This is a genomic window from Salegentibacter sp. UBA1130 (genome assembly GCF_002311535.1).
GTDB classification, from domain to species: domain Bacteria; phylum Bacteroidota; class Bacteroidia; order Flavobacteriales; family Flavobacteriaceae; genus Salegentibacter; species Salegentibacter agarivorans.
Genome location: NZ_DCAP01000040.1, coordinates 1 through 57,671, shown reverse-complemented (window position 1 = coordinate 57,671; position 57,671 = coordinate 1). Strand labels below are relative to the sequence as shown.

60 protein-coding genes and 4 pseudogenes (1 of these 64 running past the window's edge) are annotated in these 57,671 nt (G+C 38.7%); 45 read left to right on the top strand and 19 right to left on the bottom strand.

Annotated features, from left to right (window positions below; all coding sequences use genetic code 11):
* The 13 genes from B4F31_RS17255 to B4F31_RS18180 all read right to left on the bottom strand — a co-directional run.
* Positions 1-564 carry the 5' portion of a class I fructose-bisphosphate aldolase gene (locus B4F31_RS17255; protein ID WP_093302924.1) on the bottom strand. It extends 498 nt beyond the left edge of the window, so the window shows 564 of its 1,062 coding nt (coding positions 1-564); its start codon is at positions 562-564; its stop codon lies off the left edge, out of view.
* An 11-nt stretch (positions 565-575) separates the two neighbouring features.
* Complete coding sequence (locus B4F31_RS17250; protein WP_208225793.1) at positions 576-1,589, bottom strand: type II glyceraldehyde-3-phosphate dehydrogenase; 1,014 nt, start codon at positions 1,587-1,589, stop codon at positions 576-578.
* Positions 1,589-1,828, bottom strand: coding sequence for a hypothetical protein (locus tag B4F31_RS17245; protein ID WP_286761825.1), 240 nt, complete (start codon positions 1,826-1,828; stop codon positions 1,589-1,591). The genes B4F31_RS17250 and B4F31_RS17245 overlap by 1 nt, the downstream gene beginning before the upstream one ends.
* A gap of 22 nt (positions 1,829-1,850) precedes the next feature.
* Complete coding sequence (locus tag B4F31_RS17240) at positions 1,851-3,206, bottom strand: APC family permease (protein WP_286761824.1); 1,356 nt, start codon at positions 3,204-3,206, stop codon at positions 1,851-1,853.
* A 7-nt stretch (positions 3,207-3,213) separates the two neighbouring features.
* Positions 3,214-4,569, bottom strand: coding sequence for an NAD(P)/FAD-dependent oxidoreductase (locus B4F31_RS17235; RefSeq protein WP_208225790.1), 1,356 nt, complete (start codon positions 4,567-4,569; stop codon positions 3,214-3,216).
* Positions 4,566-5,027 carry a universal stress protein gene (locus B4F31_RS17230; protein WP_075327984.1) on the bottom strand — a complete coding sequence of 154 codons (462 nt, stop codon included), beginning with the start codon at positions 5,025-5,027 and terminating at the stop codon, positions 4,566-4,568. Before B4F31_RS17230 ends, B4F31_RS17235 begins: the two co-directional genes overlap by 4 nt.
* Positions 5,028-5,159: 132 nt before the next feature.
* Positions 5,160-5,978 (bottom strand): helix-turn-helix domain-containing protein, encoded by an 819-nt coding sequence (locus B4F31_RS17225; RefSeq protein ID WP_037314446.1) that lies wholly within the window; start codon positions 5,976-5,978, stop codon positions 5,160-5,162.
* Positions 5,979-6,072: 94 nt separating this feature from the next.
* Complete coding sequence (locus B4F31_RS17220; RefSeq protein ID WP_027884440.1) at positions 6,073-6,348, bottom strand: DUF5676 family membrane protein; 276 nt, start codon at positions 6,346-6,348, stop codon at positions 6,073-6,075.
* Between the two features lie 12 nt (positions 6,349-6,360).
* Positions 6,361-6,585, bottom strand: a complete 225-nt coding sequence (locus B4F31_RS17215) for an SHOCT domain-containing protein (protein WP_027884439.1) — start codon at positions 6,583-6,585, stop codon at positions 6,361-6,363.
* 22 nt (positions 6,586-6,607) lie between these two features.
* Positions 6,608-6,820: a heavy-metal-associated domain-containing protein gene (locus tag B4F31_RS17210; protein WP_027884438.1), complete on the bottom strand. Its 213-nt coding sequence runs from the start codon at positions 6,818-6,820 to the stop codon at positions 6,608-6,610.
* A 10-nt stretch (positions 6,821-6,830) separates the two neighbouring features.
* Entirely contained in the window at positions 6,831-7,058 is a 228-nt protein-coding gene (locus tag B4F31_RS17205; protein ID WP_034892122.1) for a hypothetical protein, read from the bottom strand.
* 182 nt (positions 7,059-7,240) lie between these two features.
* Positions 7,241-7,822, bottom strand: a complete 582-nt coding sequence (locus B4F31_RS17200; protein ID WP_027884436.1) for a helix-turn-helix domain-containing protein — start codon at positions 7,820-7,822, stop codon at positions 7,241-7,243.
* A 176-nt stretch (positions 7,823-7,998) separates the two neighbouring features.
* A complete protein-coding gene (locus tag B4F31_RS18180) occupies positions 7,999-8,415 on the bottom strand; it encodes an HYC_CC_PP family protein (RefSeq protein WP_027884435.1) in 417 nt (138 codons plus the stop codon).
* 237 nt (positions 8,416-8,652) lie between these two features.
* Here B4F31_RS18180 and B4F31_RS17195 point away from each other — a divergent pair, with 237 nt between their 5' ends.
* The 36 genes and pseudogenes from B4F31_RS17195 (at position 8,653) to B4F31_RS17025 (ending at position 44,100) form a co-directional block, all read left to right on the top strand.
* Positions 8,653-9,069 (top strand): HYC_CC_PP family protein, encoded by a 417-nt coding sequence (locus tag B4F31_RS17195; protein WP_057481156.1) that lies wholly within the window; start codon positions 8,653-8,655, stop codon positions 9,067-9,069.
* 135 nt (positions 9,070-9,204) lie between these two features.
* The gene (locus B4F31_RS17190) at positions 9,205-12,987 is read left to right on the top strand and encodes an efflux RND transporter permease subunit (protein ID WP_093302934.1); all 3,783 of its coding nucleotides are present in this window, start codon (positions 9,205-9,207) and stop codon (positions 12,985-12,987) included.
* Positions 12,988-13,003: 16 nt separating this feature from the next.
* Positions 13,004-14,260 carry a TolC family protein gene (locus B4F31_RS17185; protein WP_414706142.1) on the top strand — a complete coding sequence of 419 codons (1,257 nt, stop codon included), beginning with the start codon at positions 13,004-13,006 and terminating at the stop codon, positions 14,258-14,260.
* Positions 14,261-14,285: 25 nt separating this feature from the next.
* Positions 14,286-16,115, top strand: a complete 1,830-nt coding sequence (locus B4F31_RS17180; protein ID WP_286761823.1) for an efflux RND transporter periplasmic adaptor subunit — start codon at positions 14,286-14,288, stop codon at positions 16,113-16,115.
* 43 nt (positions 16,116-16,158) lie between these two features.
* The gene (locus B4F31_RS17175; protein ID WP_034892138.1) at positions 16,159-16,671 is read left to right on the top strand and encodes a DUF3347 domain-containing protein; all 513 of its coding nucleotides are present in this window, start codon (positions 16,159-16,161) and stop codon (positions 16,669-16,671) included.
* A 73-nt stretch (positions 16,672-16,744) separates the two neighbouring features.
* Positions 16,745-17,191, top strand: a complete 447-nt coding sequence (locus B4F31_RS17170) for a hypothetical protein (protein WP_037314436.1) — start codon at positions 16,745-16,747, stop codon at positions 17,189-17,191.
* 37 nt (positions 17,192-17,228) lie between these two features.
* Complete coding sequence (locus B4F31_RS17165; protein WP_208225788.1) at positions 17,229-17,561, top strand: P-II family nitrogen regulator; 333 nt, start codon at positions 17,229-17,231, stop codon at positions 17,559-17,561.
* A gap of 124 nt (positions 17,562-17,685) precedes the next feature.
* Positions 17,686-18,273 (top strand): DUF3347 domain-containing protein, encoded by a 588-nt coding sequence (locus B4F31_RS17160; protein WP_034894378.1) that lies wholly within the window; start codon positions 17,686-17,688, stop codon positions 18,271-18,273.
* Positions 18,274-18,726 (top strand): heme-binding domain-containing protein, encoded by a 453-nt coding sequence (locus B4F31_RS17155; protein ID WP_208225787.1) that lies wholly within the window; start codon positions 18,274-18,276, stop codon positions 18,724-18,726.
* A gap of 280 nt (positions 18,727-19,006) precedes the next feature.
* On the top strand, positions 19,007-19,576 hold the full coding sequence (locus B4F31_RS17150) for a helix-turn-helix domain-containing protein (RefSeq protein WP_208225786.1): 570 nt from the start codon (positions 19,007-19,009) through the stop codon (positions 19,574-19,576).
* A 76-nt stretch (positions 19,577-19,652) separates the two neighbouring features.
* Complete coding sequence (locus B4F31_RS17145; protein WP_093302939.1) at positions 19,653-20,201, top strand: DUF3347 domain-containing protein; 549 nt, start codon at positions 19,653-19,655, stop codon at positions 20,199-20,201.
* 28 nt (positions 20,202-20,229) lie between these two features.
* A complete protein-coding gene (locus B4F31_RS17140) occupies positions 20,230-20,724 on the top strand; it encodes a DUF305 domain-containing protein (RefSeq protein ID WP_208225785.1) in 495 nt (164 codons plus the stop codon).
* 11 nt (positions 20,725-20,735) lie between these two features.
* Positions 20,736-23,180: a multicopper oxidase domain-containing protein gene (locus B4F31_RS17135; protein ID WP_208225784.1), complete on the top strand. Its 2,445-nt coding sequence runs from the start codon at positions 20,736-20,738 to the stop codon at positions 23,178-23,180.
* A 5-nt stretch (positions 23,181-23,185) separates the two neighbouring features.
* Positions 23,186-24,502 carry an APC family permease gene (locus B4F31_RS17130; protein ID WP_208225783.1) on the top strand — a complete coding sequence of 439 codons (1,317 nt, stop codon included), beginning with the start codon at positions 23,186-23,188 and terminating at the stop codon, positions 24,500-24,502.
* 106 nt (positions 24,503-24,608) lie between these two features.
* Positions 24,609-26,291: a multicopper oxidase family protein gene (locus B4F31_RS17125; RefSeq protein WP_208225782.1), complete on the top strand. Its 1,683-nt coding sequence runs from the start codon at positions 24,609-24,611 to the stop codon at positions 26,289-26,291.
* A 69-nt stretch (positions 26,292-26,360) separates the two neighbouring features.
* The gene (locus B4F31_RS17120; protein ID WP_075327058.1) at positions 26,361-26,933 is read left to right on the top strand and encodes a serine O-acetyltransferase; all 573 of its coding nucleotides are present in this window, start codon (positions 26,361-26,363) and stop codon (positions 26,931-26,933) included.
* 48 nt (positions 26,934-26,981) lie between these two features.
* On the top strand, positions 26,982-27,368 hold the full coding sequence (locus B4F31_RS17115) for a DUF302 domain-containing protein (RefSeq protein ID WP_037314420.1): 387 nt from the start codon (positions 26,982-26,984) through the stop codon (positions 27,366-27,368).
* Between the two features lie 15 nt (positions 27,369-27,383).
* Positions 27,384-27,557 (top strand): hypothetical protein, encoded by a 174-nt coding sequence (locus B4F31_RS17110; protein WP_156101175.1) that lies wholly within the window; start codon positions 27,384-27,386, stop codon positions 27,555-27,557.
* 401 nt (positions 27,558-27,958) lie between these two features.
* Positions 27,959-28,645, top strand: a complete 687-nt coding sequence (locus B4F31_RS17105) for a DUF2231 domain-containing protein (protein WP_075327981.1) — start codon at positions 27,959-27,961, stop codon at positions 28,643-28,645.
* Positions 28,646-28,654: 9 nt separating this feature from the next.
* Entirely contained in the window at positions 28,655-30,151 is a 1,497-nt protein-coding gene (locus B4F31_RS17100) for an FMN-binding glutamate synthase family protein (RefSeq protein WP_037314417.1), read from the top strand.
* Between the two features lie 102 nt (positions 30,152-30,253).
* Positions 30,254-30,961 (top strand): PepSY domain-containing protein, encoded by a 708-nt coding sequence (locus B4F31_RS17095; protein ID WP_057481174.1) that lies wholly within the window; start codon positions 30,254-30,256, stop codon positions 30,959-30,961.
* Positions 30,962-30,998: 37 nt separating this feature from the next.
* Positions 30,999-31,571: a DUF3347 domain-containing protein gene (locus tag B4F31_RS17090; protein ID WP_051931246.1), complete on the top strand. Its 573-nt coding sequence runs from the start codon at positions 30,999-31,001 to the stop codon at positions 31,569-31,571.
* A gap of 340 nt (positions 31,572-31,911) precedes the next feature.
* On the top strand, positions 31,912-32,190 hold the full coding sequence (locus B4F31_RS17085) for a helix-turn-helix domain-containing protein (RefSeq protein ID WP_051931248.1): 279 nt from the start codon (positions 31,912-31,914) through the stop codon (positions 32,188-32,190).
* Between the two features lie 78 nt (positions 32,191-32,268).
* On the top strand, positions 32,269-33,276 hold the full coding sequence (locus tag B4F31_RS17080; protein ID WP_051931249.1) for a potassium channel family protein: 1,008 nt from the start codon (positions 32,269-32,271) through the stop codon (positions 33,274-33,276).
* 113 nt (positions 33,277-33,389) lie between these two features.
* Positions 33,390-33,710 carry a four-helix bundle copper-binding protein gene (locus B4F31_RS17075; RefSeq protein ID WP_034892172.1) on the top strand — a complete coding sequence of 107 codons (321 nt, stop codon included), beginning with the start codon at positions 33,390-33,392 and terminating at the stop codon, positions 33,708-33,710.
* A 335-nt stretch (positions 33,711-34,045) separates the two neighbouring features.
* Positions 34,046-34,210, top strand: coding sequence for a hypothetical protein (locus B4F31_RS17070; RefSeq protein WP_208225781.1), 165 nt, complete (start codon positions 34,046-34,048; stop codon positions 34,208-34,210).
* Positions 34,211-34,824: 614 nt separating this feature from the next.
* Positions 34,825-35,037 carry a helix-turn-helix domain-containing protein gene (locus B4F31_RS18115; protein ID WP_346014347.1) on the top strand — a complete coding sequence of 71 codons (213 nt, stop codon included), beginning with the start codon at positions 34,825-34,827 and terminating at the stop codon, positions 35,035-35,037.
* Positions 35,038-35,156: 119 nt separating this feature from the next.
* Positions 35,157-35,391, top strand: a pseudogene (locus B4F31_RS17065) (ArsR family transcriptional regulator); the annotation flags it as partial.
* 137 nt (positions 35,392-35,528) lie between these two features.
* A pseudogene (locus B4F31_RS17060) lies at positions 35,529-36,029 on the top strand (Crp/Fnr family transcriptional regulator); the annotation flags it as partial.
* A gap of 497 nt (positions 36,030-36,526) precedes the next feature.
* Positions 36,527-36,931, top strand: a complete 405-nt coding sequence (locus B4F31_RS17055; RefSeq protein ID WP_037321872.1) for a DoxX family protein — start codon at positions 36,527-36,529, stop codon at positions 36,929-36,931.
* 1 nt (position 36,932) lies between these two features.
* Positions 36,933-37,349, top strand: a complete 417-nt coding sequence (locus B4F31_RS17050) for a sulfur reduction protein DsrE (protein ID WP_037321871.1) — start codon at positions 36,933-36,935, stop codon at positions 37,347-37,349.
* Between the two features lie 2 nt (positions 37,350-37,351).
* Positions 37,352-39,007, top strand: a complete 1,656-nt coding sequence (locus B4F31_RS17045) for a bifunctional metallophosphatase/5'-nucleotidase (RefSeq protein WP_208225780.1) — start codon at positions 37,352-37,354, stop codon at positions 39,005-39,007.
* Positions 39,008-39,015: 8 nt separating this feature from the next.
* Complete coding sequence (locus tag B4F31_RS17040; protein WP_037314406.1) at positions 39,016-39,648, top strand: TlpA family protein disulfide reductase; 633 nt, start codon at positions 39,016-39,018, stop codon at positions 39,646-39,648.
* A gap of 29 nt (positions 39,649-39,677) precedes the next feature.
* Complete coding sequence (locus B4F31_RS17035) at positions 39,678-41,726, top strand: protein-disulfide reductase DsbD family protein (protein WP_243870496.1); 2,049 nt, start codon at positions 39,678-39,680, stop codon at positions 41,724-41,726.
* 61 nt (positions 41,727-41,787) lie between these two features.
* Positions 41,788-43,215: a bifunctional metallophosphatase/5'-nucleotidase gene (locus tag B4F31_RS17030; RefSeq protein WP_286761822.1), complete on the top strand. Its 1,428-nt coding sequence runs from the start codon at positions 41,788-41,790 to the stop codon at positions 43,213-43,215.
* 114 nt (positions 43,216-43,329) lie between these two features.
* The gene (locus tag B4F31_RS17025; RefSeq protein WP_286761821.1) at positions 43,330-44,100 is read left to right on the top strand and encodes a DUF2490 domain-containing protein; all 771 of its coding nucleotides are present in this window, start codon (positions 43,330-43,332) and stop codon (positions 44,098-44,100) included.
* A gap of 44 nt (positions 44,101-44,144) precedes the next feature.
* On the opposite strand, the gene B4F31_RS17020 is transcribed toward B4F31_RS17025, so the two are convergent.
* Together B4F31_RS17020 and B4F31_RS17015 are read right to left on the bottom strand one after the other, a co-directional pair.
* Entirely contained in the window at positions 44,145-44,672 is a 528-nt protein-coding gene (locus B4F31_RS17020) for a DsrE family protein (protein ID WP_208225776.1), read from the bottom strand.
* Positions 44,673-44,696: 24 nt separating this feature from the next.
* Positions 44,697-46,316: a bifunctional metallophosphatase/5'-nucleotidase gene (locus tag B4F31_RS17015; protein WP_208225775.1), complete on the bottom strand. Its 1,620-nt coding sequence runs from the start codon at positions 46,314-46,316 to the stop codon at positions 44,697-44,699.
* 149 nt (positions 46,317-46,465) lie between these two features.
* On the opposite strand from B4F31_RS17015, the gene B4F31_RS17010 reads away from it, so the two are divergent.
* The 3 genes and pseudogenes from B4F31_RS17010 to B4F31_RS17000 all read left to right on the top strand — a co-directional run bounded on the left by B4F31_RS17010 (position 46,466) and on the right by B4F31_RS17000 (position 47,839).
* A complete protein-coding gene (locus B4F31_RS17010; protein WP_243870493.1) occupies positions 46,466-47,206 on the top strand; it encodes a c-type cytochrome in 741 nt (246 codons plus the stop codon).
* A pseudogene (locus B4F31_RS17005) lies at positions 47,122-47,496 on the top strand (c-type cytochrome); the annotation flags it as partial. The gene B4F31_RS17010 and the pseudogene B4F31_RS17005, both read left to right, overlap by 85 nt.
* Before the next feature lie 205 nt (positions 47,497-47,701).
* On the top strand, positions 47,702-47,839 hold the full coding sequence (locus B4F31_RS17000) for a hypothetical protein (RefSeq protein WP_208225774.1): 138 nt from the start codon (positions 47,702-47,704) through the stop codon (positions 47,837-47,839).
* A gap of 682 nt (positions 47,840-48,521) precedes the next feature.
* On the opposite strand, the gene B4F31_RS16995 is transcribed toward B4F31_RS17000, so the two are convergent.
* Positions 48,522-48,986, bottom strand: coding sequence for a DUF302 domain-containing protein (locus B4F31_RS16995; RefSeq protein WP_208225773.1), 465 nt, complete (start codon positions 48,984-48,986; stop codon positions 48,522-48,524).
* An 18-nt stretch (positions 48,987-49,004) separates the two neighbouring features.
* Positions 49,005-49,391 (bottom strand): DUF302 domain-containing protein, encoded by a 387-nt coding sequence (locus B4F31_RS16990; RefSeq protein WP_208225772.1) that lies wholly within the window; start codon positions 49,389-49,391, stop codon positions 49,005-49,007.
* Positions 49,392-49,660: 269 nt separating this feature from the next.
* Here B4F31_RS16990 and B4F31_RS16985 point away from each other — a divergent pair, with 269 nt between their 5' ends.
* From B4F31_RS16985 to B4F31_RS16960, 6 genes are all read left to right on the top strand, one after another.
* Positions 49,661-49,945, top strand: a complete 285-nt coding sequence (locus B4F31_RS16985; RefSeq protein ID WP_243870492.1) for a hypothetical protein — start codon at positions 49,661-49,663, stop codon at positions 49,943-49,945.
* Between the two features lie 323 nt (positions 49,946-50,268).
* Positions 50,269-50,649 carry a hypothetical protein gene (locus B4F31_RS16980; RefSeq protein ID WP_286761820.1) on the top strand — a complete coding sequence of 127 codons (381 nt, stop codon included), beginning with the start codon at positions 50,269-50,271 and terminating at the stop codon, positions 50,647-50,649.
* A 71-nt stretch (positions 50,650-50,720) separates the two neighbouring features.
* Positions 50,721-51,905 carry a TolC family protein gene (locus B4F31_RS16975; RefSeq protein WP_286761819.1) on the top strand — a complete coding sequence of 395 codons (1,185 nt, stop codon included), beginning with the start codon at positions 50,721-50,723 and terminating at the stop codon, positions 51,903-51,905.
* A gap of 15 nt (positions 51,906-51,920) precedes the next feature.
* Positions 51,921-52,202: a hypothetical protein gene (locus B4F31_RS16970; RefSeq protein WP_208225769.1), complete on the top strand. Its 282-nt coding sequence runs from the start codon at positions 51,921-51,923 to the stop codon at positions 52,200-52,202.
* 15 nt (positions 52,203-52,217) lie between these two features.
* Positions 52,218-53,714 (top strand): efflux RND transporter periplasmic adaptor subunit, encoded by a 1,497-nt coding sequence (locus B4F31_RS16965; RefSeq protein WP_286761818.1) that lies wholly within the window; start codon positions 52,218-52,220, stop codon positions 53,712-53,714.
* Positions 53,715-53,732: 18 nt separating this feature from the next.
* Complete coding sequence (locus B4F31_RS16960) at positions 53,733-56,813, top strand: efflux RND transporter permease subunit (RefSeq protein ID WP_286761817.1); 3,081 nt, start codon at positions 53,733-53,735, stop codon at positions 56,811-56,813.
* An 86-nt stretch (positions 56,814-56,899) separates the two neighbouring features.
* Here B4F31_RS16960 and B4F31_RS16955 read toward each other — a convergent pair whose 3' ends face one another.
* Complete coding sequence (locus tag B4F31_RS16955; RefSeq protein ID WP_034892175.1) at positions 56,900-57,385, bottom strand: heavy-metal-associated domain-containing protein; 486 nt, start codon at positions 57,383-57,385, stop codon at positions 56,900-56,902.
* A gap of 27 nt (positions 57,386-57,412) precedes the next feature.
* Positions 57,413-57,671, bottom strand: a pseudogene (locus B4F31_RS16950) (hypothetical protein); the annotation flags it as partial.

The following is a 57,671-nucleotide window of genomic DNA, read 5'->3' as shown; positions in this document are numbered from 1 at the left end:
AGCTTCGGCTATTTCCTTTAGCTGTCTATTACTTTCTTCAGAACCAAAATAAATGGTGGCACCCACAGCAACGGCTCCCATATTCCAAGCTGATTTTACTTTTCCGAATAGTGTTTGGTCATATTTGTTTGGGTAGGTAAGCAGTTCATTGTGGTTAATCTTCACGATAAACGGAATTTTATGGGCATATTTTCGTGCGTTTAATCCTAAAACCCCAAAGGTGGAAGCCACTCCATTACATCCTGCTTCTATTGCCAATTTTATAATATTCTCCGGGTCAAAATAATCCGGGTTTTTATAGAATGAAAAAGCAGCACTGTGCTCAATACCCTGGTCTACGGGAAGGATGCTCAAATAGCCTGTACCGCCAAGGTTTCCGTGGTTATACAATTGCGAAAGACTTCGCAGTACCTGTGGATTTCTGTTACTTTGAACAAATACCTTATCTATGTTTGCTTTACTGGGGGTTTGCAGTTCATCCTTTGTTATTTTTTCACAAACGTGTTCCAAATAGAAGTCTGCCTTTTCTCCTAAAAGTCCTATTATGTTTTTGCTTATTTTCATCTCGATAGTGTTTAATGGATTCCTAAACTTTCATTTGTTTTGGCGATGGATTTAGCCCCATCTGTTTCAATTCCGGTTAATGCCCTAATAGCATCAATTGTTTCCGGAATTACAATAGCTTGATTATCGACTACATAAGCATAGAAAAGTTCATCGCCATGTACTTTTAGCATATCTTCCCATAGGGCTACTTCGTACATATCGCCCCAAGGCCTTCCCATATCCAAGAACATTTCTTTTATGGTATTGTTGGAAACCAAACCTTGGTCATATTGAATCAATTTGATACGGCTGGACGTTTTAAAAGCATTAAGCACTTCTTCTTTAGAGGCTTGTTTTTTTAACTTCACGTTCCAGTAGTGTAAATGGCTTAAGGTTTGGGGTACCTTTATTGCGGTAGTAATAACATCCAAATCAGGATCTACACTTTTGGCGTCTGGTCCTTGATGGCTCGGAATATCCTTTTCGGGAACCATTGTGTTCATAATCCCGCCTAAATGACTTTCCCAAGGATCTGTAGCTCTTCTCAAGAGTGTCCCTCTGGCATAATCCAATAGATCAGCTTTTTTTAATGCTGTTAAGGTTCTTAAAATAGAGGTGGTGTTGCAGGAAACAACCCTCGTGGCATCTATATTTATAGCCGATTTGTAATTATTTTCGGCACTAAAGGAATGGCCTGTGGTTTCGTGTTTTTCGCCTCCCTGTAAAATAAATTTGATATTTTGTTCTTTATAAATCGCAACATTTTGAACCGCAATTTTTTTAGGGGTACAGTCCACTACAAGGTCTGATTTTTCTAAAAGCTCCTGCATATTGCCTTTTACTGAAATTCCTTCGGACTTCATTTTATCGGCCGCTTCTTGAGTGGCTGCATAAATATCATATTCTTTTCTTACCGCGTTTTGAATGCGCCAGTCGCTAATAACATCACACACGCCTAAAAGTTTCATATCGTCTTGTAGATTGATGGCATCTGCCACTCTTTTTCCAATGACTCCGTATCCTATAACCGCTATACTTTTCATTATTTCTTAACTTTAAGGGTTATCGTTTTTTGGTTATTCTGTAATAGGATTGTCGTTACTATAATCCCTATACTCACTAAGGTCCATAGGATCGCCAGCTTTAGGGTAAAGAGGAAGCCACCGCTTTGAAACAAAGCTTCATCAATGCTCAAAAAGACAAGTACTGGTAGCGGTACCATTGCTATCCCGCTTATCAACTTTTTGTTTTTCATTTTTGTTGTTCTTTTTGTCTGTTCCATAATTTTTAGTATTAAATAGTAATTACATTTTTTCTTTTGCAGGTTTGTTGTCGTCCATCCCCATAGGCATATTTCCTTCACTATCAGTATGGGAAATCATAAAAAGTCGTTCGGCAAGAAGGATGAGTATTATACCGATGGCCGCCACAATTAGCACCAACGGATCGTTCAGGTATTTTATATAGATAAAGGCAGTAAGCACCCCAATATCCAGTATGATAGCGATCAAGGGGATGATTGGTTGAAATTCAACTTCTTTTCTAAGATGTCTGAAAAGCCCCCAATGAATCGCGATATCCATTATGAGGTAAAAAATGGCTCCAATAGAAGCAATTCTTGTTAAATTGAACAGGGCAGTCAGTAAAATGGCAAGTGAAACTGTAAATATGAGCGCCGGATTTTTAAAATTCCCCATCCCTTTTAAGGAAGGCACCTGTTTCATATTACTCAACATCGCCAACAGGCGTGATGATGAAAACACACTGGCAATAACGCCAGATACTGTGGCAATTATAGCAATACCAATAGTAAACCAGGAGCCCCATTCGCCAAAAACAGGTCTTGCTGCGGCCGCAAGGGCATAATCTTTTGCCGCAATAACTTCAGGAATGCTTAAACCTCCGGCAACAGCCAAAGCCAGTGCTACATAGATGAGCGTACAGATAAGAATAGAAATAATAATAGATCGTCCCAGGTTTTTATGTGGGTTTTTAATATCCCCGCCCTGGTTGGTGATAGTAGTAAAGCCTTTGTAAGCGAGGATAGATAAGGCCAAAGCAGCCACAAAGGCGAATCCTTGCGGTAATGTCTCGGTATTTTCGGGAATATAGTTTCCGGTGATATCGGCAAAACCTGAAATTGCTAAGCCGGCAATGGCCAATATTGCTATTCCCACTACCTTTATAATAGCGGTAAATGTTGCGGTGACCCCAATAACCTTATTGCCCAGGATGTTCACTATATAGGCAACAACAATTAGCCCAACACCCAGGGTAGAGGCATAACCTGCATAAGACTCGGGAAATAGCCTAAGTGTATAAGCTCCAAAAGTGCCGGCCACCAGACTTTCGGAAACTACCATAGAGACATACATCAACAATGAAAAAACACCGGTTGTAGTTCCTGGCCCGTAGGATTTACTTAAAAATTTTACGACACCTCCAGAGGAAGGAAAAGCGTTTGAAAACTTTACATAAGAATACGAACTAAAACCTACCACAATAGCTCCCGCAATAAATGCTATTGGAAATAGATCTCCCACTAATTCAGCTATTTGACCCATTAGGACAAATATGCCAGCACCAATCATTACGCCTGTACCAAGGGATATGGAACCTATTAGGGAAAGCTTATCTTTATTCTCTCTGTTATTCTTCATTTTTAAATTATTTTCCCCTGTTTTTAATCGAAGATTTCGGATTAAAATTTCTAATAATCAGTCGGTTGCTCTTTTCATAAGTGAAATAACTAACCGCCCAATTAAAACCAACCATCAATCTATTTCTAAATCCGCTTATGGACATCAAGTGTACTATGGACCATAGTAACCAGGCGAAATAGCCAGCAAACTTCATTTTTCCCAAGTCGGCTACTGCTTTACGTTTTCCTACGGTTGCCAAAGAACCCTTGTCTTTATATTCGAAAGGTTTTGGTGCCTCGTTCTTAATGATTTTTAATAGTGAATCACCCAACCATTTACCTTGCTGAATAGCTGTCTGTGCTACTTGTGGATGCCCTTTTGGTGTATCTTTAGTAATTATAGCCGCTATATCGCCTATGGCAAAAAAGTTTTCGTAACCTTCTACCATTAAAAATGAGCCAGTTTTTATACGGTTGCCCTTGACCACGTGTTTTTCATCAATACCTTTTGGGAATTGTCCTTTTACGCCAGCCGTCCAGATAAGATTTTTAGCCAAAATGGTCTTACCACTTTTGGTAGTGACTTCGTTGCCGTCATAATTGCTTACAGCTTCATTTAATAATACCTTTACATTCAAATCCTCTAAATATTTGAGGGTTTTCGATGATGCCTTGTCTGACATTGTGCCTAACAACTCATCAATGGCTTCTATTAGATAAATATTCATAATGGAAGAAGGGTACTCTGGGTAATCTTTGGGAAGGATGTATTTGCAAAACTCTGCCAAAGCTCCTGCCATTTCTACGCCTGCTGGACCACCACCTACTATTACAAAATTTGTCAGCGCGTCGCGTTCTTTATCATCACAAGTAATAGCTGCCTGTTCCAAATTTTGCAACATCATATGACGGATGTTGAGGGAATCGCGAATATCCTTCATCCCCAAACTATTTTCGGCCACAGAATCCATCCCAAAGAAATTGGTGGTCGTGCCAGTAGCCAACACTAAATAGTCATAAGAAACACTTCCCTTATTGGTCAATATAGTATTTGAATCAGGTTGAATTTCCTCAACTTCAGCCAAACGAAAGAAAACATTTTTATAGCCATTGATTTGTTTTCTGAATGGAAATACAATACTGTCAGGCTCCAGGGCACTCGTTGCCACTTGATATAATAAAGGCTGAAACTGATGGAAGTTATTTTTATCGAGTAAAACCACTTGAACTTCTTTGTGTTTCAGTTTCTCAACCAATGCCAAACCTGCAAATCCTCCACCAACGATAACCACACGAGGTAATTTAGTATCGGGAAGACATATCTCATCTGTTATCTTACAGGTGGATTCCAACGTAATGCTATGTGTTTGCTTTTCTTTCATTTTTTATTTCTATCTCTTGCAATCAGTACTGAACATTTGGCATTTGTGGTTAAATATTGGGATACTGAGCCCAATACTAAGCGAGAAAAAGCACCGTGACCCTGAGAGCCTACTACAATTAAATCTGCACCCCAATTTTCTGCTTTTTCATTAATAGTACTTTTGGGCAGTCCGCTAACAACACTTGTGGTTATGGTAAGTGCCTTGTTTTCGGCCTTGATTTTATCGGAAGCTTCTGAAACGATTTTGTTTCCCAATTTTTGAGCGTTACTTTTAATTTCTTCTATGTAATTTCCTATCTTGCCGCCCATAGTATGCAATCCCAGACCGGTTGTTTTAGGAAGTTCATAAACATTTATAATATGAATTTCACTATTTGAGGATAAAGTCATTTTCTTAAGCTCGTTAATGGCTACTTCACTAAAATCTGAACCATCTATGGCCAATACAATTTTCATTTTTTTCGTCTTTTTAATCTCTGATTTCGGGTTTAATTCCACTAATTCTGTCCGAATTAGATTTACATGTCAAGCCAAAGAATTTAGTAATCGAATCATTTTGGATATTTCATTTCCAACCTCTCTTATAAACTAGTTGTATTGCATAAGCTTAAGCTTTTTGGTTTTTAAATAATCCACTGTTTCTTTTACCGATAGTGGATACGTAGCATTTCCTGTGCGTACATAAAAAGTGGTGTTTCCTTCATCACTCACATAAACCGGTTCGTTGGAAGGTTCGATATCCACCACGCACACATCTTTCTCATCAATACTGTAGAACGAAATATGGTTGCTGAAACAAGCCTCGTGACCCAATTGTGTAGAGATAATCCTGAACACCGCACGTTCATACCCATCCATGTTTTTATGCTTTAGGGTTTTATAATCTTTTTCCAATCCCAGAACATTTCCGTCGTCATCAACACCAATTATAAGTTTTCCACCCTTGGCATTCATAAAGCCCACAATGGTTTTGGCAATGACCAACTCCAGTTCCCGATTGGTTGTTTTACGGTAATAATCATAGCGTATGGAAGATTTGAATTCCACCCGTTCATTTTCACCGGCCTGGATTAATTCTTCAATATCACGAACAAGCAGCCGCTGTTGTGTGCCAATAATTTCATTTTTCTTTTTCAGGTTTATCCAGAATAAACCTGAAACTATCCCCAAGAATCCTCCCAATAAAGTTAAGAGTCCGCCCATGCCCCGCATATTGAAACTGAAAGATTCCAAAAAACGTTCTTCTAAGACTTGCTGAAACAAGGGGAAAGAGAAGGGCGTATCACTGAACTCAAACCAGTAGATTACCATTGTAAAAGGGTGTACCAGGAAATAAAAAATACCTGCCCCAATAAATAAATGAGTCAAAATGATCTTAATATTTTTATAAGTATTACTGTTTATCATTTTTAGCGGTTTATGAATCTTTGATATAATTATGTTCTAAATTCAAGAGGGCCTTATCTAAACTTTCGATTAAACAATCCTATTTAATGCAAAATCATCTGTTTTTTATTTGGGCATTATAAAATGCCGCAATACACGCTCCAATCAACCAGCCTAAAATGAAGCTTTGCACAATACCAAAAAATGCTTCTAATAGTGGCACGTCCATTCTTATAATATTACTGGTGTCCAGACCGTGTAAAAGGCTGTTGAAAAATATAATCGTTCCTTCCTGTCCTGCTGTAGCCATCACGATCATACAGCCCAAATAAATTAAGGATACTGTTAGACCGAGGGCAAAACCGAATTTTTTTACATTTAATCGATACATAATTTATATGTTTTAAGATTGGTTATCTGATTTTAATAATTTTTTGGATTCTTCAAATTCCTCCTTTGAAATTTCGCCCTTGGCAAACCTGTTTTTTAGGATGTCCAATGGTTTTTCTTTTTTTGGTTTTTGGTATGGGATATCAGTTGGGATAAAGAAAATCCAAATGATAAACGCCATCCAAATAATCCACCATATCAGGTGCATACCTCCGAAACTTCCGTCGTGAAAAAACATAATTTTTGATTTTAAGTTACTTTTATAGTTTTTCAATTGTGTAACCCTCAAGGTTGCTGAGTTGTTTTTGTAATTCATCTACTGAAAGCGTTTCCTTCATAGTGATGATTGTAGCTCCTTTTGGTGCCAGAAAAATTTCTGCCTTTTCAATCTTTGGATGTTCTTCCAATGTCTTTTTGACCCTGCTAATGCAGCCGCCGCAACTAATACCATTAATTTGAAATTTTCGTTTCATAACATAAATTTTAGTGATGTTGTCCTTCTTTTTTTTTATCCTTCTTTTTTAAGTTCTCATTGGACAATCCGTGCGTATGGCTCCCGTGCCGCATGGGCATTAACAAGTGTACTGCGAACATTATTATAATAAATGCAAAAAGCCAGGTGCCACCACCAATTCCAATAGATGGTGCTAAAAAGATGAGTAAAAGCGGCAGTCCACAACCGAGGACCATCCATAACCAGTGATTTTTCATTGTTTTTTATTTTAATTAATGTTTATTCCTCGCCTTTTTAAGACCTGAACTGGCTTATGTTGTAATTGGGGGATTATCAACACAAGCCTTAGGGAGTTCGGGCTTTAGGGTTTTTAATATTATAATTAACACGAAAGCTATCTGTTTTTATGCTACTTCATCTGCATAACTTTCGTTGTTATTTATATAATTTCATCATAGAAATTTCGTTTCCATTTTTCTGTGTTTTTATAGTCGCTCATACTCATTCCCACAATCTCTTTAAACTGTCTTGATAAATGGTTAATGCTACTATAATCCAGCATATATGCCACATCTGAAAAAGAATATTGTTTTAATTGAATAAGTTCTTTTACTTTTTCAATTTTCAGTTTTATAAAGTATTTTTCAATGGTGGTGTTTTCATTTTTAGAAAACAGCCTGCTCAGTATTTTATAATCCCTGTTGAGCGTAGAAGACAAATGTTCTGAAGTATTTGTTTTCAAATGAAGTGGTAACTGAGTAAGCAGTTGGATTAGAATGATTTTTACTTTTTCAACCAGCATTTCCCCTTCACTTTGTACTATTTCAAAATCATTGGAATGAAGTACTTTGGTAACTTTATACGTAACCTCCGTGTTGGTGTTTTTTGAAGATTCAACCAATAGTTTACCTAATTCCAAAGAGAGTACGGTTATTCCCATCTCTTCCAGTTCTTGCGTTATTACTTTTAGACAACGGCTACATACCATATTCTTTATCCAGAATTCTCTCTGTAAATCCATAGTATTAATTATTTATTCTTAGAATGGTATTTATTCTAATAGATTATAAATTTCTGTTTTTCAAATAGTTGAAAGTGTGGTATGCTCAGGATAGAGCGCACCAGTTGTTAGCCTTTGCGTAGTACAGGCCAACATATAAGGTAGGTTGTTTGAAAAAGAACCTACTTAGGATGAAATCAAATTAAATATACCTCGTGGAGTACTTGAAAATCTTTCGGTATGAGGGGTGGGTCATAATCCCTAAAAGGGATTATATTTTGTTCCAACCCTTCGAATAGATTTACGTAAGTGTAAAAAAATGTGTGTAGGAAAATCAGTTTATGATTTTCCATCTCAAATGAAGCTTTTTGAAAGTTATCGCCACTTTCTTTAACTATAGATTTATTAGCACAGCAACCTTTTTTTTCGAACGAACATTTTTTTGAAGGATTGGTCTGAGCCTTCACCGCATTATCACAAACCTGAGCTTTATTTAAAACCGCCATATCCACGAGTTTATCACAGCAGAAATGCATATTCACAGTAAAAGACGATGAAGCAAACATTACTGCAAGTACCAATGAAACAGCTATTATTTTATTAAAGCTTTGCATAATACGAATATAAAAAAAATTAACAAATGTTAACTAATTTTTAATAATGAATTTTTTAGGACTTATTTTTGCCGAACATACTGCAAAAAAGAAAATAAAAATATGATATTTATCATATTTTTAGAAGTTTGATTCTTTTATTTTTGTCGAAAATAGTATAGGAAGTAAAAGTTTAACATAACGAAAAGAATTATTAATGTTTTTATATTTCGTTGTTTTATATATATTTGCAATCTTATGAAATCGTTTTTCCATAAAATATTATCTGTAGCCTTGGCGAGTTTGGTATTTGTTACCACTATGTCGTTTACTGTAAATATGCATTATTGTGGAGATTCATTGGTTGATTTTGCTTTATTTCATAATGCTCAAACCTGTGGTATGGAAAATCAATCATCCCAAAAAAGTTGTGAAGCAGGTTTTTCGGAAAAATCTTGCTGTTCAGATGCACAAATAGTGAATGACGGTCAAGATGATTTAAAAACATCTTACACCAATTTAAGCTTTGAGCATCAAGCCTTTGTTGCTACTTTCTTTTATACTTATATTAATCTTTTTGATGGACTGGATAAGAACATTGTTCCATTTAGAGATTATACACCTCCTTATCTTGTAAGGAACGTACAAAAACTACACGAAACTTATTTAATTTGATTTTAAACAGTTTCCGATAATTATCGGAAAGATTTGCTCTATGGTTACTTCCATCTTGGGCTTACTTTGTTGTGTTTAATTTTCTGATATTATCAGAAAGTTATTCAATGTATAACTGTTTAATTATCAATAAAGATGCTAAATAAAGGCATAAAATTTCTTATAGAAAACAAACTAGTAGCAATTATCCTCCTAGTCCTTTTTGTAGGCTGGGGCGTGGTAAATGCCCCTTTTAATTGGGAAACCGGTTTAATTCCGCGCGATCCCGTGGCGGTAGATGCCATCCCCGATATTGGCGAGAATCAACAAATTGTCTTTACCAAATGGGAGGGGAAATCCCCCCAGGATATAGAAGACCAGATTACCTATCCCCTTACTACTTCGCTCCTGGGAATTCCCGGTGTGAAAACCATCCGGAGTTCCTCTATGTTTGGGTTTTCCAGTATTTATATCATTTTTGAAGAGGATATTGAGTTCTACTGGAGCCGTAGCCGGATTTTGGAAAAACTCAATTCCCTGCCGGCAAACCTGCTTCCCGAAGGTGTAAACCCTGCCCTGGGTCCCGATGCTACCGGGCTGGGCCAGGTTTTTTGGTACACCTTAGAAGGACGTGACAAAGATGGCAATGTTACCGGGGGCTGGGATTTGCACGAACTGCGAAGCATTCAGGATTATTATGTGAAATATGGACTTTCCGGTGCCAGCGGGGTTTCCGAAGTTGCATCCATAGGTGGCTATGTGCAGGAATATCAGGTAGATGTGGATCCCGAACTGATGCGTCAATACGATATTTCCCTGGCACAGGTGGTAAAGGCCGTAAAGGAAACCAACCGTGATATTGGTGCACAAACCTTGGAAATAAATCAGGCCGAATATTTGGTACGTGGGCTGGGCTACGTTCAGGAAATAGAAGATATTGAAAATGCCGTGGTAACTTCAGAAGAATTTACCAGTATCAAAATAAGCGACATTGCCAAAGTAAACCTGGGTCCGGAAACCCGCCGTGGTATCCTGGACAAAGAAGGTGCCGAGGTGGTTGGCGGAGTGGTTGTGGCTCGTTATGGCGCAAATCCGCTGGAAGTAATCAATAATGTAAAGGATAAAATAAATGAACTTAGCCCCGGCCTGCCCACCAAGGTGCTGGAAGATGGTCGCGAGTCGCAGGTAACTATTGTTCCATTTTACGATCGTACGCAACTGATTCAGGAAACCCTGGGCACGCTTAATGAAGCCCTTACATTGGAAATCCTGATTACGGTACTCGTAATTATCGTTATGGTTTTTAACCTACGGGCCTCCATCCTCATTTCCGGTTTATTGCCAGTAGCGGTTTTAATGGTCTTTATCTCGATGAAGTTCTTTAATGTCGATGCCAATATCGTGGCCCTTTCCGGTATTGCCATTGCTATTGGGACCATGGTGGATGTGGGCGTGATCTTATCTGAAAATATCATCCGGCATCTCGATCAGGACAAAGAACGGAAATATTTGACCACGAATGAAATCGTGTACAATGCCACTGCCGAGGTTTCCGGGGCAATTATGACGGCCGTGCTTACCACCATTATCAGTTTCCTTCCCGTCTTTACTATGGTGGGGGCAGAGGGGAAACTGTTCCGCCCACTGGCATTTACCAAGACCATGGCACTGGTGGCTTCCCTAGTGGTTGCGCTTTTCCTTATTCCGCCATTTGCCGCATCTTTCTTTAAGAAACGGACCCGGCGTACTTCCGCGGGCTGGGTAATACAGGGGATTCTGATAATTGCAGGGCTTACCGCTATTGTTTTTGGATATTTCATCGGTATTGTCCTAATTGCTTTTGGCGTAACCGGAATACTGCTTCTTAAAAAGAAAATTAGTTCCAAAAGATCAAATGTTATCAATATAGCTATTTCGGCTTTCGCCATAGTGCTACTTTTAGCCGAGTATTGGCGTCCGTTGGGTCTGGAAAAAAGTGTTTTCTGGAATTTTATTGTGGTAGGGATTATATCCTTTGGTTTGCTGGGTGTTTTTGCCCTGTTCCAAAAATTTTATACCCGCATCCTCAATTGGGCCTTGCGCAATAAGTTGTTGTTCTTGTCGGTGCCCACCGTTTTGGTTATTCTCGGTTTTATGATTATGCGCAACATTGGGCAGGAATTTATGCCCTCACTCAATGAAGGCTCCTTCTTGTTGATGCCCACTTCGCTGCCCCATGCAGGTGTAGAGGAGAACAAGCGGGTCTTGCAGCAGCTGGATATGGCCGTGGCCGCTATCCCGGAAATTGAGACGGTAGTGGGCAAGGCAGGTCGTACAGAGTCGGCCCTGGACCCTGCACCTATATCCATGTATGAAAATACAATCCAATACAAACCTGAATATATGCTGAATGAACACGGCGAACGCCAGCGCTACCAGGTAAATGAAGACGGTTTATTTATGTTAAAAAATGGCAAATTGGCAATAAACCCAAGTTTAGAGGTGGACGAAGATGCAGCTGGCAGTTATAATGACAGCGAAATCGTGGAATTCCACCGCGTAAAAAACAAACAGCTCATTCCAGATGATGACGGGGAATATTACCGTAACTGGCGCCCCGAAATAGAGTCGCCAGATGATATCTGGAACGAGATCACCGCCGCCACCAAGCTGCCGGGGGTAACCTCGGCGCCCAAGCTCCAGCCCATCGAGACACGGCTGGTAATGCTTCAAACGGGGATGCGCGCACCTATGGGAATCAAAGTGCAGGGGCAAAACCTTCGACAAATAGAAGATTTTGGACTCCAACTGGAAGACCTGTTAAAGCAAGTGGAAGGTGTAAAAGACGAAGCCGTTTTTGCCGACCGTATTGTTGGAAAACCTTACCTGCTTCTTGATATCAAGCGTGAACGTTTGGCTCGTTATGGTATTAGCATAGAAGAAGTTCAGCAACTTTTGGAGGTTGCTGTGGGAGGAAAACGCCTAAGTCAAACGGTTGAAGGACGCGAACGCTACGGTGTACGCGTGCGCTACCCAAGGGAATTGCGGGACAGCCCGGAAGATATGGGCAATATCTATGTTCCGGTTGAGGGCGGCTCGCCCGTGCCGTTAGATGAGTTGGTAGATATCCGTTACGAGCAGGGGCCGCAGATTATAAAAAGTGAAGATACCTTCCTTATTGGCTATGTGCTTTTTGATAAACAGGATGGTTTTGCTGAAGTGGATGTAGTAGAAAATGCCCAGGCCCTTATTCAGGATAAAATCGATAACGGGGAGCTCAGGGTGCCCAAAGGTCTCAGCTATAAATTCACGGGGACTTACGAAAACCAGATTCGCGCTGAAAAAACGCTGAGTGTTGTGGTGCCACTGGCACTGATGATTATCTTTTTGATCCTGTACTTTCAGTTTCAAAAAGTTTCTACCTCGCTTATGATCTTTAGTGGGATCCTCGTGGCTTTTTCTGGCGGGTTTATCCTTATTTGGCTCTATGGCCAGGGTTGGTTCCTGAATTTCGACTTTTTTGGCGAAAACCTTCGGCATATGTTTCAGATAAAAACCATAAACCTGAGTGTGGCGGTATGGGTAGGCTTTATCGCCCTCTTTGGTATCGCTACTGATGATGGCGTGGTAATGGGTACCTACCTTACCCAAACTTTTGACCGGAACGAGCCCAAGAGCCGAAAGGAAATCCGTAAATCGGTGGTGGAAGCAGGGTCCAAGCGTGTTCGCCCCGCCTTGATGACCACGGCTACAACAATCCTGGCACTCCTGCCCGTACTGACGTCTTCGGGGCGTGGCAGCGATATTATGATCCCTATGGCCATCCCCGCGGTTGGAGGTATGTCTATAGCATTAATCACATTGTTTGTAGTGCCGGTGTTATTTAGTTGGAGAAAAGAAGCCGGCATAAAAACCCTGGAGACGGCGAATAATGACAAGAGAATTGAAAATAGAAAATAGAAGAAAGCCTTTTACTATGAAATCAAAAGATATTTTAATAATAAAATTGAATAGAAGAAGCGGAATGCTAGCGGTGATTGTCTCTCTTTTCTTTTTTCTTACAGGAACAGCCCAGCAGCTCCAGCCTTACCTTACCCAGGCTTTGGAAAATAACCCGAAGATACAGGCGTTTGAACTGCGTTATGAAACGGCCCGGGAGAGGATTGAAGAAGTTGGGGTACTCCCGGAAACCCAGTTCAGCGTAGGCTATTTTGCCAGCGAACCAGAGACCCGAACGGGCCCACAGCAGTACAAACTATCGGTGCAACAAATGATTCCGTGGTTTGGGACTATCACGGCAAGGGAGAATTATGCATCAAGCCTTGCCGATGCCCAATATGTGGAAATCGCCACGGCCCAGAGGCAACTGCTGCTAAATGTGGCCGAAAATTATTACAGGCTTTATGCCATTAGGGCAAAGCAACGCGTATTGGAACAAAACATAGACCTGCTGGAAGCCTATGAGGAGCTTGCGCTTACTTCCCTGGAGGTAAACCAAGCCTCGTCCGTAGATGTGCTTCGCCTGCAAATGCGGCAAAACCAGCTACGGGAACGTTTGGAAAACTTCGATGAAGAATTTAAAGCCGAACAAGCTACTTTCAATGCCTTGCTCAATACCAGGCCCGGTGCCGCGGTAGAAGTTTACGATTCTCTGGCGGTGCCACAGGAAGACCCGGTACAGTTGCCAGAAGTTCCACAGGTGCACCCGGAGTTGTTGCGTTTTGACAAGCTGTATGAATCGGTAGGGGAAGCAGAAAAAATGAACCGAAAGGAAGCCCTGCCCGATCTGGGATTTGGCCTGGATTACGTTGCGGTGGGGGAAGCCACTGCGATGCAAGCCCCGGATAGCGGAAAGGACATCCTGATGCCGATGGTCTCTATAACGGTTCCAATTTTCGGTAATAAATACAAATCGGTTACGCGGCAAAATGAACTGAAGCAACGTGAGCTAAATGCACAACGGGAGAACCGGCACAACGAATTGGTGTCGCGCCTGGAAGCCGCGGTGAGCAATAGGGCAGAGGCACGCATAAGCTACCGTACCCAGTTGCTCAACATCGAGCAAGCCAATGATGCCGAAGAAATCCTCAGGCGGAATTACGAAACCGGTACCATAGATTTCAATGATGTGCTGGACGTACAGGAGTTACAGCTAAATTTTGAGCTGAACCTGATAGAAGCGGTAAAAAACTATTACCAAGCCAGTGCGAACATTAATTATTTAAGTGAATAATTCAGAATAAATTAAAACAAAAACGATGAAGAAATATATCATTTACACCGGGTTACTGTTAGGAGGACTGCTTCTGGGCTATCTGTTTTTTGGTGGCAATTCGTCTGAAAATAACGTCGAAACAGCCACTACAGAAGAACATAATCACGAGGAGGAAAACCAGCTGTGGACCTGCTCTATGCACCCGCAAATTATGCAGCCCGAGCCGGGTGATTGCCCCATTTGCGGGATGGACCTTATCCCTGCCGAGAGTGGCGGCGGCGAGGTTGGGCCGCAACAAATAGAAATGTCTGAAACCGCCCTGGCTCTGGCCAATATCCACACCGTGGAGATCGGCGATAGCCTCTTAGGGGATCACGACCTGGTGCTCTCCGGGAAGATCGTGGAGAACGAAGAGGTGAAAAGTGTGCAGGCTTCTTATTTTGGCGGCAGGATAGAAAAACTTTATATAAATTACACCGGGGAGGAAGTACGCCGCGGGCAGGTGTTGGCCACTATTTATTCCCCAGAGCTGGTCTCTGCCCAGCAGGAATTGCTTACCGCTGCGGGGATGAAGGACTCTCAGTCCCGGTTATACGAATCTGTACGCCGAAAATTGAAATTATGGAAACTCAGCGATAAGCAAATTCAGGAAATTGAAGTTTCGGGGGAGGTAAAAGAATATTTTCCTATTTACGCCACGGTTTCAGGTACGGTGACTGAAAAACTGGTGGAAGAAGGCGATTACGTTAAACAAGGGCAACCCCTTTTCGAGATAGCCAATTTAAGTAGCGTATGGGCGCAATTTGATGCTTACGAAAACCAGATCGCCCAACTAGAGGAAGGTCAACAACTAAAGATTACAGTAAATGCACGTCCCGGCAAAGAGTATGAAGTGCCCATTACTTTCATTGAACCACTGCTTAATACCGCAACACGTACGATAACTGTGCGTGCAGTCCTGCCAAATAATGAAGGCCGCTTAAAGCCCGGGATGTTCGTACGTGGGAGAGTGGCACCGGCTCATAAAGAAAATACAGATAATACAGAACCCCAGCTTATTACAGTGCCAAAATCGGCAGTGATGTGGACCGGGGAACGTTCGCTGGTTTACGTACAACCCAATCCGGACAGGCCTGTCTTTGAAATGAGGGAAGTGAGCCTGGGGGCCGCCGCGGGTGGTAATTATGCGGTTACAGATGGCTTGAGTACCGGAGAGCGCATTGTGGTAAACGGTGCCTTTACCGTAGATGCTGCCGCACAACTCCAGGGCAAAAAGTCTATGATGAACAAGGACGGAGGCAAGACATCTACCGGTCACGAGGGCCACGCCGGTATGGACATGGCAGGTAGCGAGGGTAATGCCAATATGGAAACGGCAGGAACCGGCAACGTTGACCATACCGAAATGCAGGAACGCATCGTGGTACCTGAAGAGTTCACCAACCAGCTAAATGGCGTTTTTGATCAATATTTGAAGTTGAAAAACGCCCTGGTGGAAGATGAGGCCAAAACCGCCCAAGCAACTGCAACGAAAGTACTGGAAGCAATGAACAAGATAGATATGAGTCTTTTAGAGGATCGTGAAGCTCACGACCACTGGATGCTGATTTCAAAAGAAGTAATTGGTGCTGCGGAAAAAATAACGGAGAGTGAAGATATTTCTACTCAGCGGGATCATTTTAAACACCTGTCTGCCCATTTGAGCAAAGCGATGCAACTTTTTGGAGTGGGACAGACCGTTTATAAGCAATTTTGCCCTATGGCAGATGACAATGCGGGAGCCTACTGGCTCAGCCGTTCAGAAGAGATCAAAAACCCTTATTACGGTAGCGCAATGTTAACCTGCGGCGAAATCGTGGAAACTATAAACTAAAGCAGGGAAGAACAAATTTTTATAACCTTTAAAACCTATTAAGATGAAAAGAACAATGATGATGCTCCTTCTAACTTTGTTAAGCATGGGAGTTTATGCACAACACGACCACGACAATATGGCTGGTCATGGTGAAGAAATGCAAATGTCGCCTAAGTTCAAAGACAAAGATCTGGGCGCTGCTTATGAACATTACCTATTGGTAAAGGACGCTTTAGTGGCTTCAAATGATGCAAAGGCCGCCAAGCATTCGATGAAACTCGAGAAAACTTTGGCAAAAGTGGAAAATGCTGAGACGGCTCGCAAAGAAGCTTCGCAAATGGCCGGTGCCACTTCTCTGGAAGACCAACGTGACAATTTTAATGCTCTTAGCGATGCAATGTTGAAACTGGTTAAAAATGGGAAGCTTGCCAAAGGTGAAATTTACCTGGAATATTGCCCTATGGCAAACTCTAATAAAGGCGGCTATTGGCTTTCCAATGAAAAGGCGATCAAGAACCCATATATGGGCCAAAAAATGCTGAAATGTGGTAGTGTAAAAGAAACTATCAATTAATAAAGTCCTGCAAGGTATGGATAGACTCTTTTTTATAGATCTATCCATTTTGCAGGCACAAAATTAGATTGAAATGAAAAATACATTCAAAGTTCTAACAGCGGTATTTCTTCTGGCCGTGGTTTTTGGTGCTTGTAACTCCTCTGGGGAGCAGCAAAAACAAAAAAAGCAAGACAAACTGGCTACAGAAATTAGTACAAGTACCGCCAATAAACAAACCTTTTCTTTAGATTTTCAGATAGGAGACAAGTTGCCTAATGACCTGGTATGTATGGTAAACGATGCCTATATGGCCAAACCGCAAATCCCGGTTCCGGTAAACGGGAAAACCTATTATGGTTGCTGCGAGATGTGCGTGGGCACCTTGAACAACGAAGAATCTGCAAGGATGGCCACCGATCCCCAAACAGGGGAAAGAGTGGATAAAACCGAAGCCTTTATTGTACTGCTTGACGCGAATGGCCGGGTTGGCTATTTTAATTCAGAAGCGAATTACACAGCTTACACAAAAAAGAGCTAAGCATAACAAAACTTATTTCAACTTAAATTTAGAAGATATGAATGAGATCAAAGCCTTTATCAGACCCGAAAGACTTAGTGAAGTGACCATGAATCTGCGGGAAGAAAACTTTTGTTGTTTTACCGTATTTCAAGGCGAGGGGGTTGGAGATTACACTGATTCCAAAACCGCTTCCCCCAGCCTGGATTTTCCATTTATGCACAGCAAAGTCATTAAAATGGAGATAGTGTGCGAAAAAGAGGATGTAGATAAAATTGTAAATATTATAAAAGTAAGTGCCCGTACTGGCAAAAGCGGGGACGGGCTCATCTATGTAAGCGACGTGGAACAGCGTATAAAAATAAGGACTGGGGAAAAGGAAAGCCGGTAAGTGCTTTTTTTGTTTCCGGTCGAACAACCAAGTAAAATACTAAGTTCCGGGCTGTGTTTTATGGCATCCGGAAAATTTAATTAATTGCAGTAACAGAAATATCAACCTTTTAAAAACAAGAAAAATGAAAACAGTAAAAGTAAGTTTGGGAGTGATGGCTATGGCATTTGCCGTAATAAGCACTTCTTGCAAGAACAACGAGAAAAACAGCAATACAACTATTGAAGACGCGGCGACCGAGCGCGCTGTCCCGATGGAAGAAAACAGGATGGAAAGCAGCAATGCTGCCCAAACCGATGCCAGCCTGACCACATACTTGGAGCTTAAAAATGCCTTGGTAAATGACGATCAGGAGGCCGCGGCCAAAGCCGGGGAAAAAATGGTGGGACAGTTAAAGACCTTTAAAACGGAAAACTACGAACAGAACGACCAACAAGAACTGCAAGATATCATAGAAGACGCCACTGAGCATGCCGAACACATTGCGGAAAGCCCCATAGGCCACCAGCGGGAACATTTCGACATTTTGAGCAAGGACATGATAGACCTGATTGACATTGTCGGAACCAGCCAAAAGTTGTACCAAGCTTATTGCCCGATGTACAATAATAACAAAGGTGCACAGTGGTTGAGTGTAACCAAAGAAATCAAAAATCCCTATTATGGAAGTAAAATGATGGATTGCGGAGAGGTGCAAAGAGAAATTAACTAAATGAAGACAATCAAAATCATTGCACTGGTTTTTTTAGTTGTGTTGGTGGGCATCCAGTTTGTGCCCACCAATCGCAACCAAAGTGAAGTGGTGCCAAAATCAGATTTTATGCTGGTCAACAATGTCCCACTAGAGGTACAGGATAAATTAAAGCTTTCCTGTTATGATTGCCATAGCAACAATACCGAATATCCCTGGTATAACAAGATACAACCGGTGGCCTGGTTGCTGGAAGACCACATCAGGGAAGGAAAATCTGAACTAAATTTTAATGAATGGGGCGAGCTTTCTGAAAGAAGAAAAAACAGTAAGTTAAGGTCAATAATAAGCCAGATTGAAGATGATGAAATGCCTTTGGATTCATACACTTTTATCCATTGGGATGCTAAATTTTCAGAATTGGAGAAAAAGGAAATCATAAAATATATGACCCAGCTTAAAAATAGTTTATAAAAAATTTTTAAAATGAACAATATCATACCCTTAAAAAAGAAAAGGAATTTTTTTCATTGATTGGTTAGTTAATCTTTTTCATTTGAGGGCGTGATGTTAAAGTCCTGTAAGGGAAGAGTGTTTTTTGTTTAATTAGTTTATAAAGCCTCTTTCCTTGACAGGCACAAAGATTAAAAAATATAATATTGTCAGGCCGCTTGGAAAAAATGAGCATGGTAGCTCAAATAAATGGTTTAAGTATGGTCAAAAAATAAACTTTCAGTAAGCATTATCCAAAATTATGATTATAGAAGTCTTGGTTAAAAATATGGTCTGTAACCGGTGTATTAAAGTAATAAAAAACGAGTTACTTGAAGCCGGGGTGGCAGTAACAAAAGTAGAATTAGGCCGGGTAGTTTATAAAAGCAAAAATATAGCTTGTGATTCTAAAAAGTTGGAAAAGGTCCTGGATGAAAACGGCTTTGAACTATTAGAGGGCGATGACAAAATTTTAATCGAAAAGGTAAAACTGAGTCTAATACGGCTTTTGGAAAACCTGCCCCTGCAAAAATCCGGGACTTTATCCAGCTACTTATCCAAAGAAACCGAAACTGATTATTCGCGGTTGAGCCGGATTTTTTCCTATACCGAAAACATAACGGTAGAAAAGTATTTTATAAAGCTGAAAATTGAAAAAGTAAAAGAGCTCATTCAGTCCAAACAATATAATTTTACCCAGATTAGTCAGCTATTGGATTATACTAATGTAAATTATCTTTCCAGGCAATTTAAAGCAGAAACAGGGATGAATTTATCTCAATATAAAAAACTTAATAACAATTTTAGAAATTCTTTAGACCAAATTTTATAGATGTTTAACCAAATTATGACAATAAATCCTTTTTCTTACCATTAATTTTAAAAATCAAATTTAAAACCAGAAAAAAATGAAAAGTAAAATTTTAAATTTTGGTGTTGTTCTCTTACTAGCTATTGCCCTATTTTCCTGTGTAGATAACAAAGGGAAGCAATCGGTTGAAATAAACACCCCTGAAGAGGTTAAAAAAGCCGAAGAGAAAACAGCAGATATTGCCGATCAGGATTTTATAGATGGAATGACGGGAAAAATCTGGCATAATTACCTGGAAATAAAAATAGCATTAACCAATGCTGATGCAGACCAGGTACAGGATGCGTCTCAAAGTATGGTAGCCTCTTTTTCAGAAGAAAGAGCAGAACTGAAAGCTATTGCACAACAATTATCTGAAACCAGCGAGCTGGAAAAACAAAGGGAATTATTCGCAGCATTTACAGAAAAAGCTGGGCCTATGTTTGAAGATGCATTATCTGGTGGTACGATCTATAAAAAGTTCTGTCCTATGGCTTTTGACAATAAAGGAGCCTATTGGTATGCTGATATCGAAGAAATAAACAATCCATATTTCGGTGATAAAATGCCCAATTGTGGTTCCGTAAAAAAGACAATTAAAAAGTAAAAACCAACCTAACCAAAACCAAAAAATAATGAATTCAGAAGCAAAAAACCACCATAAAACTGGTGGTAGCAATTACGGTAGATTTTTTCTAATGCTCGGGTTATCTTTTATAGCCATGTACATTACCATGTACCTGAATACCTACGAATTTGATCATGTTTATTTCAGCTTGACCCGTTTTTATATGACCTGTTTGGGGATAGCGGCAATGGCGGTAATTATGTTGTCGTTGATGTTGAAAATGTATAAAAATAAGAAGAAGAATATAGCAATTTACGTGGGTAGCCTGGTGCTGTTTGTCTCTGCTTTAGGTTTAGTACGAGCACAACGACCTATTATAGGGGATCTTTTATATATGAAAGCGATGATTCCTCATCACTCTATAGCGATATTAACCAGTAAAAGGGCAGATATTAAAGATCCTGAAACCAAGAAACTAGCCGAGGAGATCATTGAAGCACAGAAACGCGAAATTGCCCAAATGAAGAAGATTATTTATCGTTTAGAGAACGTAAACAAATAAAATAACAAACTATGATATTGAAAAATTACTTTCTAATCCTACTGATATTTTTAGGTTTTTCGGGTTACAGCCAGGAAGAATTAGAGGCATCCGTAGAAGGAAACGTTGACGATCTGCCTGTGCGGGAATACACGTTGACCTTGCGGGAAGAACAGGTCAACAAGGCTGGCAAGCCGGTTATGGGTATGACCGTAAACGGTCAGATCCCCGGGCCCACATTAGATTTTAATGAAGGGGAATATGCCATAATTTATGTGAAGAATGAAATGAGCGTAGAGTCTTCCATTCACTGGCACGGTATGCTGCTGCCCAATTTTTATGATGGTGTACCCTACCTTTCTACCCCACCTATAGAACCCGGCAAAACCTTAAAATATGAATTTGCAATAAAGCAAAATGGTACCTATTGGTACCATTCCCATACGATGTTGCAGGAACAGAGTGGTGTTTTTGGTCCCATCGTCATACAACCGAAAGAAAAAACATTGGAGTATGATAAAGAGCAGGTTTTGGTATTGTCTGACTGGACCAATGAAAAGCCCAGGGATGTAATGCGGTTTTTAAAACGGGGCACCGAATGGTACAACATAAGAAAAGGAACGGCCACACCGCTCAACCAGGTTATTGCCAGGGGGGCACTGGGCGCACAGTTCGATTTTTGGAGGCAACGTATGGAAAGCGCGGATATTGCTGATATTTATTATCCTGCCTTCTTAATTAATGGCGAGGATAAAATTGAATACCCAGATTTTAAACCAGGTGAAAAAGTGAGGATGCGTATTATTGATGGTTCCGCCTCCACTTCATTTTGGATGGCCTTTGGCGGCCCAGACCCTTTGCTTGTCTCTGCAGATGGTAAAGATGTTGTTCCTGTTAAGAAGAACAAGACTTTTATTGCCGTTGCAGAAACCTACGATTTTATCGTGACCATACCGGAGAATGGCAAACTGGAATTTAAAATAATGGCACAGGATGGCTCCGGTACCGCAACTGCCTACTTAGGTCAAGGCCCTATCGTTGCCGCCCCTGACGTTACCAAACCGGATAAAATCGGGATGATGCAGCAAATGGCTAAAATGAAAATGAAAATGGGCGCACCCGCTTTAAAATTTCGACCAGGTAAAGACGAGCGATACGAGATGAAAGAGAAATGGGGGATGCAAATGGACAATAATTTGCAGATGGAAGGAATGAAGGAAATGGATATGATGAATATGGACAAGTCCAATATGAAAAATATGGAAATGAAGAAGGATAAAATGGACGGAATGCAAATGGATATGAAAAAGGATTCAATGCAGATGGACCGTTCCAATATGGTCGGGATGGATACGGAAAAGGATTCCAAAATGAATGAGGCCTCTGAAATGGAGGATATGAACAAGACGAACCCGACTGCCGGACGGGAAGTAATGGACGAAGCAGATGGCATGCAGGGAATGGCTATGTTTTCGCAATACAACTATGACTACCTGAAGGCGCCAGAGAAGACCAGCTATGATCCCGATGTGCCCGTAACCGAAATCCTACTGAACCTTACCGGGAATATGCAACGCTATATCTGGAGTATGAACGGTGTCCCTTTATCTGAGGCAGATAAAATAAAAATCAAGGGAGACGAGGTGACCAGGATTACCTTCAACAACCTGACTATGATGCACCACCCCATGCACCTTCACGGCCATTTCTTTAGGGTCATCAATGAAAATGGGGAATATTCCCCTCTAAAACACACGGTCAATGTACCGCCAATGCAAAAAGTGACCATTGAATTCTATGGCAATGAATACGGCGATTGGTTTTTCCATTGCCATATTCTTTACCATTTAGTAAGCGGTATGGCACGCATTGTCAGCTATGACACCCCTAGGGATCCAAGGCTAGAAGAATATCCGGTCTCCAAGCTTCTGGATGAGACCGATCAGTATTATTCCTATGGAATGATAGATGCGGCATCGCATATGACCACATTGAACCTGATATCGTCTAATATCCGAAATCAGTTTAGTTTCCGGGGGGAATATGGTTGGAACAAAAATATGGAGGTAGAAGCTGCTTATGATAGATACCTTTATGATTATTTGACTGTTTTTGGCGGTATAAATGTCGAAAACGGAATGGAGGATAGCCTCGATGAGATAACAACAACAGCAATAGCAGGTGTACGATATCTCACTCCTTACTTATTTACGTTGGATGTGCGAATGGACAGCAAATTGCGCCCGCAAATTAGCCTGAGCCGTGCGATCAGTATTTTTCCGCGAACAATATTGTTCGGAGTGTACGAGTACCAGGCAGATTTTGGGTGGGTAGATGAACTGCCTCAAGGAGATAATTTCAAAAAAGAGGTTACCTGGAGTACAGGTATTGAATATTTTTTATCCAAGAATTTTTCCTTGATGGGAAGCTATGACAACCGTTTTGGCGCTGGTGGTGGATTATCATTACGATTCTAAACAATATGGGAAATTATAAAGAAAACAGTCTAAGCCTGGTGGGTGCAATATCCATGGGAACCAATGTTATGATTGGTGCAGGGATCTTTGCGCTTCTTGGTCAAGTGGCAGAACTTTCTGGTGAGTATTTTCCAATAGCTTTTATTGTGGGTGGAATTATATCAGGATTTAGTGCTTATTCTTATACCAAAATGTCCAATGCGTATCCATCTGCAGGAGGTATCGCCATGTATTTGGAGAAAGCTTATGGAAAAGGTATTGTAACTGCTTTTGCAGCTTTGCTGATGACGTTCTCTATGATTATTAATGAAAGTCTGGTGGCCAGAACCTTTGGTAGTTATACGTTGCAATTGTTCGATGCGCCAAAAGACAGTTATCTCATTCCTGTTTTAGGGGTGGGCCTACTCATTTTAGCCTTTGTAATTAATATTGCGGGCAATAAGGTAATAGGGAAATCCTCCCTTGCCATGGCGATCCTCAAAACCGGTGGGTTATTGATCTTTGCCGGAGGAGCTATCTATGCCTCGGGTTTTGTAGTATCAGATTTAGTACCTTCAGGAGGTACCGGCGGGGAAAGGGGAGTAATGGAGTACCTTGGAGCACTGGCTTTATCTATCCTTGCCTATAAGGGTTTTACTACTATAACCAATAGTGGTGGTGAAATTGTGAAACCACACAAAAACGTGAGCAGGACCATTATCATTTCATTGCTCATTTGCGGGCTAACCTATTTACTCGTTTCGTGGGGGGTGATTTCCAACTTGAGTATTCCTGAAATCATTGAGGCCAAAGATTATAGTCTAGCTGAAGCTTCCAGGCCATTATTTGGTCAATTTGGTTTATGGTTTACCGTGGCTATTGCTATTATCGCCACTATTTCTGGAGTAATTGCCAGTGTTTTTGCAGTTTCAAGAATGACTGCTATGTTAACTGACATGAAGTTGATACCTCACAGTCACTTTGGTATGAAAGGGAGTATACAAAAGCATATGCTGGTGTATATTATAGTAATTGCCATTGTGCTTACTATCTTTTTCGACCTTTCCAGGATAGCCTCCCTTGGCGCAATATATTATTTGGTGATGGATATTATTATTCATTGGGGAGTGCTTACCAAAATGAGAAAGGACATAGAGGCCAAAGCGGGGATCGTAATAAGCGCAATAATTCTGGATGTGGTAGTTCTGGGTTCCTTCGTTTATATTAAAATAGAACGTGATCCCACCCTAATTTGGATAGCATTTGGTTCTATGTTGCTCATATTTTTAGGTGAAAAATGGTTTCTAAATCGAAAACCTCCAGAAAAAGGGGCGGTAGATTAGCTGTTAAGCAGCCTACGACTTTTAAGTTGTCTAAGTATCTAAAATTTAAGCGGGGCTTTAACCTTCCTTGTGCTGAAATTTTACGAATGCAATTCAAAATAATATAATGATGAAAAAAAACGTAAACAGAAGAAATTTTATACAAACTGCAAGCCTGGCAGCAGCAGGTTTCTATGTAATGCCTTTTTTTGCCTCCTGTAAATCGGATACCTCCACCCGGCATCCTGAGACCGTAAATAAAATGAACAAGGATTTTATTGCCGATTTAGATCTACAACTTACCGCATTACCTTCCCAGACCAACATCTATCCAGACAGTAGTACCAAAACATATTCCTATAGAGCATCTATTATAAAAGGTAGTGAAGATAATTTACAAAATATAGAGGGTAGCTATTTAGGACCTGTTATTCGGGTAAAGAAAGGGGATAAGGTTAGGGTGAGGTATGAAAACCAGATTCCGGCCGAATCTATTGTACACTGGCATGGCCTGCACGTGTCTCACGAGAATGATGGCCACCCAGAGCATGTAATAAGTGAAGGAGAAACCTATTATTATGAATTTGAAGTGATGAACAGGGCTGGAACGTATTGGTTCCACCCACATCCGCATAAACATACAGGGGAACAGGTATATAAGGGACTGGCAGGATTGTTTATCGTATCTGATAAAGAAGAAGAAAAATTAAATTTACCCCAGGGTGAATATGATATTCCTGTGGTAATCCAGGACAGGACTTTTAATGATAATAAGCAGCTCCAATACCTAGGCGATGGTCAGATGGATCGAATGCAGGGTTTTTTAGGTGAGCAAATATTGATCAATGGTAAAATTGATAATACCCTGAACCTGGGCGCAAACGGGAAATATCGTTTAAGGCTCTTAAACGGTTCCAATTCCCGTGCCTATAAATTGGCATGGGATAACGGCGAAGCGATAACCGTATTGGGTGTAGATGGAGGTCTGCTTAAAGCGCCAAAAAGAATGTCTTATTTAATGCTAGGGCCGGCTCAGCGGGTAGATGTATGGTTGGATTTATCTCAACAGTCAGAAAATAGTCGTATTAAACTGGTCCATTTACCTATCCCACTGGACATGATGGGTGGTGGCATGATGAATGGCGGGATGATGGGAAATAGCAGTAGCAATCACTTGCCTTATGACACTCAGTTTGATATTCTGGAAATAAATGTGGGGGCTTTCGCAGAAAACAAAGATGCTCAATTACCTGGTGAGCTCAGTTCTTTCAATACATTGGCGGCCACAGATGCCATCAATAAAGACAATCCCAGGACTTTCACCTTCGCTATGGGCGGAATGATGGAATGGACCATTAACGGTCGCACCTATAATGGCACCGAAGTAGCTGAAGAAGAGACCGTTAAATTAGATACTACTGAAATCTGGCGTATCAATAATGGAAGCCAGTTTTCTTCAGATTCTGATGATGACAGCGGAATGATGGGCGGAGGAATGCATGGCAACGGTGGAATGATGGGCGGTCAGGGAGGCATGGGAAATATGATGCAAATGCCACATCCTGTTCATATCCACCAATTACAATTCAACATCTTAAACCGAGACGCTGATAAGGTAGATGATAAGCTTTGGGAAGCAACCAAAGACGGTTTTATCAACGAAGGCTGGCAGGACAGTGTTTATCTTTTACCAGGAATGCAAATGGATTTGATCATGCGATTTGAAGACTATAAAGGATTGTTTCTATACCATTGCCATAATCTGGAGCATGAGGATATGGGCATGATGAGAAACTTTAAAATAGTGTAGAAAGAACAGGATAAGAGAATTAAAAAAAACTGAACGATGAAATTTTTATTAACTCTAAAACAAAGTAAAATGAAAACAATTGTAAAAACCTTAATGATTATAGTAGCAGTAGGAACATTGATAAGTTGTAAATCAACATTTAACGCTTCTGAAGCAATGGATGTTCCAGACAATCGAAACGCTGTTTACCAGGAAATTATTTCGAACCCAAACCAATTCAATGAATTTATTGATCTGGCACAACAAGACGAAGGGGCAAGAAAACTCATGATGCAAAGCCATATGCAAATGATGGAATCTGGCAAGATGAAAGCCATGATGCAAAAGAACCCGGGGATGAAAGAAAAGATGAAATCCCACATGGAGAAAATGATGGATGATCCTGAAATGAAAGAAAAAATGCATAAGATGATGCAGGAGAGACTGGACAGGAATCCAGAAATGAAGAAAAAGATGAAAGAGAAAATGATGAAAGATCCGGCTATGAAAGAAGCAATGATGGAAGAGATGCATTCCAAGATGAAATCTAATCCCGAAATGGCCGAGAAGATGATGGATAAAATGATCCAGTTTTTGCATGAGAATCCTGAGCTTATGGAAAAGATGAAAGCCAAAATGAAGGCACATCAGGAAAAGATGTAAATTTTAAATGCAGTCAAAAAAATTGTAAAACGCATTAAATAAAAAATCATGGACTATTATTTTAACAAAAGCCTTAAAGGAAATTTCGAAGAGGTAATCGTTAAAGTTACCGAGGAATTGGAAAAAGAAGGTTTTGGGGTATTAACAGAGATCAACGTTACTGAAACTTTGAAGAAAAAGCTGGATGTGGATTTTAGAAACTATCGCATTCTTGGAGCCTGTAACGCGCCTTACGCTTATAAAGCTCTAAAAACGGAAGACAAGATTGGGGCTATGCTGCCCTGCAATGTGATTGTACAGGAAAAAGAGGCAGGAGAGATAGAAGTAGCGGTGGTAAATCCCATTGCTTCCATGCAGGCGGTGGAAGATGATGCGCTAGGCAAAGTGGCTAAAGAGATCAAGGTAAAACTTCAAAAAGTTATTTCGAACCTTTAATTAAATAATTGAACAATGAAAAAATTCAGAATTTTACTGTTAGTCTTATTTGTGGGAACTTTTAACCTTACCATGATTTCCTGTAGGGAAACCACCGAAGATGACCACGGCGATATGGAAATGGAACAGGGAGGGATGGAAGGTGACGATATGGAAATGGACCATAATGAGTCTATGGATCATGATTAGAATCTGGGATTAAAGTTTAAAGGAAATGGAGGGATCGTTGTTTATGATAATTAGTTGAAGTCTTAATTTCCCTCCTTTTTCTTTTTTCATTGTAGAATTCCAAACCATATAGCGATATGGCAGATATTTAAGATACCCGGTATGGATTTTAAATTTATTTTTCGAGTTATCAATTTAAGTTCCATTTTAAATCGCCAGAATAATGCGGGTACTTCTAAATAATTTAAGATGTTTGGGCCTAATGAATTTACCATTAAGACATATTTACATTATACTCTGCCACCAATCCACGAATATTTTCTACAATTTATTGGTGGATTCGTGGCTCCTTTGCGCATTTTTGGGCAGATTAAGAATATTCTATGCTTCCGGTAATTAACTTTATAACTCCATTTATTTTTATGAAAAATTTTGTCTTTATATTCTTTTTAATGATGTTGCCATTATTACTCCCGGCGCAAGACGATCATAATCATTCTCCATTAGGTCAGGAACAGGGATTAGACCCCGATACTATAACCACAAATATAGCTACAGAAAATACCAGGCAGGATCCGGCTTTAGGATCAGAAGATAGTTTCAGGGAAGTTAAGGCGGCGCTTGATGATTTTCCAAATCTTCATCCTTTGGTGGTTCATTTTCCCATTGTTTTGCTTTTACTGGGGGCATTTTTGCAGCTAATTCAGATTTTTACTCTGAAAAGGAATCTGGATTGGATAATCCTTTTAACCGTAGGCGGAGGGTTTATCGGTGCCTATATAGCCGGGGTGTATGCCCATCCCCATACCCAGGATTTAACTGAAATGGCCAAAAAAGTATTAGAACAGCATGATAAATTTGCCGAATGGACCATTTATTCCAGCGCAGTTGCTGCTACCTTAAAATTGATCAGCTTATTTTTATTGAAGAAGAACCGGGTTTTTGAAATTTTTGTATTCCTAATTCTTGCTTTTTCAGCATATTCTGTTGCAGAAGCAGGACATTATGGTTCCCAGCTGGTATATATAGAAGGAGTGGGCCCTCAGGGCGAATATCTTGAAACTGAAAAAACAGATGGAAATAGCAAAGGCGAAGGACACTCGCATTAAATTGGATTTATGAGAATTTTTTTTTTAATAGGTTCTTCAGTATCCGCGGTAGGACTTATATTAATTATATTGTGGCGGCCGCATCTATGGTGGATAGCGATTTTATTGCTTCCTATTTATATATTGGGCTTTAAAGATTATTTTCAAAAAGCAGACAATATTCAGCGTAATTATCCTTTATTTGGTAGGCTTACCAATTTATTAGAAGAACAACGTCACGTTTTGCAAGAAGCTTTGTTTCTCAACCGCGCCGAAGGTATGCCCTTCAATTGGATCCAAAAGGAAATTGTATATAAGCGGGCCGCAAATGCAAACATGAATCAGCCATTTGGCACCCAGTTATCTTATGAGAGTACTGGCCGTGAATGGTTTTTGCATTCTACATTTCCCTCAAAGGAATTTCGCGATAATTTTCGTATTAATATTGGAGGTCCAAATTGTACTAAGCCCTACAGTTCAAGTATTTTGAATTTAGGGGCAATGAGTTATGGCTCTATTAGTAAAAATGCTACCCTGGCTTTTAATGGAGGGGCTAAAATAGCGGGATTTGCACAAAACACTGGTGAAGGGGGGCTTACACCTTATCATCAAAAATACGGGGCAGATCTAATCTTTCAATTTGGCACCGGATATTTTGGATGCCGAAATGCTGAAGGGAATTTTGATGCTGAAAAGTTCACTGAAATAGCCCAGAATGATCTCGTAAAAATGATCGAGATTAAAATCTCACAAGGAGCTAAGCCAGGTTTTGGTGCTATACTTCCTGCCAGTAAAAATACCAGGGAGATTTCAGAATATAGGGATATTGAAGCACATACAGAGATTCATTCCCCGGCGCACCACAGTGCTTTCAGTAACCCTAACGAGTTGCTTAAATTTATCAAAGAATTACGTGATCTTTCCTCTGCAAAACCTATAGGGATTAAACTCTGTATTGGTTTAAAACTCGAATTTGATGAGATGATTGAAATATTTTCGAAAAATAAAGAAAATAATTTTCCAGATTTTATTGCGGTAGATGGAGCAGAAGGTGGTTCTGGGGCTGCAAGCATGGATGGATTACATTGGGGCGGAACACCTTTAATTGAGGCGCTCCACTTTGTGGATATAACTTTAAAAAAATATAATCTGCGCAAACATATTAAGGTTATAGCTGCGGGAAAAATAATTTCTTCTTTCGATATTTATAAAGCATTAGCCGTTGGGGCCGATGCTTGTTACAGTGCCAGGGGTATGATGTTTGCCCTGGGGTGTGTCCAATCTTTAAAATGCAATTTAAATACCTGCCCTACCGGAATAACCACTATGGATTCAAAGCGGGTAAAGGCTTTGGTAGTTGAGGATAAGAAACACAAAGTGGCTAATTATCATAAAAACACCATTCAGGGTTTAAAGGAATTGTTACTATCAATGGGTATCTCAGATAGAAATGGAATAAACAAAACCAGTATTGTAAGAAAAATTAGTGAGTCGGATAGTAAATCCTATAGTGAACTTTATAAGTGATCTTTAATGACTAAAAGTAAATTTGTAATGGATTACGTAGGTAAACGTAAACATAATTGCAAACGTAAAAAGAATAATCTAATATATGGAAGTTAATTAGAAATGGTGAAGAGAAAAACAGCGATGAAAATTCGTAAAGCCCATCGATATCTGGGAATCTTTATAGGCATTCAGTTCTTGATGTGGACTATTAGCGGGATGTATTTTAGCTGGACCGATATCGATGAAATTCACGGAGATCACTTTAAAAAATTGCCTCCTGAAACTTCAAATTTTGAAAATCTTGCCGGTATTTCCACGCTCATTCCAGAAATGAAAATTCATAGTATTAGTTTAAAAGAAGTTTCGGGAATGCCTTACTATTTTGTAAACAACGAAAAACTGGTACACGCACAAGATGGCAAAGTTATCGATGAAATTTCAGAAGAAGATGCCAAGAATATTGCGCAACGATATGTAAAAGATGATTTTAAAATAATTTCAGTAGAAAAAATCAACAAAGTCGGGGATCATCATGAATACCGTAGTGGATCTTTTCCGGCTTATGTTATTAATTATGCCCAACCTAAAAACCTAAAAGCCTATGTGGGTGCTACCGATGCAAGTTTTAAAACGGTACGTTATCGCGACTGGCGTTGGTTCGATTTTCTTTGGATGACCCATACCATGGATTACGAAGGAAGGGACGATTTTAATAACCTTATACTACGTATTTTTTCTCTTATGGGCCTTATAACGGTCTTGAGCGGTTTTTTACTCTGGTATATTTCATCACCATCAATAAGAAAATTTCAAAAAAAATTCAAATAAACCTAATTTTGAACATTAATAGCGATAAAATCGGAAAATGAAAAAAATAATTAGAAGCATAACAGTTTTAAGTCTCATTGCTGGAAGTTTAGCGATATTCTCCTGTAAAAATGACCAAAACACAAAGGATGCCCCAAAGCCTATGCAAAATGAAATGCACCAGCCAAACATTGATGAAAATGCTGAAGCAAAAGGCTATGAGGATGAAGGATTGCAAGCAGAATTTAAGGATGAAAAAACTGCTGATCTCTATGACCTGTATGTAGCTATTAAAGACGCATTTGTAAATACCAATTCCCAAGCCGCTAGTGCAAAAGCAGCAGAACTTGCGGAAACGGCAACCAATAAGAAGGGTATAGTGGCTATTGCAAATGAAATTGCAGAAAGCGGTAATATAAATAAGCAGCGGGAAGCTTTTTCTAAACTTACAGAAGCTATGGAACCTGTTTTAAGGAATGCATTAGCCTCTGGAGAAATCTATAAGCAATACTGCCCCATGGCTTTTGAAGGAAAAGGAGACTATTGGTATTCAAATTCAAAAGATATTTTTAATCCATATTACGGAAATAAAATGTTGAAATGTGGTAGAGTTCAAGAAACAATCAAATAAGCGTAAGAATAACTTGCTTGGTTTTCGCACCTTGTAGGTTGTTCAAAAGTTTTTGGGTCAAAGTAAATAAAGGGTGCATAAATAAACGTGGTGTGCTAGAGGTGCTTATAGTGGTAAAAGAAATTTTTAATAATTTGAATATTCCTTTTTCCGTGGTAAACCTTTGTGAGGCCATTAAAGAAAGGAAGCTCTCTGCTGTTGAGAAAGAGCAACTATAAACAGAATTTGAAAAATTAGGGTTCGAGATCATTGAAAGCCGTAATGAAAAATTAATTAGATAAAATCCTTAATTACTAAAAAGGTTTATTCAAAAGACACCGCAAACGATAAATTTTCAACTATGCCTAGCTCGCACCTGCACTTCGATTATAGACATATAACCCACATCTTTACAGATAGGGAGGGACAGAGTATTCAGCAGCTTTACATCTCGGTTCGAATTGAACGCGTAAAAGAACTTTTAAATTACGATGATTGGAGTATCGCGATGATTGCAGATAACCTTGGATATTCCACAGCCGCCTATCTTTCAACTTCATTTAAAAAGGCAACTGGGCTTTCCCCTTCAGGTTATAGGAAGTTACAAGTAAAAGACCGGAAAAGTATAAATATGGTCTAAGTTTCCCTTGGTATGGAAGTTTAACAGGGTTAGCTTGTTCAAGGGGCTACTTAGGTCAAATAAAATAAAGCATAAAATATGAACATTCTTTCAATCTTAGGCATAATTATTTATCTATTAATTGTGTTAGATGTTATTCAAACAACTCTTTCCTTGCAGGGTGGGGGGTGGTTAACCAGCCGGTTTTCCCATTTTTTCTGGAAAGGATTTTTAAATATTTCTGGCAAAGACGGAAGCTCAAAATTTTTAAGTCATGCAGGTTATATCCTGCTTATTGCAATTGTAATAATTTGGGTCTTTGCCCTGTGGAGTAGTATGGTGTTGATTTTATATTCCAATCCTGGATCAATAATTCAAAGTTCCACCAAGACCACCGCAGGATTATGGGAGGTAATATATTATAGCGGTTTTACCCTCTCCACTCTGGGCGTTGGTGATTTTATAGCGGCAGGAAATTATTGGAGGCTACTAACCACTATTTATTCCTTTACAGGTCTTATTCTTCTTACTATGTCGGTAACTTATTTTATTCCCGTTCTTTCAGCAGTTATAGACCAACAAAAATTGGGGATAAAACTTAGTACCTTAGGAAGCACACCGCAAGAAATTGTACTTAATTCCTGGAATAAAAAAGACTTTTCAAGACTGACGAATAAAATTGATGATATATCCGACTCTATTATTAAATACAGCCAGCATCATAGAACATATCCGGTTATTCATTATTTCCACAACCCAAATCAAAGTAACAATGTAGTTTTGCAACTGGCGCGCCTATACGAGGCATTAGTTATCCTTACCCATAAAATAAAAAAGGAAAAACAGCCCCCCTTAGAAGATATTCGGCCTTTGATTGTAGCTTTTGAAAATTATTTTAAAATTATATCTGAAGTTACCCATATCAATATTAAAGAAAAAAATACTGCAAAAATTTCGGTTGCAATTTTGCAGGAACACGGCTTGGTGTCTACCACTATAGAACAAAAAGATATAGAAGAAAAATTTATGAAAAAACGTAGATTTTTCAAGACCTTATTATTGCAGGATGGCTGGAAATGGACACAATTAGAAGAAAAAAAGCCTTAAAATTTTAAGGACTTTGTTAAATACCTTTAAAATTGAAAGATCTTAGCATAATTTTAAAACCCACTTTGGTTTTTAGTTTATAATTTCGACATAAACCATTAAAAATCAATATTATGAGAAATGAAAAATTAATTAATGCACTTGGAAATTGTATTAACCATTGCAATTATTGTGCTGATGCCTGTCTTGATGAAGACAATGTAAAGATGATGAAAGATTGCATTAGAATTGACAGGGTATGTGCTGAAGCCTGTGCTGCTTTAAATCAAATTTTAGCCACGAGTTATAGCGATGTGAATGCCCTGGTTGAATATTGTAAAAAGGTATGTCAGGATTGTGCAGATGAATGCGATAAGCATGATCATCAACACTGCAAGGATTGTGCGCAGGCTTGTAGAGAATGTGTAGAAGCTTGTGAAGCTTATCTGGCTTAATTGTAACTGGGACCCGGTTTAGGCCGGGTTTTTATTTACGATTTAGCAGGCTATGTTAGTTTTTGAACCTATTTGAAAACTACCTCAATGTTTTTGAGGTCGCAACTGGTCAATTGCCAGTTTGATGCTCTTAATCTATAATATTTTGTGCTTTCGCAGTCCTTAAAAACTACTCTTTCCTTTCACTTTCATATATGCGTTTAAAGTAATTTCAGGGCGGTTTTTTGCCTGAGGTTACTTAATAAAATTAGGACGATCATATCTTTTGATTCTTAGCTAATTATAAGAAATAACTCTTAACTGGACAATTTTACCAATCATATAAATATAATATAATGAGTGCAAATAGAAGAGATAGAAGAAAAAATAAAAACCGGAAAAAGTCAAAATCCAAGAAAGATACTGTTTCCAAAAAAGATAAAATTTATGGTATTCTTGCTTTAATTATTTTGTTTTTTGCAGCCTTATTTGCTGCCATTTCTTTTGCTTTTATGGCTTAGAGTATATATTTAAAACCTAAATTATGATTAATACTCTTTATCGAGTTATCAATTTAAGTTCCATTTTAAATGACCAGAATAATGCTGGTACTTCTAAATAATTTAAGATGTTTGGGCCTAATGAATTTACCTTAAAGACATATTTATATTATATTCTGCCACCAATCCACGAATACTTTCTACAATTTATTGGTGGATTCGTGGCTCCTTTGCGCATTTTTGGGCAGACTAAGAATATTCTATGGTCCCGGTAATTGACTTTATAACTCCAACTCTTTATATTAAAAATATGGTGTGTGCACGCTGTATAAGCTCAGTCGCGTTTATCTTAGATAAGTTGAAAATTTCTTACAGTGTCATCAAACTGTGTGAAGTATATTTAGAATAAGAATTAAATGAACAAACAAAAACCTTTTGAAAAAAGAACTTCGGAATTCTGGTTTTAGTCTAAAAACCGATCGAAAAAGTCAACTCATTGAACAAATGAAAAGCCTGGTAGTGGAAAAAATTCACCACTCCAATAAGTTTTTCGATATAAAATGGCCAGAATTTATAAGTGAAAAATTACATCTTAACTATAAGTACCTTAGCTCTTTTTTTCTGCTGTAGAAGGCATAGCATTTGAGTTATACATCATCAACCAGAAAATTGAATGTGTTAAAGAATTCATTGATTATTATAAATTGACTTTAAGTGAGATAGTTTTTAAACTAGATTATAGTAGCGTTGCCTATTTAAGCAATCAGTTCAAAAAAGTAATGGGAATAGCACCCACGCAGTTTAAGAAATCTGTGGACAAACACCGAAAGTCATTGGATGAGATTTGATTAAAGGATTTTAAAAACCAAGGATTGTTTAAAAGTTTACAGTTATTTGCATTATTATTCAAGTATTTTGTTAAATCATACGATAAATATATAATTGTTGTTACTTTGAGTAAAAAAAGATGAGCCTAGAAATAACTTCTCCACGGAATGAAGGGGACAAGAAGCAAATATCGTCTTCCAAGGAAACAATATAATAATTCGGACGGCTTTAAGGCAATAAGCAAAATTCTGTCTCTTGCGGAAAGCGGGGTACGACTGAAAATCCTATTCCTGTTGAACATAGAGAATGAATTGTGCCCTTGCGATATAGCTGACATTCTTAAAATGAGTGTTCCCGCCGTATCTCAGAATATCTGTCTTGACACTAATTGCTGGAACAAGCGATATGGAAATTTAGCAAACAAATAACACAACACGTTATAAGGTAACCGACAAAAGAAAAAGTTAATGGAAACTACTATATTAAAATCAGAAATCACCTATCCTGAATCTCAATACCATTGTTACTGAATGGGGCTATAAAAATTTCAAGGGTAGATAGCGATGGAGATGAATTATTACTTTATTTTCTAGAAAGAGGGGATACTTGTGCGGTGACTCTTACCTGCTGTTTAAATAGAAGCAAAAGTGATATAAAAGCGGTTACCGAAAAGGATACGAAATTAATTATGGTTCCTGTAGGAAAAATGGAGGAATGGATTGTAAAATATAAATCCTGGAGAACATTTGTTTTTCAGAGTTATAGTTTAAGACTTAAGGAAATGCTAGACGCTATTGACTCTGTAGCATTCTTTAGGATGGATAAAAGATTACTGCATTACCTCCGGGATAAGGCTAAAATCAATCAAAATGAAACCTTACAAATAACCCATCAGGAGATCGCTTACGACCTTCATACTTCTCGTGTGGTGATTTCAAGATTGCTTAAAACCCTCGAAATGGATGGCAAAATTTCATTACGAAGAAACAGTTTAGTGGTACTAGATTTATAATTATCTTTTCTATGTGTAACATTTGTTACCTTTTAAATCCTAAGCAATTTGTAAGTTTGTTTCAATGAGTACAAAAGCTCTTATATCATTATTTCTGATCCCTCTATTTTTAGGGAAGTTATTGATTGTAGATGCAAGTCTTATCAACCTGCTGTCAAAGGGGACAATTTCTTTTGTAAATCCTTACTGCGAAAAAAAAGCTTTGAGTTCTGATAAGGAGAAGACGTATGAGTTTGTTCAAAATGTAGAGAATCAGAATTTGATGGTTGAGATTAGCAGTTTTTGTACTCCTCAATTCAATTTTAATATTTTTTCCTGGACGCCTAGATTATCGGAGGTGTTCTTCGAGAAAAATACCATTTATTCTTCAAAATTAAGCTATCTGTATCTGGATAGTCATTCACCACCTCCAAAGTTAGTGTAGTTGAGATTTTAGTTTCTTGCAATGGTTAGTTATACCATTTCAGACCAAATTATCAATTACAATAACATACATAATGACGAACAAAATTTTTATAAGTCGTCGTTCCATTCAGTTATTACGAATATTGGTTAGTGGCATTTTTCTGGTGGCAGGCAGCAATCATCTGCTCAACACTGAGAAAACGGTCCGCCGGCTTGAACAGGCCAGCTTCAAAGGTATCGCTTACTTATTTGGCGAACCAGAATGGCTTGTAATTCTCTCCGGAATCGTAATGCTGGCAGCAGGTTTTTTATTCCTTATTGGATATAAGACCCGATGGGCGGCAATCGTATTAATACTTGTATTACTACCCATAACCCTATCGGTACAGGTAGGACAAATAAACACACTGGGGCCTCTTTTTAAAAACATAGCAATACTGGGTGGCCTTCTGTTTTTTATAATAAATGATACTGATAAACTTTTTAAAACGAAATAAAATGAAAACGATATTTTTTAGCAGCATCTTACTGATGCTTACATTATTTGCAGGAACTGAGGTAAATGCACAGCAGGACATGAAACATAACTATGTGGTACTCACCAAAAAAGTTCCACAGTTACAGCCCATACTTATTACGGCTGAAAATTTGAAAAAAGAAGATGGAGAACATTTTGGGAAATTTGAAGTGATCATCTGTGGAAAAGAAATAGGTGATATAACCGACCCTGCCCAAATGGAAGAATTTATAGCCAGAGCTGAAAACCTGGGGGTTGAACTTGTAGCCTGCGGCTTTTCGTTGAATAAGTTCAAGGTGAATAAAGAGGAAGTCCCCAAGGAGATGAAAATTGTGGAGAACGGAATCCTGTACAATTTCCAACTTCAAAAAAAAGGATATAAAAGTTTAAGTCTGTAAGTATGAAAAAATTCAGAAGTAAATTACTGATCACTTTTGGTTTAATAGGAACCTTTATTATTATCATATCCTTTAAAACCGAGAAAACCCACAAAAGCAGTAATCAAACGGTCAAGGACACCTTAAGTATTACGGTGTTACAAACAGCCGATATACATGGGCAATTGGATACTCATCCAGAATTGTTCTGGGAAAATGAAGAAATTGTTTTTAAGAATAGAGGTGGCCTGGCCAATATAAAGACTCTTTTTGAAAGGGAACGTAAAATGAATCCGGGTAAAACACTTATCGTGGATGGGGGAGACCTTATTCAGGGAAGTGGTTATGCGGCTTTATCAGAAGGTAAAGTAATCCCCGATATTATTAAAAATATGGGCTATGATGTAATTATTCCCGGTAACTGGGAGGTGGTCTATGGCAAAGAAGTGATGCTGGATGTAATGAAAAACTATAATACAAAAGTTATCGCACATAACATGCATCACGAGGAAACTGGGGAGGATCTCTTTCCTCCTTATTGGATAAAAGAAATCGAAGGTGTTAGAATTGGTTTTGTAGGACTTAACGATCCCGATGTGCCGGTAAGACAAAATCCCATCTTTAGTCAAGGGATTGAGTTTAGCGGAATGGATGAGGAATTTACCAATACTCTTGAAAAATTAAAAAAGGAGAAAGAGGTAGATGTTCTTTTCCTTATAACTCATATTGGGATTTTTAAGCAGGTAGAACTTGCAAATAATCCATTGGCAGAGCCTGTAGATTATATTCTGGGGAATGACACTCACGAGCGAGTTCAGGAACTCATTCAGGGTAAATATGCTAAGGTTACGGAGCCCGGAGCTTTCGGCTCTTTTGTGGGTAAACTAAAGTTAAATTTTGTTGATAACAAGCTCGTCAGTGATTCGTACGAGCTTATAGAAGTAGATCCTGAAAAATTTCCGGCAGATGAAAGGATACAATCTCTGGTGGATCAAGCAAAGGAACCTTACAGGGAACATCTGGAAACCGTAATAGGATACACTACTGAACCATTGTACAGGTACTTAACCGTTGAGAATCCTATGGATAATATGATAACAGATGCAGCCAGGTGGAAAACCGGGGTAGATATAGCTATTTCCAATGGCTTCCGTTTCGGGAATCCCATCGTACCTGAAAACGGAGAGCCAGCTCCAATTACCCGGGCAAATCTTTGGAATCTTCTCCCTGTAAACGAAAAAGTAAAAACAGGGAAAGCTTCTGGTAAACAGATAAAAAACTGGCTGGAAACTGAAATGCATAATGCTTTTTCACAGAATCCTACCGAACGTTTCGGAGGATGGCTGGTAAGATTTTCAGGAATGAAGGTAGAATTTAATAGCCAGAACAATAAGGGAGATAGAATTCAAAAGATAACTGTTAATGGAGAACCAATTCAGGATGAAAAACTTTATACGATTTCGGCCTGTGTGAGACCGGGAGATCCATTGAATAATTTATGCCGAATGCCTAATGTAAAAGATGTTGAAATAATGGATTATACCATTCATGACGTGGTTGAGGAATACCTAAAGGAAAATTCCCCTGTTTCTCCTGGCCTGGAAGGAAGAGCTTACTGTGAATATTTAGGAAAATATTCTTTTTCCACGGTACCAGGTACAGAATATAAATTTAATTAAAGAGTATTATGAATAAGACAAAAAATAAAAGAAATAAAAAATGGCTGGAGTATCTCATTTTTGGTGCTATAGCCCTTGTATTATATGCCACCGGTTTACATACTGAGGTTATCGGGTTTGCGCAGAGAGGCTTACTTGAAACAGGATTGATGAATCCTGATGTTACGGAAACAAGAGAAATGGCACAAGCGAGTACATCTGGACCCGAATCTATGGAAGAAATTAGCGAAGATCCGAAAGCAAACATGAATGTTCAGCTTCGTGATCCGGAAGGAAATATAGTTTCTTTATCTGAATTTAAAGGAAAAGTGATTTTTATGAATTTTTGGGCTACTTGGTGCCCACCTTGTGTAGCAGAGATGCCGGCCATTGATAAATTACATGAAGAAATGGGAGATGAAGTGGCCTTCGTTATGCTCTCCAGGGATCAGAATTTCGATACCGCGGTGGCATTCAAAGAAAAAAAGGATTACGGGCTGCCAATTTATGAATTGGCAGGACCATTGCCGGCGATGTATCAATCTTCAGCCTTGCCAACAACCTTTGTAATCGATGCTGAAGGAAATTTGGCACTTACGCATAAAGGAATGGCCGATTATAATACTGATGAATTCAAAAAATTTCTGAATAGTTTAAAATAAATTCAGAAGGTAATTAAGAGGTCATGACGATGTTTAGATTTATAATAGCTTTTATAATGCTGGCTGTGGGTACAAATACCTATGGTCAGCTTATGGAAGCGCCAGAGTGGAATGCAGAGATTTTAGAAGATACTTATATCCCAGGTGACACCGTCACCGCCAGATTCACGGCTAAAATAGCGGAAAACTGGTATATGTATTCCAGTGATTTTAGTAAGAACCTTGGGCCAACTGTCACCGAGTTTCATTTTGAAGACAAACCTGAATTTAAGGTGGTAGGTGAAGTTAATCCCGTGGGGGCGAAAAGGAAGTATGATGAGCTTTATGAAGGAGAATACACGTATTTCACCAATGAAGCCGTTTTTGAACAGAGAATCATAATTAAGAACGTAGACCCGGTCATAAATGCTGAAGCTTCTTACCAGATATGTTCTGATGTAAATGGGCAATGTATACCATTTACCAGTGAGATTTCTGTGACGAGTTTTAAAGAATCCCTTTCCGAAAAAAATAACGATGGAGAGGTATTTAAAATGGAAGCTTTTCAGAATGAATTTCAATCTAACACCAAATCTGAAGAAGGTTTTTCGTTTTTATTAGTATTCTTTTTTATTTCTTTTGGTGCTGGGCTGGCAGCTTTACTGACTCCTTGTGTATTCCCCATGATCCCAATGACGGTTACGTATTTTACGAAATCCAATGCAAGCCGGGCCAATGGAATAAACCAGGCTTTGCTATACGGTTTTTCAATTATCTTAATTTATACCTTGATAGGGACCGTTTTCTCTCTGTTGTTTGGAGCCGATTTTGCAAATTTTTTAAGTACTCACTGGATTCCTAATCTGTTTTTCTTTTTTATCTTCCTGCTGTTTGCGCTATCTTTTTTCGGCTTGTTTGAGATTCGATTACCCAATTCATTTGTAAATAAAATGGATGCTCACTCTAATAAGGGGGGTGTATTGGGTATTTTCTTTATGGCTTTTACTCTGGTGTTGGTTGGTTTTAGCTGCACAGGCCCAATTGCGGGCACCATTCTTTTGCAGGCTGCAAATGGGGAAACCCTTAAACCACTTATTGGGATGCTAGGCTTCTCATTAGCATTTGCACTTCCATTTACATTATTCGCAATATTTCCCCATTGGTTAAAATCATTGCCGAAAAGTGGAGGCTGGCTTAATACTGTTAAGGTGATACTTGGTTTTATAGAATTAGCCCTAGCTCTTAAGTTTTTAAGTATCGTAGATCAGGTTTATCACTGGAATTTGCTTGACCGTGATATATACTTAGCCCTTTGGATCGTTATTTTCGCATTCCTCGGATTTTATTTATTAGGTAAAATTAAATTTCCACATGAAAAGAAAACCGAAAATACCTCGGTATACAGGGTCATTTCAGCCATTTTGGTTTTCACCTTCGTGGTTTACCTGATTCCCGGGTTGTTTGGAGCACCATTAAAACCATTAGCAGGATACTTGCCACCTATGAGCAGCCAGAATTTTGAAATGCAGGCTTCAGTTTCCCAAATAGGGAATGTAAGTGATAACAGTATCGCAAATTGCGGAACTCCTAAATATGATGAGCTTTTAGAATTACCTCATAATATCCAGGGATATTTTGATTATGAACAGGCTTTAGAATGTGCTCAAAAACAGAATAAACCTTTATTTATTGACTTTACAGGACATGGTTGCGTGAACTGTCGTGAAATGGAAGCCACTGTTTGGAGCGATCCCAGAGTACTAAAACGGTTAAAGAATGATTATGTAGTAGTGGCCTTGTATGTAGATGAGAAAACAGAATTACCGGAATCTGAGTGGTATGTATCTGCACATGATCAAAAAGTTAAAAAAACAATTGGTAAACAAAATTTGGATTTTATGATCCAAAAGCTCAATGCCAATGCCCAACCATATTATACACTGGTAGATAATAAAGGATCTTTATTAAGCGCACCAAAAGGTTATGATCTGAATGTTGAAAATTTTGTTGAATTTTTGGACAATGGTATACAGGAATTCCAGGGAAGACAAGGAAATAATATGGCTTCTTCCAGGATAATCCAGAGACAGAATGAATAGAACCTTAAATATTGAACAACCTATTATCCGTAAATATTGGATTCTTTAAAAAGTGAATAACATGAAATTAAATATTTTATTTATAAACGATGTACATGGTTACATCGCTCCACATCCTGAGCTGTTTTATAATGAATGTGGAGAGGTTGTAGAAACTGCTGGAGGCTATGCCCATATTGCCGGCTTTGTTGAGCAGGTGCGTAAAGAAAATCCAAATACATTGTTCTTTGATGGCGGAGATTCCCTACACGGTACAAAACCAGTGGTAGATTCCGGCGGCAAAGTGATGGTTCCCATTTTAAACGCTTTAAAACTTGATGCGCTTGTCGGACATTGGGACTTTGCCTATGGCCCAGATGTCTTAAAAGAAATAGATAGTCAGTTAAATTTTCCTGTCTTGGGCTGTAATGTATTTTCTGAAGATGGCTCAAATTTCATGCAACCCACAGCCTTGTTTGAGAAAGAGAATCTCAAAATTGGGGTGATTGGTATTTGCTCAATGATTGTAGATAAAGTAATGCCTACTGAGATGAGTAAAGGCCTGAAGTTTACTTCTGGTTTGGATGAAATACCAGAACATATAAAAAATTTAAAAGCCAAAGGATCTGATATGATTATCCTGCTTTCCCATAATGGATTTCCACAGGATGTGGAACTATTGCAAAAAGTGGAAGGTATAGATATCTGTTTGAGTGCCCATACCCATAACAGAATTTACACACCAATTGAAATAAATGGAGCAAGAATAGTACAGTGCGGATGTCATGGTGCATTTATAGGTAATTTTACCATCGAAGTTGAGGATAAAGAAATTAAATCTTTTGATTATGAGTTGGTTAGGGTTGATGCTTCTTTACCAATAAATCCAGAAATGGATAGAATGGTTCAGGATATTTTGAAACCATACACTAAGATGAGGACAGTTGCTATTGGTACTACCAGCAAGATTTTACATAGATACAGCACTACAAACTCTACCATGGATGAATTACTCCTCAGGGCAATTGCCAGTAGTACAGACACTGAAATTGCATTTTCTAATGGCTGGCGTTATGGAGCACCCATTCCAAAAGGAAACATCACTGAGGATCACCTATATAATATTGCCCCAATGAACCCTCCTGTTTCAACTGTAGAACTTACAGGAGGAGAAATAAAAGAGATGTTAGAAGAAAATCTGGAACGTAGCTTTTCCTGTAATCCCTTAGGTCAAATGGGAGGATATGTAAAACGTTGTTTAGGGCTACAAGTAAATCTTCGAATTGAAAATCCTAAAGGACATCGTATACAGGAAATATACTATAAAGGAAGACATATTGATTTTGAAAAAACCTATAAGGTCAGCTTCGTTACAACTCAGGGTGTAGCTAGTAAGTATGGTAAGAATCGAAAAAAGTACGATATAAATGCTGTGGAGGCGATGAAGGACTATCTAAAGGAAAATTCAAATTTTGCACCAGGTAATAAAGAAAGCTTCAGATTAGTATAATCAATAGTTACATCAAAACAAACCTCAAACACCTTTAGAATACTAATTTTATTTACATAAGTATTTTTATAATTCACTGTAAAACAAATTTTTAAGTTTAAATATTGTGTTTCAATGACCCTTTCTTTTTTCTTTTACAAAAACTCGACTTTTAATAGAGCAATATCTCTTTTAATTTTTTTGAAGTTCTGCTTATCCTCGAACCTTTTAGCTGCACAAGAAAATAAGGTTCATTTCAGTTCATGGAATAATATTAATATAAATCTAGAACTAGAGAAGAATTTATCGCTAAAAAACGAAATTAAATTTCGTAGAACGAATTTTATAGAAACCTGGCAACAATTTCTTATCCGGCCAGCAATATTATATAGTATTAAGCCGGATATTCAGCTTGGGTTGGGAGTAACCTACAGTAAAAATTATCAATCATTGGAATTAGATGTTCCCATAGATAATTCAGAGAAAAATATATGGCAGCAAATCCTATTTAAGCAGGGATTCGAAAATTTTATGATTTTTCACCGGTTTAGGTTGGAAGAACGGTTTAAGGAAAATATTATTGAAGATGGGGGAAGTTATCTGGTGAAGGGGTATAATTACAAAAACCGTCTTAGATATCGGTTTACAATTAAAATCCCTGTGGGAAACGAAAAAATACTTGAATATATAGCATTGCGATTTAAGGAAGAAATTTTGATGAAAACCAATAAAAGTTTTATTCCAAAAACTATAGATGAAAATCGTTTGTTTCTGGGTTATGATATTCAAATATCCGAAAAATTAACGTTCTCCTCCGGGTACTTATACAGTTATAGTTTTGATAGTCTAAAAGATTCTCAAACATCTAATAATATTTTAGAGACTACTCTGAAATACACCTTATAAATGGAAAAATATAAACAATCTTTCTTGGTCAAGATTCTATGAAATTAAGGGATGAGTGCATAACCTTTCAATTGATAATGAGGCAATACAGTTAAAGCGGATAGTGCCATTTCAGTATAGGCATTCATATCTTCTTTTTTTATCTTTCTCGAAGCCATGGCCTGGCCACAAACAAAAACTGTTACCCCGTTTTCTTTTAAAAGCTTTAATAATTCCATATTAGGGTTCTGTGTTTTAAATCTCTTTTTGTATTCTTCATGGGATAGGATAGCATAAGTCGCCTCTCCATGTATAACCCCAACAATATCTATCTTTTTATGAACTACATTTCCTGCTTTTAATAAATTGAGAGTTCGCGCGATTTTCCATAGCCCTACATTAACACCTTCTTTCTCCTTTTCATTTTCAATATTAAAAATCATTTTATACGTAAGGGAAGTATCCGGTAATTGGGCAACCTCTTCATAATATTGGATTTGTCCATAACCTTCTATCGCAGGTGTTTGCCATTCTTGAGCATTCAATTGAAAACTGATAGTAAGCGTCCCTAGGAGTATGAATATATTTTTCATCTAAATCTTCATTAACAAGAGTGATTATTTGACCACAGTAACTTCTCCCATGTTTTCAGGATATTCAATTTTTGTCATTTCTCTGAATTCTTCTAAAATAAACTCAGTAAGGACAACCTTAGTTTTATGAATATTAGTACCCTTAGCAAATTCAACATAATTATGAATCCCACTGAGCATACCAGAATGTGTGGACACATTATATATCTCGCTATCTACAATAGGCTGATTTTTAATTTTAATTCCCGACACCCGATCTCCTATTGGTTTTGATAAGTCTATATGATAGTGTATACCCGATGACTGTATAAGGCCTCCAACAACCTCTATTTTATTCTCTGGCTTTAAATTAGTTGCAGTTTGTTCTAAAGTTTTTCGAATCTGCGATCCAGTCATTTGCAGGGTAACAATCTTCGCAGGGTGAGGGAGAAGCTTGTAGATGTTTTCACTTGTTATGTCTTCTTTCAAAGAAATACCATATCCAACTCCAGGAAGAAAAGCCACGTCTGTGTTGTACTCTTCTTTCATTATATTAGTTACAACTTTGTCAAAAGGGCTTTCAGATTTGTATTGCCTTCCAATCACCGTATCAGTTCGACTAATATTTTCTTCCAGCCTCACCACGTGAGGTTCCCGTAGTTGCTGAATCAATTGTTCTAAATTCTGATCTGCGGTATATTTGTCATGCCATAAATAATGATATTGGGTATTGATACCCGTTAATTTTTTATTTGTAATTAATAACTCAGTTTCTCCCAAAACAGCGGCATCAGATAAAGCCTGAACTAAATAAGTCTGGTTTATTTTAATTGGAGGTTCGATCACATCATGACTGTGCGCTCCAATGATTATATCTATCCCATTTATTTTTTCAGCAATAATTTTATCTACAGCCATACCTTCATGAGAGAGTAGAATAATAATATCTGCTTTTGTTTTTAACTCCGGGAGATATTTTTCAATGGCTTCTAGGCCGCTGGTAAATTTCAGACCTTGAATATTCTTTGGGTTTCCAGTTAAAGGAGTATTTCGATATCCTACTGGAAGGACACCTATATTCAAACCATCTCTTTTGAACAATTTGTAAGGATCTCTAAAAATAGGATTCCCTGTCTCTTGATCTATTATATTTGCTGCACGCATAGGAAAATTAGCCATTTTCTCCAACTCACGGGTTCTTTTCAGGCTATAGTCAAAGTCATGATTTCCCAAAACCATAAGGTCATAATCTAATTCGTTCATCATACGAATCATCGCTTCTCCTTTAGTAATATTACCTAATTGGTCATCACTAAATGTATCCCCACCATCAAGTAGAATAACATTTTCCGTCCCTTTTTGCTGTCTAATCGATTTGACGGCTGTTGCCATCCACGCAATTCCTCCAATTTCGCCCAATTTTTTAAACCTCATAGGGTTATCAATGGAATCTCCGGTTTGAGCGGTAGCATTATCTAAAGTTGTTTGAAAAGGCATATAGGAGCCATGTATATCATTAGTGTGCAATACTGAAACTCGTTTGTTTAGATCCGGCTTTTCAACATTCATCGTACTTGTATCATTAGTTGTTTTACAACTATTAAATAAAAGGGGAAATGATATTAATATGAGAAAAGATAACTTAAGTTGTGACATTTTTTTCATTTGAAATTTCCTTAAAACTATCAAATATAAAACCTCTTTGGCTAAACTTATGCAACATTTGTTACGTAGGTTTTTAATGGTATACTATATGTTTGAAAACCATAATATTCTCAAAAGTAATTTAGATTGAGTGATTTTAATATTTCAATATGAAGGATTTTAGATCTTTAATAAAATCCATTACTTATTTTTTTTGTTCCTTAATTGTACTTATAGTTGTATTGTTCTCGGGCGTATTACTATTTGAATTTAATCCTTCTTTATTTATTAAAACTGAAATTTCTGCGAAAGACTGGAAACCCAAAGATGTTAAAGTAGAATTAGCTTCAGGTTTTATGCCTGCAGAGGTAAAATATGGCTATCAGCTTATTGCAGAATCCCCAAAGTATATGGGGCCTATGGCTGAAGATCCTGATATGCGTTATGCGGGAAATAATTTGGCTTGTATAAATTGCCATTTGAAAGCAGGTACACAGGCGGGATCAGCATCATGGGTAGGAGTTACGGATCGTTTTCCACAATTCAGGGGAAGATCAAATAGTGAAGGAACCATAGAAGACAGGATCAACGGATGTATGGAACGTAGTATGGATGGGGATAAACTCCCTGTTCTATCCAGGGAAATGAAATCGATTGTAGCTTATATGGAATGGCTGGGTGAAGGTTTGCCAAAGGATAGAGAAAAAGAATTTAAAGGTTTTCCTGAAATTTCCATTCCTGAAGTGGCGGTTGATCTGGAAAAAGGAAAAGATTATTTTCTAAAGAATGTACCGTTTGTCATGGAGAAAATGGAAAGGGGCAGCGTTTTGCAGATTCTACCAAGGGATATAAATACCCACCTCTTTGGGGGGCAGACAGTTATAATAATGGTGCAGGGATGCATCGGGTAATTACCGCCGCCCAATTTATCAAGGGGAATATGCCATTCGGACAGGCAACATGGGATAATCCAAAATTAACCGATGAAGAGGCCTACCATTTGGCTGGATACATCAATAGTTTTGAGCGCCCTCGAAAAAGTAATCTGGAGAAGGATTATCCAGATTTAAAATTAAAACCAGTTTCAACCCCGTACGGCCCTTGGGCAGACGATTTTTCAGCAGATCAACATAAAAACGGACCCTTTCCAACTATTATAAAATATTACAAATTGGAATACGGTATAACAAAAAGCAAATGACAATAATTATTTCTTCTTCAAAACTAATAGCTTACTTATACCACAAGTTTTAATTTTCCAGGAAGTTAAAGAAGAAAAAGCCGTAGTAAACTCAGTGGTCAATTACGATCTTATCGAATGAATATTTTTATTAAAGGCCATTGGTAAACTCTGAATCTGCGAGAATGATTCCGAGTCCAAGGGCTACGTTATCAAATTGAAGCTGGTGATAACACCTTTTTCGGGGCAGGAATATTTAATGCGGTGGCGCGTAGGTCTACGGGAAATTTTATGTATTGGAGAAAGTATAGGTACGTATGCCGTGGGCAGGGACTGGACCGAATCCTGCTCAATATACCGGTAATACTAAATCAGATTTTCTTTTTTTACTAATGCGAACTTTAAAATAACAGAAAACTAAAGTATTGAAACCTGGAATTATTTTATAGACAATGTAAATAACTCTTTTTATTTAAAACCAAAAATCTATATAACTGAAATTGTTAATCTTGAAATGGAATGGTTGCATCAAAATAGGATTGGTGAAGGTGTAATTCCATAGATTCTTTGCGTTACTTTCAAGCTAATTCTTTGGATATCCTAGGAGTAAAAGTAAAATCTAATTGGTACCAAAAATCTTCTATCTCTTAGGATATGACAAAAAATTCCCCATGTTCAGTTTATTTTTCCAAGAGAATGGGGTATAGATTTTTTGTTCAGTTTTCAGAAGAGGGAGCGGAGTGAAGCCTCTCCAGATAATCATGCCTTAATTATAAATTATGATGACACGTAAATATTGGGAGATCCTGAGTTAAAAATGAATACAGTACTCAGTGTAGGACAATAATGGTAACCCTCAGTTTTGAATCAAAAATTAAACAAATGTGCAGTGCAAGGTTATACGCATATCAATTTTTACTTGAATAAAACGGACCTATTTCTTGTAGCTATAATCCTAAGCTATAGCTTTTAGAAAATTAGGTTTCTGATCACAGTAATTGAATTAAACTATCGCCATACTTTAAATTTACCATAAGAATAATTGTTCATAATTTCATTCTGGGCTGTTCAATTTCTGATAGTATTGCCTGTAAGGTTTCAGTAGTTTTTTTTGCAATTTGGGTTAGTTCTTTAGAGGGGGACCAAGTAATACTAATATCTTCAATAGAAACTTCAACCATACCTTGTGCAACCTCCTTTACAGTTACAGAACACGGCAGAAAGATACCGGTTTGAGGATCCTTTGAAATTGCAAGGGAAGCGGTCTCTGGATTACAAACGGATAATATAACGTGTGAGGGCATATCTTTTAAGTGACCTTTTAAGTAGTCTTTTAGATTTAATTCTAACAGAATGTCAAACTCTCTTTTTTTTAAGGCTCCCTTTACGTTATCCACAATTTCAGAATATGGAAGGGAACCATAACGCTGACTTATACAATAAACAGTATGTTGACTTTCAGTATAGTTCTGATTCTTTATTTCTTTATTGGCTGGATTCTTCTTTTCCATTTTTGTGTAATTGCAAAATTATAGCTTATATACTATTTGCTTTAATTTATCTCCAATTTCTGTCGCGATCTTTTCTAAGTCTTTATTCTTTACGGCCTGCATAGATGCCATTGGATTTACTGCAGCGATTTCAATTTTTTCTTTTTCTATTTCCTGCACAATTACATTGCAAGGTAACATTGTACCAATCTTATCTTCTGCTTTCAAGGCTTCGTAAGCATATGGGGCGTTACAGGCACCAAGAATACGATACTTTTTAAAATCCACATCCAGTTTTTTCTTGAGGGTTTCGGTAACATTTATTTCAGTTAGCACCCCAAAACCTTCTTTTTCCAGTTCATCCGTAACTTTTTCAATTACTTCTTCAAATTCTCCCGTAATAGTCTTGTTAAAATAATATTCCATAACTGATGTTTTATCATTACTTATAAAGATAAGAATATATATAAACTCTTAACGTAACGATTGTTACAAACAATCGAAGAATTTTCTAGTGTAACAAAGGTTACATGGAGTAGTATTTAATTCGTATATTTTTGAAAAATCTATGGTGGTTTAACCATAGATAGTGATATTTCTGGTGATAATTTTTTCAGGAAAACTTATCACGGTAGATTCTGATCTATATAGTTTCAAATTGAATAATAATGAGATAATCCTGTTAAATTCTCTGTGTGAAAAAAAATAATAACCTTAAGAAAAATGGCGACAATTTTGAAACCTCTTCTCCATTAAAACTATTGAAACTGGCCAGGATCGGTTCAAACAATTATCAGTTTACAGAAGAAATTGAAATCCTTGAAATTCGGGATCAGAATCTTAGGAAATATGTTTATGTAAGGCCTTTAGTTTTAAGCGTTCATCCCAGAAAATTATACCCGTCTCCCACATATTCAATTATCTGTGATAAAACCGTACAGGAACTTACAAACAAAGAAGAGATGAAGAGCTATATTTAAAAAGAGGAAAAAGTCCACGTAAAATTGTGTTATGTGGGTCCTCCTTAAAAAAAATTAAAGTTCATAAAGAAGATATCCCAGAGGAACTTGAAGTTGTGGATAATGGTATCTTGCATGATTTTCAGCCGCAAAAGAAAGGTTATTTGAGTATAGAACTCTAAGTAATTAATAATTTAATTAGTTGAAGTATAAACCATAGGAGCTAAGGTTCTTATGGTTTATTCTAGTTTACCACGAATCTCTATAATATTTTTCTATTTTTGTAACTTGTGCAAATAAAAAATCAAATAAAAGCCTTATTCCTTCTCGGTATATTCATGCTGATGTCTTTTCATCAGGTAATACCTCATGCACATCATGAACATGAGCAGGAGAAGAACGAGGTTGCACACCAGCATTCCGGTGAAGATCATCACCACGAAAAGAAAAAGGAAGATAAGCGAGGCGGATTCCTGTCTTATCTGCTGGCCATTCATTCTCATACGAGTACTTCCAATGAAATTCCGGTTATTAAGGAATATTCTGAGGATGTCAGGGTTCAAAAGTCTGAGAATAAAAAGAAAGCTTCAAATAAATACTATTCAGAGAGTTGGGTTTTAACTGATCAGGATTCAGAAAATTTTGAAATTTATCAGCCTCCCAACGAATATTTTAATCCCTATTTATCTTTACTCTCACTTCGGGGACCTCCCGACTTAGTTTGATCAACCAGTCAGGCCACTATTTAAAATAGCAGGCCGACCTTATCGTAGAGATTAAACTAAAATCAATATTTATGTACAGAAATATAGTTTCCGCTGTATGCGGAATACTAATCTCCATAGGCTCATTTGCCCAGGATACCAGCATGGACGGTATTTTGAAGCAGATTAGCCAGAATAACAGGCAACTCAAGGCATATCAGTCTTATATGGCAAGTCAGAATCTAGGTAACATGTCAGAGAATAACTTGCAGGATCCTGAAATTTCAGTCTTTTATCTTCCATTCGGCGAACATCAAACCGGTGATTATACAGAATATCAGGTTTCTCAGCAATTTGAGTTTCCTACCGTTTATGGTGCCCGAAGCAAGCGAATTGAAAAGCAAAAGGAATTATTGGAACTGGAATATGAAACGCTACGTCAGGAAGTATTACTTAATGCCAAAAAACAGCTTTTGGAATTGCAGGCTTTCCAAAAACGAAAGGACTTGGAGCAGAAAAGAGTAGAGCAGGCCAAACAGGTATATGACCAAATTCAGCGTTTATTCGATGCAGAACAAATCGGCATCCTGGAATTGAATAAAGCCAAAGTAGCCTGGTTACAGGAGCAGTTTGAACTGGATCAGGTCAACATCATGATCAGGAACACATTGCTGGAACTTCAGAAATTGAACGGTGGAAATGCAATTGAAGCAGAACAGATCCAAATTTTTGAAAATCCTGAACTTGCCTCCATACAAAGTCTTTGGGAAGAAAAGCTTTCCGAAGATGCCGAAATTCAGCAGTTAAAAGCTCGTGAGAATCTTGCCCAACAGCAGGTAAAACTGGAAAAGAATAAAATTCTTCCAGACCTAAGCATTGGTTATAATTACCAGGGAGTGAATTCCAGTAATTATTCAGGATTTCTGGGCGGACTATCTATCCCTCTTTGGAACAGTAAGAATAAAGTAAAAGCCGCAGAGGCAAATTTGGAATACACTCAAGCAAGCTCAGGTGCTGAAACTTCAGAACTATACACCAGGTTTCAGGAGAATTATCAGCAATATCAATTATTAAAGAGAAAATACCAGGAATACCAGAAGACTTTTCAGGATCTGAATTCCGAAGAACTTTTATTTAAAGCCTACGAACTTGGGGAATTCTCATTTCTGGATTATTACCGGGAAGTGGAGTTCTGCCGGCAGGCTTATAATAATATGCTGGAGATGGAGAAAGAACTCCTTCAGCTTAAAGCAACACTTTTAAAACATCAATTATAATTAAAATTAAATAATATGAATTTCAAGAATTTAATTTTCGCAGCAATACTAGTATTTGGTTTTTCAGCTTGCAGAGATACAGCAAAAGAAGACCACGGCCATGAACATGAAGAAGGAGCGGAAGCTCACGCCCATGAGGAAGAAGAGCATGGTCATCCACATAATGAAGATGGTAGTCATATGGACGAAGATCATATGGAACAGGAAGAATTCAAAGTTGGTGAAGATTCATTCGATATGCATGAGGATTCTGACCACCATACGCATGATGACGGAACGGAGCATGAGGATCATTAAAAATCAATAGTAGACATGAAATATATTTATATAGTATGCATCTCGCTTTTCCTATTTTCCTGCGGAAATAACGAGGAGGAAGGCCATGCGCACGATGCGGAAGGGAACCACGTAGGTTCAGAAGTACCTGCGATCAGCAAAACCATCTGGACAGACCAGACGGAGCTTTTCGTTGAATTTCCAGCTTTAGTGACAGGGAAAACCAGCAAATTTGCAGCTCACTTTACTGTTCTGGATAAACACCAGCCGGTTCGAAAGGGCTCGGTTACGGTAAGTCTTATTCAGGGAGATAGCGGAATTCGACATAAGGTGGACTCACCCTCTTCACCTGGGATTTTTTCTCCAGCCTTGCAACCAAAAGATACGGGGACTTACGACCTGGTTTTTGATCTGAAAACTCCTGAGTATTCAGACAGGATCGTAATTGAAGATGTTCAGGTGTATGCCTCGGCTGCGGGAGCTTCAGAAAATGTAACGGAAGCTGAAGATGCCGGCATTAGCTTTTTAAAGGAGCAGACCTGGAAGATCGATTTTCAAACCGAGCCTGTTACAGATGATGAAGTTTATGACATTGTGCATACATCAGGAGTATGGCAAGCCGCTCCGGGAACATATAAGTCTCTTGCAGCAGGAGCCAATGGAATGGTGAATTTTGCTTTAGATAACTTAACGGAAGGTACCGAGGTGAAAAAAGGTCAGCTGTTGATGACTTTGAGCAGCGAAGGACTTTCTTCCAATAATATCCAGGCAGAAATCGCTCAGGCCAAAGCCAGGTACGATCAGGCGAAAGCTGAATATGAAAGAAAAAAGGAACTTTATGAGGATAAAATTGTGCCCAAAGCGGAATTTGAAAGGGTGGAAAGCGACTTTCGGGTAGCCGAATCTAATTACCGTGCACTTGCCTCCAATTACGGAGCTGGCGGGAAGCAGATCAGAGCTCCTTTTGATGGATTCATTAAATCCATCAGCACCTCGAACGGTGATTATGTGGAACAGGGTGCTAACCTTGTTAGCATTGGAACTGACAGATCACGTTTGCTTAAAACGCAATTAAGTGCCTCTCATAATCCAAGTAAAGAAGCTATTGCGAGTGTCTGGTACAAAAATGATGAAGGGACCTGGAGTGAAGTAGAAGAAGGATCTATTGTTTCCGTAGGCAAGGAAGTGGAAGATCGCAAACCAATGATCCCCGTGTATATCAAAGTGAACGATGTAGTTGAAATGCCTGAAGGTAGTTTTACTGAAGTCCAAATTGCGCTTGGAGAAGCTGAAACCGGAATTGTAGTGCCTGAAGCTGCATTACTGGAAGATTACGGTAATTTTTCTGTGATCGTACAAACTGGTGGGGAAAGTTTTGAAAGAAGACCTGTAAAGATCGGCAAGCGAAACGGTCAGAACGCCCAGGTACTTAGCGGACTTGAGGCCGGAGACGTTGTAGTGACAACAGGGAATTACCAGGTTAAGATGGCTTCAATGTCTGGACAAACACCCGCACACGGTCATGATCATTAATAAAGAAATAGAGATTAGATGTTAAATAAAATATTATCGATTTCGCTTCAAAACCGGCTTCTGGTTCTTCTGGCGGCTGTGGTACTGAGCGTCACCGGGTTTTACCTCGCACGTAATATGAACGTGGATGTATTCCCAGACCTTACCGCGCCTACCGTGACCATACTTACGGAAGCTCACGGAATGGAGAGTGAAGAGGTAGAGAAACTAGTAACCTACCAGCTCGAAACCGCGATGAACGGTTCGCCGAATGTAAGAAGGATTCGTTCTTCCTCAGCAGCGGGGATCTCCATTGTTTGGGTTGAATTTGACTGGGGCACCGATATTTACAAGGCAAGACAGATTGTAAGTGAACGTATTCCAATGGTTCGTGAAAACTTACCAACAGGAATAGGAGCGCCTACCATGGCACCCATCTCCTCGATTATGGGGGAAGTAATGCTGTTGGGGGTAACCTCGGATAGTCTAAGCCCAATGGAATTAAGAACCCTTTCTGACTGGCAGATCCGTCCACGGATAAAGGCCATCGGAGGGATTGCAAACGTGGTAGTGATTGGAGGAGATTATAAACAATACCAGGTTTTCGCCGATCCCGGAAAAATGAAATATTACGATGTAAGTCTCGAAGAATTAACCGAGAAGGTTAAAGAGTCGAATACGAATGCTCCCGGTGGTTTTCTGAATCAATACGGGAATCAGTATATAATCAAAGGAAGTGGTAGAGCTTATGCGATAGATGATCTGGAAGAAGCTGTGGTAAAACAGGTGAACGGCCAAAGTATTAAAATAAAGGATATTGCGGAAGTTCAGATAGGCGCTGCCGATAAGATCGGGGATGGCTCCCTGAATGCAGAGCCGGCAGTTATTTTGACAATTTCTAAGCAGCCCGATGTGAATACCCTGGAACTTACCGAAAGACTGGACGAGGCCATTGCCGAACTGGAAACCAGTCTGCCGGAAAGCGTGGAGATCAAAAGTCAGATCTTCCGACAGGCAGACTTTATTGATGCTTCCATCAGCAATCTGAATATGACTCTGCTGGAAGGCGCCTTTTTCGTGGTCATTGTATTATTCATATTCCTGATGAACTGGCGTACCACTCTAATTTCACTATTAGCGATCCCAATTTCGTTACTGGTATCGATTATCGTATTAAAAATGCTGGGCTATACCATCAATACCATGAGTCTGGGTGGAATGGCAATTGCAATTGGAGCACTGGTAGATGATGCTATTATTGATGTGGAGAACGTTTATAAACGCCTGCGTGAAAATGTTCGAAAACCAAAAGCTGAAAGGCAGTCGGTGATCACCGTGGTAAGGGATGCATCGGTGGAAATTAGAAGTTCCATTATCATAGCAACCCTTATCATTATCGTCTCTTTTGTACCGCTGTTTTTCCTTGGCGGAATGGAAGGTCGATTGCTCAAACCGCTGGGAATTGCTTTTATCACTTCTGTATTGACGTCGCTGATTGTAGCGGTAACCGTTACTCCGGTGCTGTGTAGCTATCTTCTGAAAAAGGAGAAAATGCTGAAAAAGCAGTCCGAAGGAACAAAAGTGGAAAGATGGTTACAGAAGGCTTACGCCGATATTCTAAATCGAGCCTTAAAGATCCCTAAGACCGTGATCGCGGTAACAGTGGTTGCTTTTTTACTGAGTATTGCTTTATTTACGCAATTAGGAAGAAGTTTCCTTCCTGAATTCAACGAGGGATCACTCGTGATAAGTGTGGTAGGGCCTCCATCCATGTCGCTAGAAGAAAGTAATAAGACTGGAAATCAGGTAGAGCAATTATTGCTTGAAATGCCCGAAGTGGATGTGGTTACCAGAAGGACCGGTAGAGCTGAACTGGATGAGCATGCCCAGGGAGTAAATGCCGCCGAGATCGATGTACCATTCACCCTGGAAGATAAATCGAAAGAGGAATTCTTTGAGGACGTACGGGAAAAACTAAGTATTGTTCCCGGCGTTAATATTACTTTGGGGCAGCCTATAGCTCACCGTATCGATCATATGCTTTCGGGAACCAGGGCCAATATTGCAATTAAGATCTTTGGACCCGATCTTCAGCAGCTATATGAAATTGGTAAAAACGTGGAGGAGAATATTACTCCTATCGATGGGCTTGCGGATGTAGCTGTTGATCAGCAGATTGAAGTACCACAAATCAAGATCACTCCAAAACGCCAGATCCTTTCAGCTTATGGAATGACCGTAGGACAGTTAATGGAGCAGGTGGATATCGCTTTTGCCGGTCATGAGGTAGGTGAGATTTATGAAGGTCAGAAGTATTTTGACCTGGTAGTTCGTTATAAAGAGGATGTTAGAAACAGCATAGAAAAGATCAAAACCGCTTTGATAGGATTGCCAAATGGTTCACAAGTACCATTGCAACAGCTCGCGAACGTTTCCTCGGTAAGCAGTCCCAATACTATTAGCCGGGAAGATGTGCAAAGGAAAATTGTTGTTGCTGCCAATGTGCAGGGTCGGGATTTAAGAAGTGCGGTGGAAGAGATCCAGGTAACCGTGAATTCTTCAGTGACTATTCCCGAAGGTTACAGGGTACAATATGGCGGACAATTTGAAAGTGAATCCAGAGCTTCACAAATGCTGTTGATCACTGCCATTATTGCAATCTTCGTGATTTTCCTCCTGTTGTATTTTGAATTCAACAATGTGAAACTCGCTTTTGTTGTGCTTATCAATTTACCCCTGGCTTTGATTGGTGGAATCTTAATCGTATACTTTACTTCAGGAATTGTAAGTATAGCTTCCACGATAGGTTTTATCAGTTTATTTGGGATCGCGACACGAAACGGAATTCTGCTGGTTTCGAGATATGAAGATCTGCGGAAGGAAGGCCTTAGGGGTTATGAGCTCATTAAATCTGGTGCGCTCGACAGGTTAAATCCAATTCTGATGACCGCGTTTACCACAGGACTGGCACTTATTCCGCTAGCTTTAAAAGGAGGCGAACCGGGAAGTGAGATTCAAAGCCCAATGGCGGTGGTGATACTTGGAGGATTGCTCTCAGCAACGGTACTAAACCTGGTTGTGATACCTTGTGTGTATGAATTAGTTACGAGGGAAGATTAATTCATTTCTAAAATTTTAAAAAAAATTGGCGGGCTCGATGTAGAGTCCGCCATTAATTAATGTTCTTTAAAACTCCCTTTTTCCGGCTAATAAACCTGGGTGATATTTAATTTCCACTTATTAGTTAAATTACCGTCTTCTTCATCCTGAACTATCCCTTTTACTTTTACAATTCCGGGTTTTAACCTGGAACGTAAGTTGGTAGAAGTTGCTTCAGCTATCTTAAAAGTTTCTTTCCCGGTTTGTATTGCATAAGTGCCATCCTGCTCAACGAAGTTGCCCTTTATAACTATTTCGGCATTCTTAGCTGAAAAACCATTCTTTTTTACTTCCTCCTGAATTTGCCTAAGGCTCAAGTTATTGTTATTTGCCAAATCAAGATAAGCTTTACCGTCATTCAGGCTAACCTGCACTTTTTCCAGGCCATCCAATTTTTCAAGACCTCGCTCCAGTCCATAAGCACAGGGGGCACAGTCCATTCCAAACACTTCCTGATCTATTTTCTGAATCTGGGCATTGGAACTAAAACTTCCAAATACAACAACTACAATTAATAATACTATTTTTTTCATCTGTTTATTTTATTAAATTTATTTATACTATAACCAATAACTTAAATTAATGGATACCCGATAGTTTTCTTTGATTGCCTTTGGGGTTAAATCCTGTACCACTGGAAACAGCGCTCCGAAAGAAATACCCCAAGCCCCGTAAAGTCCTAAGAATGAAGGTCCCACTAATACTTTTTTGCTACGTTCGTCTGTAAAATTTTGTTGACCGGTATATTTATTGTCTCCTGGAAACTCGACTAATGATTCAATAAAAACCCGCCAATCGGGTTTAGGATAATCCCCCATA

Coding starts and splice junctions, on each gene's coding strand:
- B4F31_RS17080 (WP_051931249.1), top strand. CDS start 32,269: ATGAACATTCTTTCAATCTTAGGCATAATTATTTATCTATTAATTGTG.
- B4F31_RS17045 (WP_208225780.1), top strand. CDS start 37,352: ATGAAAAAATTCAGAAGTAAATTACTGATCACTTTTGGTTTAATAGGA.
- B4F31_RS17235 (WP_208225790.1), bottom strand. CDS start 4,569: ATGAAAGAAAAGCAAACACATAGCATTACGTTGGAATCCACCTGTAAG.
- B4F31_RS16980 (WP_286761820.1), top strand. CDS start 50,269: ATGTCTTTTCATCAGGTAATACCTCATGCACATCATGAACATGAGCAG.
- B4F31_RS17190 (WP_093302934.1), top strand. CDS start 9,205: ATGCTAAATAAAGGCATAAAATTTCTTATAGAAAACAAACTAGTAGCA.
- B4F31_RS16965 (WP_286761818.1), top strand. CDS start 52,218: ATGAAATATATTTATATAGTATGCATCTCGCTTTTCCTATTTTCCTGC.
- B4F31_RS16960 (WP_286761817.1), top strand. CDS start 53,733: ATGTTAAATAAAATATTATCGATTTCGCTTCAAAACCGGCTTCTGGTT.
- B4F31_RS17070 (WP_208225781.1), top strand. CDS start 34,046: ATGAGTGCAAATAGAAGAGATAGAAGAAAAAATAAAAACCGGAAAAAG.
- B4F31_RS17210 (WP_027884438.1), bottom strand. CDS start 6,820: ATGAAACGAAAATTTCAAATTAATGGTATTAGTTGCGGCGGCTGCATT.
- B4F31_RS17125 (WP_208225782.1), top strand. CDS start 24,609: ATGATGAAAAAAAACGTAAACAGAAGAAATTTTATACAAACTGCAAGC.
- B4F31_RS17185 (WP_414706142.1), top strand. CDS start 13,004: ATGAAATCAAAAGATATTTTAATAATAAAATTGAATAGAAGAAGCGGA.
- B4F31_RS17250 (WP_208225793.1), bottom strand. CDS start 1,589: ATGAAAAGTATAGCGGTTATAGGATACGGAGTCATTGGAAAAAGAGTG.
- B4F31_RS17085 (WP_051931248.1), top strand. CDS start 31,912: ATGCCTAGCTCGCACCTGCACTTCGATTATAGACATATAACCCACATC.
- B4F31_RS17230 (WP_075327984.1), bottom strand. CDS start 5,027: ATGAAAATTGTATTGGCCATAGATGGTTCAGATTTTAGTGAAGTAGCC.
- B4F31_RS17025 (WP_286761821.1), top strand. CDS start 43,330: ATGACCCTTTCTTTTTTCTTTTACAAAAACTCGACTTTTAATAGAGCA.
- B4F31_RS17180 (WP_286761823.1), top strand. CDS start 14,286: ATGAAGAAATATATCATTTACACCGGGTTACTGTTAGGAGGACTGCTT.
- B4F31_RS17050 (WP_037321871.1), top strand. CDS start 36,933: ATGAAAACGATATTTTTTAGCAGCATCTTACTGATGCTTACATTATTT.
- B4F31_RS16990 (WP_208225772.1), bottom strand. CDS start 49,391: ATGGAATATTATTTTAACAAGACTATTACGGGAGAATTTGAAGAAGTA.
- B4F31_RS17035 (WP_243870496.1), top strand. CDS start 39,678: ATGTTTAGATTTATAATAGCTTTTATAATGCTGGCTGTGGGTACAAAT.
- B4F31_RS17030 (WP_286761822.1), top strand. CDS start 41,788: ATGAAATTAAATATTTTATTTATAAACGATGTACATGGTTACATCGCT.
- B4F31_RS17165 (WP_208225788.1), top strand. CDS start 17,229: ATGAATGAGATCAAAGCCTTTATCAGACCCGAAAGACTTAGTGAAGTG.
- B4F31_RS17225 (WP_037314446.1), bottom strand. CDS start 5,978: ATGATAAACAGTAATACTTATAAAAATATTAAGATCATTTTGACTCAT.
- B4F31_RS17135 (WP_208225784.1), top strand. CDS start 20,736: ATGATATTGAAAAATTACTTTCTAATCCTACTGATATTTTTAGGTTTT.
- B4F31_RS17120 (WP_075327058.1), top strand. CDS start 26,361: ATGAAAACAATTGTAAAAACCTTAATGATTATAGTAGCAGTAGGAACA.
- B4F31_RS17110 (WP_156101175.1), top strand. CDS start 27,384: ATGAAAAAATTCAGAATTTTACTGTTAGTCTTATTTGTGGGAACTTTT.
- B4F31_RS17095 (WP_057481174.1), top strand. CDS start 30,254: ATGGTGAAGAGAAAAACAGCGATGAAAATTCGTAAAGCCCATCGATAT.
- B4F31_RS17010 (WP_243870493.1), top strand. CDS start 46,466: ATGAAGGATTTTAGATCTTTAATAAAATCCATTACTTATTTTTTTTGT.
- B4F31_RS17115 (WP_037314420.1), top strand. CDS start 26,982: ATGGACTATTATTTTAACAAAAGCCTTAAAGGAAATTTCGAAGAGGTA.
- B4F31_RS17170 (WP_037314436.1), top strand. CDS start 16,745: ATGAAAAATACATTCAAAGTTCTAACAGCGGTATTTCTTCTGGCCGTG.
- B4F31_RS17195 (WP_057481156.1), top strand. CDS start 8,653: ATGAAATCGTTTTTCCATAAAATATTATCTGTAGCCTTGGCGAGTTTG.
- B4F31_RS17175 (WP_034892138.1), top strand. CDS start 16,159: ATGAAAAGAACAATGATGATGCTCCTTCTAACTTTGTTAAGCATGGGA.
- B4F31_RS17020 (WP_208225776.1), bottom strand. CDS start 44,672: ATGAAAAATATATTCATACTCCTAGGGACGCTTACTATCAGTTTTCAA.
- B4F31_RS16975 (WP_286761819.1), top strand. CDS start 50,721: ATGTACAGAAATATAGTTTCCGCTGTATGCGGAATACTAATCTCCATA.
- B4F31_RS17130 (WP_208225783.1), top strand. CDS start 23,186: ATGGGAAATTATAAAGAAAACAGTCTAAGCCTGGTGGGTGCAATATCC.
- B4F31_RS17200 (WP_027884436.1), bottom strand. CDS start 7,822: ATGGATTTACAGAGAGAATTCTGGATAAAGAATATGGTATGTAGCCGT.
- B4F31_RS17040 (WP_037314406.1), top strand. CDS start 39,016: ATGAATAAGACAAAAAATAAAAGAAATAAAAAATGGCTGGAGTATCTC.
- B4F31_RS17155 (WP_208225787.1), top strand. CDS start 18,274: ATGAAGACAATCAAAATCATTGCACTGGTTTTTTTAGTTGTGTTGGTG.
- B4F31_RS17090 (WP_051931246.1), top strand. CDS start 30,999: ATGAAAAAAATAATTAGAAGCATAACAGTTTTAAGTCTCATTGCTGGA.
- B4F31_RS16955 (WP_034892175.1), bottom strand. CDS start 57,385: ATGAAAAAAATAGTATTATTAATTGTAGTTGTTGTATTTGGAAGTTTT.
- B4F31_RS17205 (WP_034892122.1), bottom strand. CDS start 7,058: ATGAAAAATCACTGGTTATGGATGGTCCTCGGTTGTGGACTGCCGCTT.
- B4F31_RS18180 (WP_027884435.1), bottom strand. CDS start 8,415: ATGCAAAGCTTTAATAAAATAATAGCTGTTTCATTGGTACTTGCAGTA.
- B4F31_RS17015 (WP_208225775.1), bottom strand. CDS start 46,316: ATGAAAAAAATGTCACAACTTAAGTTATCTTTTCTCATATTAATATCA.
- B4F31_RS17245 (WP_286761825.1), bottom strand. CDS start 1,828: ATGGAACAGACAAAAAGAACAACAAAAATGAAAAACAAAAAGTTGATA.
- B4F31_RS17100 (WP_037314417.1), top strand. CDS start 28,655: ATGAGAATTTTTTTTTTAATAGGTTCTTCAGTATCCGCGGTAGGACTT.
- B4F31_RS17140 (WP_208225785.1), top strand. CDS start 20,230: ATGAATTCAGAAGCAAAAAACCACCATAAAACTGGTGGTAGCAATTAC.
- B4F31_RS16995 (WP_208225773.1), bottom strand. CDS start 48,986: ATGGAAAAGAAGAATCCAGCCAATAAAGAAATAAAGAATCAGAACTAT.
- B4F31_RS17220 (WP_027884440.1), bottom strand. CDS start 6,348: ATGTATCGATTAAATGTAAAAAAATTCGGTTTTGCCCTCGGTCTAACA.
- B4F31_RS17145 (WP_093302939.1), top strand. CDS start 19,653: ATGAAAAGTAAAATTTTAAATTTTGGTGTTGTTCTCTTACTAGCTATT.
- B4F31_RS17215 (WP_027884439.1), bottom strand. CDS start 6,585: ATGTTTTTTCACGACGGAAGTTTCGGAGGTATGCACCTGATATGGTGG.
- B4F31_RS17105 (WP_075327981.1), top strand. CDS start 27,959: ATGAAAAATTTTGTCTTTATATTCTTTTTAATGATGTTGCCATTATTA.
- B4F31_RS17150 (WP_208225786.1), top strand. CDS start 19,007: ATGATTATAGAAGTCTTGGTTAAAAATATGGTCTGTAACCGGTGTATT.
- B4F31_RS16970 (WP_208225769.1), top strand. CDS start 51,921: ATGAATTTCAAGAATTTAATTTTCGCAGCAATACTAGTATTTGGTTTT.
- B4F31_RS17075 (WP_034892172.1), top strand. CDS start 33,390: ATGAGAAATGAAAAATTAATTAATGCACTTGGAAATTGTATTAACCAT.
- B4F31_RS17240 (WP_286761824.1), bottom strand. CDS start 3,206: ATGAAGAATAACAGAGAGAATAAAGATAAGCTTTCCCTAATAGGTTCC.
- B4F31_RS17055 (WP_037321872.1), top strand. CDS start 36,527: ATGACGAACAAAATTTTTATAAGTCGTCGTTCCATTCAGTTATTACGA.
- B4F31_RS17160 (WP_034894378.1), top strand. CDS start 17,686: ATGAAAACAGTAAAAGTAAGTTTGGGAGTGATGGCTATGGCATTTGCC.